The 57,671-nt window shown below is 40.1% G+C and carries 48 protein-coding genes, 1 tRNA gene and 1 pseudogene; 28 read left to right on the forward strand and 22 right to left on the reverse strand.

Going from position 1 to position 57,671, the window contains the following annotated elements; translation table 11 throughout:
- Positions 1-574 precede the first annotated feature (574 nt).
- Genes eif1A through BP549_RS02840 form a run of 3 tightly spaced genes read left to right on the forward strand, consistent with a single transcriptional unit; the run spans position 575 to position 2,244 of the window.
- A complete protein-coding gene (gene eif1A, locus BP549_RS02830; protein WP_292378205.1) occupies positions 575-910 on the forward strand; it encodes a translation initiation factor eIF-1A in 336 nt (111 codons plus the stop codon).
- A 1-nt stretch (position 911) separates the two neighbouring features.
- Positions 912-1,694 (forward strand): serine protein kinase RIO, encoded by a 783-nt coding sequence (locus BP549_RS02835; protein WP_292374439.1) that lies wholly within the window; start codon positions 912-914, stop codon positions 1,692-1,694.
- 1 nt (position 1,695) lies between these two features.
- Positions 1,696-2,244 (forward strand): KH domain-containing protein, encoded by a 549-nt coding sequence (locus BP549_RS02840; RefSeq protein ID WP_292374437.1) that lies wholly within the window; start codon positions 1,696-1,698, stop codon positions 2,242-2,244.
- A gap of 186 nt (positions 2,245-2,430) precedes the next feature.
- Here BP549_RS02840 and BP549_RS02845 read toward each other — a convergent pair whose 3' ends face one another.
- The 13 genes from BP549_RS02845 to BP549_RS02905 all read right to left on the reverse strand — a co-directional run bounded on the left by BP549_RS02845 (position 2,431) and on the right by BP549_RS02905 (position 16,589).
- Positions 2,431-3,822 (reverse strand): dihydroorotase, encoded by a 1,392-nt coding sequence (locus BP549_RS02845; protein WP_292377973.1) that lies wholly within the window; start codon positions 3,820-3,822, stop codon positions 2,431-2,433.
- 267 nt (positions 3,823-4,089) lie between these two features.
- Positions 4,090-4,740: a phosphate signaling complex protein PhoU gene (gene phoU / locus BP549_RS02850; RefSeq protein WP_292377975.1), complete on the reverse strand. Its 651-nt coding sequence runs from the start codon at positions 4,738-4,740 to the stop codon at positions 4,090-4,092.
- A 4-nt stretch (positions 4,741-4,744) separates the two neighbouring features.
- Positions 4,745-5,521, reverse strand: a complete 777-nt coding sequence (pstB, locus tag BP549_RS02855) for a phosphate ABC transporter ATP-binding protein PstB (RefSeq protein ID WP_292377978.1) — start codon at positions 5,519-5,521, stop codon at positions 4,745-4,747.
- A 50-nt stretch (positions 5,522-5,571) separates the two neighbouring features.
- Positions 5,572-6,429, reverse strand: coding sequence for a phosphate ABC transporter permease PstA (gene pstA, locus BP549_RS02860; RefSeq protein ID WP_292374429.1), 858 nt, complete (start codon positions 6,427-6,429; stop codon positions 5,572-5,574).
- 2 nt (positions 6,430-6,431) lie between these two features.
- A complete protein-coding gene (gene pstC, locus BP549_RS02865; protein WP_292377981.1) occupies positions 6,432-7,322 on the reverse strand; it encodes a phosphate ABC transporter permease subunit PstC in 891 nt (296 codons plus the stop codon).
- Positions 7,323-7,350: 28 nt separating this feature from the next.
- Positions 7,351-8,247 (reverse strand): phosphate ABC transporter substrate-binding protein, encoded by an 897-nt coding sequence (locus BP549_RS02870; RefSeq protein ID WP_292377983.1) that lies wholly within the window; start codon positions 8,245-8,247, stop codon positions 7,351-7,353.
- Positions 8,248-8,592: 345 nt separating this feature from the next.
- On the reverse strand, positions 8,593-11,391 hold the full coding sequence (locus BP549_RS02875; protein ID WP_292377986.1) for a DNA-directed DNA polymerase: 2,799 nt from the start codon (positions 11,389-11,391) through the stop codon (positions 8,593-8,595).
- Positions 11,392-11,824: 433 nt separating this feature from the next.
- Positions 11,825-12,829, reverse strand: coding sequence for a phosphate signaling complex PhoU family protein (locus BP549_RS02880; protein ID WP_292378207.1), 1,005 nt, complete (start codon positions 12,827-12,829; stop codon positions 11,825-11,827).
- A 567-nt stretch (positions 12,830-13,396) separates the two neighbouring features.
- Complete coding sequence (locus BP549_RS02885; RefSeq protein ID WP_292377988.1) at positions 13,397-13,849, reverse strand: hemerythrin domain-containing protein; 453 nt, start codon at positions 13,847-13,849, stop codon at positions 13,397-13,399.
- A 342-nt stretch (positions 13,850-14,191) separates the two neighbouring features.
- A complete protein-coding gene (locus BP549_RS02890; protein ID WP_292374420.1) occupies positions 14,192-14,635 on the reverse strand; it encodes a hemerythrin domain-containing protein in 444 nt (147 codons plus the stop codon).
- A gap of 304 nt (positions 14,636-14,939) precedes the next feature.
- A complete protein-coding gene (locus BP549_RS02895; protein WP_292377989.1) occupies positions 14,940-15,647 on the reverse strand; it encodes a DUF421 domain-containing protein in 708 nt (235 codons plus the stop codon).
- Between the two features lie 281 nt (positions 15,648-15,928).
- Positions 15,929-16,039: transfer RNA gene (locus BP549_RS02900), tRNA-Met, on the reverse strand.
- Positions 16,040-16,466: 427 nt separating this feature from the next.
- The gene (locus BP549_RS02905) at positions 16,467-16,589 is read right to left on the reverse strand and encodes a hypothetical protein (RefSeq protein ID WP_292377991.1); all 123 of its coding nucleotides are present in this window, start codon (positions 16,587-16,589) and stop codon (positions 16,467-16,469) included.
- Between the two features lie 224 nt (positions 16,590-16,813).
- Here BP549_RS02905 and BP549_RS02910 point away from each other — a divergent pair, with 224 nt between their 5' ends.
- From BP549_RS02910 to BP549_RS02925, 4 genes are all read left to right on the forward strand, one after another.
- Positions 16,814-17,197, forward strand: coding sequence for a molybdopterin dinucleotide binding domain-containing protein (locus BP549_RS02910; RefSeq protein WP_292377992.1), 384 nt, complete (start codon positions 16,814-16,816; stop codon positions 17,195-17,197).
- A 69-nt stretch (positions 17,198-17,266) separates the two neighbouring features.
- The gene (locus BP549_RS02915; RefSeq protein WP_292377994.1) at positions 17,267-18,571 is read left to right on the forward strand and encodes a formylmethanofuran dehydrogenase subunit B; all 1,305 of its coding nucleotides are present in this window, start codon (positions 17,267-17,269) and stop codon (positions 18,569-18,571) included.
- Positions 18,568-20,292 carry a formylmethanofuran dehydrogenase subunit A gene (locus tag BP549_RS02920; protein WP_292377996.1) on the forward strand — a complete coding sequence of 575 codons (1,725 nt, stop codon included), beginning with the start codon at positions 18,568-18,570 and terminating at the stop codon, positions 20,290-20,292. The genes BP549_RS02915 and BP549_RS02920 overlap by 4 nt, the downstream gene beginning before the upstream one ends.
- Entirely contained in the window at positions 20,293-21,051 is a 759-nt protein-coding gene (locus tag BP549_RS02925) for a formylmethanofuran dehydrogenase subunit C (RefSeq protein WP_292377998.1), read from the forward strand. It abuts the gene before it with no gap.
- A gap of 268 nt (positions 21,052-21,319) precedes the next feature.
- Here the strand turns inward: BP549_RS02925 and BP549_RS02930 are convergent, their stop codons facing one another.
- Positions 21,320-22,072: a hypothetical protein gene (locus BP549_RS02930; protein ID WP_292378000.1), complete on the reverse strand. Its 753-nt coding sequence runs from the start codon at positions 22,070-22,072 to the stop codon at positions 21,320-21,322.
- Between the two features lie 164 nt (positions 22,073-22,236).
- Entirely contained in the window at positions 22,237-24,231 is a 1,995-nt protein-coding gene (locus BP549_RS02935; protein ID WP_292378002.1) for an S-layer protein domain-containing protein, read from the reverse strand.
- Between the two features lie 1,143 nt (positions 24,232-25,374).
- Here BP549_RS02935 and BP549_RS02940 point away from each other — a divergent pair.
- The 6 genes from BP549_RS02940 to mtaA all read left to right on the forward strand — a co-directional run bounded on the left by BP549_RS02940 (position 25,375) and on the right by mtaA (position 34,546).
- Positions 25,375-25,950, forward strand: a complete 576-nt coding sequence (locus BP549_RS02940; protein WP_292374406.1) for a hypothetical protein — start codon at positions 25,375-25,377, stop codon at positions 25,948-25,950.
- 354 nt (positions 25,951-26,304) lie between these two features.
- Positions 26,305-27,948 carry a tRNA uridine(34) 5-carboxymethylaminomethyl modification radical SAM/GNAT enzyme Elp3 gene (locus BP549_RS02945; protein WP_394339058.1) on the forward strand — a complete coding sequence of 548 codons (1,644 nt, stop codon included), beginning with the start codon at positions 26,305-26,307 and terminating at the stop codon, positions 27,946-27,948.
- Positions 27,949-28,837: 889 nt separating this feature from the next.
- The gene (locus BP549_RS02950; RefSeq protein ID WP_292372411.1) at positions 28,838-29,233 is read left to right on the forward strand and encodes a DUF1699 family protein; all 396 of its coding nucleotides are present in this window, start codon (positions 28,838-28,840) and stop codon (positions 29,231-29,233) included.
- Between the two features lie 615 nt (positions 29,234-29,848).
- Entirely contained in the window at positions 29,849-30,928 is a 1,080-nt protein-coding gene (locus tag BP549_RS02955; RefSeq protein WP_292378005.1) for a hypothetical protein, read from the forward strand.
- 672 nt (positions 30,929-31,600) lie between these two features.
- Positions 31,601-33,298, forward strand: a complete 1,698-nt coding sequence (locus tag BP549_RS02960; protein ID WP_292378007.1) for a histidine kinase N-terminal 7TM domain-containing protein — start codon at positions 31,601-31,603, stop codon at positions 33,296-33,298.
- Between the two features lie 222 nt (positions 33,299-33,520).
- Positions 33,521-34,546 (forward strand): methylcobamide:CoM methyltransferase MtaA, encoded by a 1,026-nt coding sequence (gene mtaA, locus BP549_RS02965; RefSeq protein ID WP_292378008.1) that lies wholly within the window; start codon positions 33,521-33,523, stop codon positions 34,544-34,546.
- A 29-nt stretch (positions 34,547-34,575) separates the two neighbouring features.
- On the opposite strand, the gene BP549_RS02970 is transcribed toward mtaA, so the two are convergent.
- A complete protein-coding gene (locus BP549_RS02970; RefSeq protein WP_292378010.1) occupies positions 34,576-35,487 on the reverse strand; it encodes a DMT family transporter in 912 nt (303 codons plus the stop codon).
- Positions 35,488-35,582: 95 nt separating this feature from the next.
- On the opposite strand from BP549_RS02970, the gene BP549_RS02975 reads away from it, so the two are divergent.
- From BP549_RS02975 to BP549_RS02985, 3 genes are all read left to right on the forward strand, one after another.
- The gene (locus tag BP549_RS02975) at positions 35,583-35,738 is read left to right on the forward strand and encodes a hypothetical protein (protein ID WP_292378012.1); all 156 of its coding nucleotides are present in this window, start codon (positions 35,583-35,585) and stop codon (positions 35,736-35,738) included.
- On the forward strand, positions 35,710-35,958 hold the full coding sequence (locus tag BP549_RS02980; protein WP_292378015.1) for a hypothetical protein: 249 nt from the start codon (positions 35,710-35,712) through the stop codon (positions 35,956-35,958). Before BP549_RS02975 ends, BP549_RS02980 begins: the two co-directional genes overlap by 29 nt.
- An 84-nt stretch (positions 35,959-36,042) precedes the next feature.
- A complete protein-coding gene (locus BP549_RS02985) occupies positions 36,043-36,240 on the forward strand; it encodes a hypothetical protein (protein WP_292378018.1) in 198 nt (65 codons plus the stop codon).
- 43 nt (positions 36,241-36,283) lie between these two features.
- Here BP549_RS02985 and BP549_RS02990 read toward each other — a convergent pair whose 3' ends face one another.
- Positions 36,284-36,922: an IMPACT family protein gene (locus BP549_RS02990; protein ID WP_292378020.1), complete on the reverse strand. Its 639-nt coding sequence runs from the start codon at positions 36,920-36,922 to the stop codon at positions 36,284-36,286.
- A gap of 361 nt (positions 36,923-37,283) precedes the next feature.
- Here BP549_RS02990 and BP549_RS02995 point away from each other — a divergent pair, with 361 nt between their 5' ends.
- From BP549_RS02995 to BP549_RS03015, 4 genes and pseudogenes are all read left to right on the forward strand, one after another.
- Positions 37,284-37,694: a hypothetical protein gene (locus BP549_RS02995; RefSeq protein WP_292372395.1), complete on the forward strand. Its 411-nt coding sequence runs from the start codon at positions 37,284-37,286 to the stop codon at positions 37,692-37,694.
- A 393-nt stretch (positions 37,695-38,087) separates the two neighbouring features.
- Positions 38,088-38,553: pseudogene (locus BP549_RS15765) on the forward strand (amino acid ABC transporter ATP-binding protein); the annotation flags it as partial.
- A gap of 189 nt (positions 38,554-38,742) precedes the next feature.
- On the forward strand, positions 38,743-39,636 hold the full coding sequence (locus BP549_RS03010; protein ID WP_292378024.1) for a prenyltransferase: 894 nt from the start codon (positions 38,743-38,745) through the stop codon (positions 39,634-39,636).
- 185 nt (positions 39,637-39,821) lie between these two features.
- Positions 39,822-40,730 (forward strand): UbiA family prenyltransferase, encoded by a 909-nt coding sequence (locus BP549_RS03015; protein ID WP_292378027.1) that lies wholly within the window; start codon positions 39,822-39,824, stop codon positions 40,728-40,730.
- A gap of 106 nt (positions 40,731-40,836) precedes the next feature.
- On the opposite strand, the gene BP549_RS03020 is transcribed toward BP549_RS03015, so the two are convergent.
- The 3 genes from BP549_RS03020 to BP549_RS03030 all read right to left on the reverse strand — a co-directional run bounded on the left by BP549_RS03020 (position 40,837) and on the right by BP549_RS03030 (position 44,101).
- Positions 40,837-41,808, reverse strand: a complete 972-nt coding sequence (locus BP549_RS03020) for a dimethylarginine dimethylaminohydrolase family protein (protein ID WP_292372387.1) — start codon at positions 41,806-41,808, stop codon at positions 40,837-40,839.
- A gap of 32 nt (positions 41,809-41,840) precedes the next feature.
- Entirely contained in the window at positions 41,841-42,812 is a 972-nt protein-coding gene (locus tag BP549_RS03025) for an L-histidine N(alpha)-methyltransferase (RefSeq protein WP_349682329.1), read from the reverse strand.
- 146 nt (positions 42,813-42,958) lie between these two features.
- Positions 42,959-44,101: a radical SAM protein gene (locus BP549_RS03030; RefSeq protein ID WP_292378029.1), complete on the reverse strand. Its 1,143-nt coding sequence runs from the start codon at positions 44,099-44,101 to the stop codon at positions 42,959-42,961.
- Between the two features lie 139 nt (positions 44,102-44,240).
- On the opposite strand from BP549_RS03030, the gene BP549_RS03035 reads away from it, so the two are divergent.
- The gene (locus BP549_RS03035) at positions 44,241-45,197 is read left to right on the forward strand and encodes an SPL family radical SAM protein (protein WP_292378030.1); all 957 of its coding nucleotides are present in this window, start codon (positions 44,241-44,243) and stop codon (positions 45,195-45,197) included.
- A gap of 23 nt (positions 45,198-45,220) precedes the next feature.
- On the opposite strand, the gene BP549_RS03040 is transcribed toward BP549_RS03035, so the two are convergent.
- A complete protein-coding gene (locus tag BP549_RS03040) occupies positions 45,221-46,687 on the reverse strand; it encodes a right-handed parallel beta-helix repeat-containing protein (protein ID WP_292378033.1) in 1,467 nt (488 codons plus the stop codon).
- A gap of 491 nt (positions 46,688-47,178) precedes the next feature.
- Between BP549_RS03040 and BP549_RS03045 the strand changes: the two genes are divergently transcribed.
- The 5 genes from BP549_RS03045 (at position 47,179) to BP549_RS03065 (ending at position 53,276) form a co-directional block, all read left to right on the forward strand.
- Positions 47,179-49,197, forward strand: coding sequence for a monovalent cation:proton antiporter family protein (locus tag BP549_RS03045; RefSeq protein WP_292378034.1), 2,019 nt, complete (start codon positions 47,179-47,181; stop codon positions 49,195-49,197).
- 78 nt (positions 49,198-49,275) lie between these two features.
- Positions 49,276-49,869, forward strand: coding sequence for a Maf family nucleotide pyrophosphatase (locus BP549_RS03050; protein WP_292378035.1), 594 nt, complete (start codon positions 49,276-49,278; stop codon positions 49,867-49,869).
- Positions 49,870-50,127: 258 nt separating this feature from the next.
- Positions 50,128-51,549: a cysteine--tRNA ligase gene (gene cysS, locus BP549_RS03055; RefSeq protein ID WP_292378037.1), complete on the forward strand. Its 1,422-nt coding sequence runs from the start codon at positions 50,128-50,130 to the stop codon at positions 51,547-51,549.
- Between the two features lie 156 nt (positions 51,550-51,705).
- Positions 51,706-52,110: a CU044_2847 family protein gene (locus BP549_RS03060; protein ID WP_292378039.1), complete on the forward strand. Its 405-nt coding sequence runs from the start codon at positions 51,706-51,708 to the stop codon at positions 52,108-52,110.
- Between the two features lie 278 nt (positions 52,111-52,388).
- A complete protein-coding gene (locus BP549_RS03065; RefSeq protein WP_292378040.1) occupies positions 52,389-53,276 on the forward strand; it encodes a S16 family serine protease in 888 nt (295 codons plus the stop codon).
- A 142-nt stretch (positions 53,277-53,418) separates the two neighbouring features.
- On the opposite strand, the gene BP549_RS03070 is transcribed toward BP549_RS03065, so the two are convergent.
- On the reverse strand, positions 53,419-53,898 hold the full coding sequence (locus tag BP549_RS03070; RefSeq protein WP_292378042.1) for a GNAT family N-acetyltransferase: 480 nt from the start codon (positions 53,896-53,898) through the stop codon (positions 53,419-53,421).
- 370 nt (positions 53,899-54,268) lie between these two features.
- Between BP549_RS03070 and BP549_RS03075 the strand changes: the two genes are divergently transcribed.
- Positions 54,269-55,126, forward strand: a complete 858-nt coding sequence (locus BP549_RS03075; RefSeq protein ID WP_292378044.1) for a metallophosphoesterase — start codon at positions 54,269-54,271, stop codon at positions 55,124-55,126.
- 644 nt (positions 55,127-55,770) lie between these two features.
- Positions 55,771-57,318 (forward strand): lysine--tRNA ligase, encoded by a 1,548-nt coding sequence (gene lysS / locus BP549_RS03080; RefSeq protein ID WP_292378046.1) that lies wholly within the window; start codon positions 55,771-55,773, stop codon positions 57,316-57,318.
- The last annotated feature ends 353 nt before the right edge of the window (positions 57,319-57,671 follow it).

Genomic DNA, 57,671 nt, shown 5'->3' on the forward strand with positions numbered 1-57,671 from the left:
GGAAACAACTCCTGTCTCCATTATTAATGAACAGTAATTGCTGCATTTATCATGCAGGAAATTATAGTTATGCGTTCATAGTATTTAAAGGTATCTATTTCCTTGGAAATTAAGAAGGAACTTCAACCAAATGACTATGAGAAAACCCATTCAGCACAACAATCTCATGCTGAAACCGGGAACACATATACATCAGTTTTAATATATAAAACTTTTTGTTCAGGGACATTCTAAAAAAAACAAATTAAACAAAGGATGAAAATCTGTTTTGTTAAAACCCTGATATTCACTCTCAAATCACAAATTCAAGAGCGAGCCGCACTTGTTTTGTGCGTGAGACATACAAAGGAATATCCGATATAAATACCTGTCGCCTATCCTATGACTTAGAAAAAAATAAAAATAAGAAGAGAGTAAAAGAAAGCAAAAAAGCGCAGCATTAAAATAATAACAGAAAGTTGAAAGCTGCATGACGAATAACCTTAAAGCTCGAAAAAACGATATATAAGGGATTTAAGGGTATAAAAATAAAAAATAAAAAATAAAACTATAATAAAACTACATATAACGAGGTATCAAACTGGCAGACTTAAAGAAACCTACATCCAAAGCCAAACCCCAGACGGAAGAATCCGTTACAAGAGTACGAACGCCGCGCAGGGAAAATAATGAGATCCTGGCAACTGTTGAAAGTCTCCTGGGTGCAAATCGACTAAGGCTCCGTTGCATGGATGGGGTCGTTCGTATGGGGAGGATTCCAGGTTCAATGAAGAAAAAAACCTGGATTAGAGAAGGAGACGTCGTTATTGTCGTGCCCTGGGAATTCCAGAACGAAAAGGCAGATGTAATCTGGAAGTACACAAGGCCGCAGGTAGACTGGCTTGAGAGGAAAGGATACCTGAAAGGATAATATGGGAATGGATCAGGAAAAGAAGATAAGGCGCATCGATAGCGCTAAAGATAAATCTCGGGCCAGGGAGAAGGATTCCGAGCGGCTGAAAGTAGAAGAAAACGTATTCGACGTTCCCACCCTTAAAATTCTTTATACTCTATCCAATAAAGGTATAATAAAAGCAATGGGTGGAGCTATCAGTACTGGAAAGGAAGCAAACGTATTCTATGCTGAAGGCCCGGATAAAGAGCTGGCTGTAAAAATATACAGGATTGCAAGCAGTACCTTCAAGGCAATGGATGCCTACATTATGAAGGATCCTCGCTTCACAAACATTAGAAATAACAAGCGAGACATCATTTTTGCATGGACACGCAAGGAACTTCAGAACCTGAAACGTGCCAAAAGCGCAGGAGTCCGAGTTCCGGAGCCTGTACTTGCCGAAAAGAATATTCTTATCATGGAATTTATGGGAGAAAAAGAGACACCTTACCCTCTCCTTAAAAACACGTATCTTGAAAACGAGGAGGCAAAGCAGATTTTTGAGACAGTAGTTGAATATATGCGTCTCCTTTATAAAAAAGCAAACCTTGTACATGCTGATCTAAGCGAATATAATATCCTGATCGACCCGAATAACCTGACTCCCATATTTATTGATATGGGACAATCCGTAACCCTGGAGCATCCTAACGCCCGGGAGTTCCTTTACAGGGACGTGCAAAATATACTCAGGTTCTTCAGCCGCTATGGGATAAAGGACAAACCTGAAGAGCTATTTACAAAAATACAGGCGGAATAATATGACTCAGTATGTCAAAATCCCCAAAGAAAGAGTCGGAGTAATCATAGGCCCGAAAGGAGAAACGAAAAAGCTTATCGAGGACAAAACCGCGTGCCAGCTTGAAATCGATAGTGAAAGCGGAAAGATAGACATTACCTGCGAGGAAGATCCATTAAAAGAGTTCAGGGTTCTCGAAACCCTAAAAGCAATAGGAAGAGGGTTCAGCCCCGAAAAAGCTATTGAACTTCTTGATGACGAAATGCTTATGCTTGAGATTATAGATCTTTCCGACGTTGCTACTACTCCAAAAGAGCTTCAGCGGATAAAGGGTCGGATAATAGGAAGAAACGGAAGAACCAGAGAACTTGCAGAAACTCTGATAAGCGTAAAAATCTCTGTCTACGGAAAAACCGTATCCGTACTTGGGCACCCTGAACAGAACACTATAATCCGGACAGCTATAAGGATGCTGCTCGATGGAGCTACCCATGGTGCAGTCTACAAGTTCCTTGAAAAAAAGCATCAAGAGCTTTTGCAGTCCCAGCTTGACTCAATTGATTTTTATTAAGAAAAAAATCAGGGCCTTAAAATATTGTACCTAAGGCCCTTATGATATAACTAAACTTTTTAACTAAACATTTCTAACTAAACTTTTCTGGAAAACTGGTTTTCAGTTTTCCGTTTTTGCTAAAGCTTTTACCTAAAACTTCTCAACTAAGCTTTCTCAAAACCCAACTCTTATTCCCGAGTTTCATCAGGCCTCTTCTAAGAACTCTTCATCCTCTTCGGATCTTTTACCTTTTCCTTCAAGGAAGTTACCTCGCCCAGGTTTTGCATTAATTGATTCCTCAATCCAGATTACTTCACCTCTTGAAAGAGTATACTCGGGAAAAACTCCTTCCATACCTTCAAAGGGAGTCCACCCCGCTTTACTGTGCAGGAACTCAGCCTTTATAGGGCGAAGCTCGCGGGGATTTACAATAATCAGGTCTGCATCAAAACCCACCTCAAGCCTGCCTTTGGATTTGCGATCCAGCCCAAAAGCTTTTGCCGGATTCCAGCTTGTAAGCATGATCATCCGTGAAAGCGGCAGGATGTTCTTTCTTACTGCAGCAAGCATAAGAGGCATGAGGGTCTCGACCCCGGGCACTCCCGAAGGAGCTACTCTTATATCAACATCCTTTTCAGATTCCAGATGTGGGGCATGATCCGAAGCCACCATGTCAATAGTACCATCGTTAATCCCGTTTACAAGAGCTTTAATACTGTGGCTTCCCCGGAGAGGAGGATTCATTTTTCCAAAAGATCGGAGCCTTTCCCAATCTCGAGTAGAAAGAAAAAGATGATGAGGAGTAACTTCACAGGTGAAAAGGGGTTCTTTATTTTCTCTTCTTGCAAGGTATTTTTCCTTTCGTATAAGACCTATAGCTTCAAGCGTACTCATGTGGCAAAGATGAGCCTTTACTTGTAGTTTGGAAACAAGCTCCAGGGCTTTTTGAACAGCAACCGCCTCACACTCATTCGGACGTACCCTTGAATGGTACTCATAAGAAGTATCTCCTTTTAACAATCCTTCCAGCTCAAGGCGCATTTTCTCATCCTCGGCATGGATAGTCGCAAGCCCACCCAGACGTCTGATTTCGGCAAGAGCCTCTTCGAAGGTATCCTCATTAATGTTTAGCCCGCCTGTGGACTCAGCCATGAAGATTTCCCCAAAAGCAGTAACCCCCAATTTCCAGAGTTCTTCTAATTTCTCTATATTACCTGTTACCCCACCATTGATCCCAAAATCGACAATAGACTTCCCCTTGGCAAGTTTAAGTTTTTGCTCGAAAGACCGTCTGTCTGTCGTAGGAGGCACTGTATTAGGCTGGTCGATGACAGTTGTAATTCCTCCGGCCGCTGCCGCACACGAGCCCGTATACCAGTTTTCCTTTGAGGTCATGCCGGGTTCCCTGAAATGGACATGTACATCAATCCCGGCCGGAAGAGTAAGAGCACCGCCTGCATCTATTATCATATCCGAGCTTGATACTCTGAGATCTTTTCCTATTTTAGTAACTTTGCCGTCCTCAATAATGATCTCGGCAGACTGAAGTGAATTATTGTAATAGATCCGTGTATTTTTGATAAGAATATCAGGCATGGGCGTCTATATGCATATAAACGTACTTAAAACCTGACATCAGAGAGAACAGGAAATGGTCCAAAGAGAGAAAGAAATTTCAGAGAAAATATAATCAAAAACATGAAAACAACATTAGAGAACCAAAAAGAAAAACAAGAACAACATTAAAGAACTAAAACGGGAAACAAAACTGAGAATTAGTATCGTAATGAAAAAATAGAGTAAATGACGAAAAAATATAGAAAAAGTAGATAAGGACTAGCAAGAAAAATTCAACAATCCTTTTTAATTCAGTTTGATCTTCTCAGCCGTAGCAAGATAGATTACACTTTCACATATATTGCAGCAGTGATCTGCAATTCTTTCAATATAGCGAATCAGGAAAAGCAAATATGTGGCTTTGGAAATAATACTTGTATCTTTTGCCATCATTTCTATTAACTCAACCCATACGGCATAAAAAAGCATATCAACTTCTTCATCCCGGGATGCTGCCACTCTTGCAAGCTCTACATCCTGAGTCTTGAAAGCTTGGAGGGAATTTTCAAGCATGTATGTTGCAATATCGGACATTTTTTTAGTATCTACAAGAGGTTTTATATGCTTACCTTCAATTTTTCCAGGAATCTTAGCAATGTTCATAGATAAGCCTAAAATCCGTCTGAGGTCTGCTGTGATCTTGAGAGCGGACACGACAAGCCGGAGATCGCTAGCCATAGGTTGTTGAAGTGCAAGAATATCAAAAATAGAAGACTCAATTTCTTCTTCAAGATTATTTACTTCTGCCTCAAGAGCGAGCGTTTTTGCAGCAAGCTCTACATCAAGATCTATAACTGCAACCATTGAGTCCTTGAAAGCCAGCTCAACGATTTCTCCAAGGGAGAATATGGATTCCCTGAGCAGATCCAGCTGCTTTACGTATTGTTCTCGAGCCATTAAATCACCCAAACCTGCCTGTAATATAATCCTCTGTACTCTGTTCCTGTGGATTTTGGAAAATTTGCCTTGTCTGACCGAACTCAATCAATTTCCCCATAAGGAAAAATCCGGTATAATCTGATATCCTAGCTGCCTGTTGCATATTATGAGTTACGATTACTATGGTATAATCTTTTTTAAGGTCCATAATAAGATCTTCAATCCTGGCAGTGGAAATCGGATCAAGAGCGCTGGTGGGTTCATCGAAAAGAATTGTTCTGGGTTTTACTGCCAGAGTCCTGGCAATGCAAAGTCTTTGCTGTTGTCCACCACTCAGAGAAAGAGCAGGAGACTTAAGCCTGTCTGAAGTTTCTTCCCAGATCGCAGCTGAACGGAGGGCTTGTTCAACAATGCTGTCAAGATCTTTCCTGTCTGCACCATGTATACGCGGCCCATACGCAACATTATCAAAAATCGACATCGGAAAAGGGTTTGGCTTCTGGAAAACCATACCTACTTTTTTACGAAGGTCAACAACGTCTACATCTGGTCCGTAGATATCCTTTTCTTCTATCGAGATTTTACCTTCGATTCTGCAATTCTTAACAAGATCATTCATCCTATTTAAGCAGCGGAGGAATGTAGATTTGCCACAGCCGGACGGCCCTATAAGGGCAGTTACGCTGTTTTTGGGGATTTGCATTGAAATATTTTTAAGTGCTTGCTTTTCCCCGTACCACAAATTAAGATTGTCCACTTTTATCTGGACTTGAGATACGTTTTGAACACCCTTAGTCATTTAGGGACCTCATTATCATATAAATCTTGACATATTAAGAATAACACAAATCAAATTTTTAGTTTGTTCCTGTAATGCCTGCGAATCAAAACAGCTACAAGATTCAAACTTAGGACGATAATCAACAGAACCAGAGCTGTTCCATACTGAATAGGCCTGGTTTTTGCTATATTTGTCCCGGCCGTTGCAAGTACGAAAAGGTGGTAAGGGAGCGCCATAAACTGAGAATAAACAGAATCAGGCAGCCTTGGCAAGAAGTATGCAGCCCCCGTGAAAAGAATAGGAGCGGTCTCTCCTGCAACCCTCCCTATGCTCAGCACTGACCCCGTAATTATTCCCGGAATGGCAGCTGGCAGTACCACGTGCCTGATTGTCTGCCATTTACTGACCCCAAGAGCAAGGGAGGATTCCCGATATTCTTTAGGAACCGTAATTAAGGCCTCTTCGGTAGAACGGATAATTACCGGGAGAATTAGAAGAGCAAGCGTAAGAGAGGCAGAGAGTATGGAAGGACCAAAACCAAAGTATTTCACAAACAATGCAAGCCCAAAAAGCCCGAAGACCACCGAGGGAGTGCCTGCAAGGTTATTGATTGCCATTTCAATTAGCCAGGTAGTGCGGCTTTCTCCTGCATACTCATTCAGATATATAGCAGCCATAACTCCAATAGGCAGGGCTACGCTCATGGAGCCTATGATGAGATATATAGTACCTACAATTGCCGGATAGATACCTCCTTCAGTCATCATCCGGTTAGGCATTTGAGTAATGAACTCAAGATTAATTGCTCCGTATCCGTTCAAGATAATGTAACCCAGGATGATGAGTACAAAACCTGCAACTATTAATGTAGCAAGAATAAGCAGGGAAAAAGCGATTTTTTCACTTGTTTTAGAACTCAAACCCATGATCAGCCCACCTTAAAACGATATTTCTTTTTAATCGAATCCGCAATCAGGTTAATTATGAAAGTAATGATGAAAAGTACAGATCCGACAGCAAAAAGAGCATGGAAGTGAGCACTTCCCTGAGGAACTTCCCCCATTTCAAGCGCTATTGTGGCGGTCATCGTCCTCACAGGACCAAAAAAGCCTCCAGGAAAAGAAGGTATTATTGCGGCATTCCCTGTTACCATCATAAGAGTCATTGTCTCTCCTATGGCCCTTCCGATACCAAGCATTACCGCTGCTGAGATTCCCGACAGAGACGCAGGAATTATGACCTTATATATGGTCTGCCATTGTGTGGCCCCAAGAGCAAGAGAACCCTGCCTTAAAGTGCTGGGAACCGAACTTATTGCGTCTTCGGAAATGGTAATGATTGTTGGGAGTGCCATAATTCCCAGCATAATAGAACCTGTAAGAGCAGTCTGTCCCGTAGGCAGATTGAGAGTTTTCTGCATAAAAGGAACGAGTACTACAAGCCCAAAGAACCCAAAGACCACAGAAGGGATGCCTGCCAGAATCTCAATAAAAGGTTTCAAAAAATCCGCAACTTTTGGGTGTGCGAGTTCAGAAATATATATTGCAGAGGCGATCCCCAGAGGAACCGAAAAAAGAATTGATCCGGCAGTCACAAGAAGGGAGCCCAAAAGCAAGGGTAGTAGCCCGAACTGCTTGTTCACGGAAGTTGGATACCAGAATTTGCCTGTGAGAAAATCGAGAAGGGACGTTTCTTTAAAAAGAAGTAAACTGTCCCTGAATAAGAATATACATATGAGAAAAAGGATTAAGACCGTAAGAGTGCTTATAAAGAAAAGCACGGATTCGATCCCTTTTTCTTTTGAATTCTTGCTAAACATAAGATCTCCTGAAATATTTTTTCAGATATTACTGAACCGGGAAGTACCCCACCTCACTTATCAGGTTTTGCCCTTTCTCACTCATTACGAAATCGATGAATTCCTTTGTGAGACCTGAAGGTTCTTCATTCGTGTAGAAGTATAGAGCCCTTGAAAGTGGGTATGCACCACTGGTAATGTTTTCAGGACTTGGAGCCACAGAGCCGGCCCCCGCATCCAGGTTTAAGGCTTTTACGCTTTCATCAAGATACGCAACCCCGATGTACCCTACTGCATTGGGGTTCTGAGAAACCTCAAGCAGAATTCCTCCTGTGGCTGGCTGTGTAAGCGCGTCAGGGCGGTATTCGTCTCCAAGCAGAACCTCTTCTTTAAAAAATTCATAAGTGCCGGAGCTGCTATCTCGGGAGATGGTTACAATCGGCCTATCCTCCCCGCCAACCTCTTTCCAGTTGCTGATACTTCCATTATAGATGCCGCGCAACTGACCAAAGGTAAGTTCAGAAATAGGATTTTGTGGATTTACAATCACGGAGATTCCATCATAAGCAATAGTATGTTCTACAGGATTGATCCCGTTCACCTTGGCAGCTTCTAATTCTTCAGGTTTCATCTCTCGGGATGCGGTAGCAATGTCCACTTCCCCGTCAATAAGAGCAGTAATTCCGACACCTGACCCACCTCCAGTCACGGATACACTTTTTCCAGGGTTTTCGTTTGTGAATTCTTCAGCCTCAGCCTGTGCAAGAGGTAACACTGTATCGGACCCTTTCAGAAAAATTTCCTGTGAGCCAGTTATTTCTGAGGACGTTTTTTTCGCAGGGACAGAGCCTTTGTCATTTTTGTCTCCAGTACATCCGGTTCCCAGGAAAACAAGTCCAAGTACTAATAATGTGAGAATTAAGTAACTTTTTGATCTGTTTGCCATCGGGGGTACTCCGCTTAAAGATAACGAATTAATAGCCTAAATCCAACAGGTTGTTAACGCTATACCCCACAATAAAAGAGAGAAATATATAAGGATTCGCTTTATATAATATAGAGAAGTATGTACGAGATAGAATAATATAAGAGAGTATTGTAGTATATATATCCTATATAACATATATACAAAACGAGAAATATCTTTAAGAAAAATCAGTATAAGAGTTTACTGGCAGGCAAAATAACTAGGTCAAAAACTGATAACAAGAAAGAAAGATTAAAAAATAACATCTAAGGTAAAGAACTAATGCTATAAAAAGATGGAAAGCCAGAAAAGCAAAGAGTGGACTCAGAAATCGAAAAGAGAACTCTGCGCTGCATGCCCATTTTCCTTACATAAATTCTGTTCCTGAGCCTTTACCTTACTTTCCTTTTCTGAAGGATACTTTTCCTGTTTCTTTACTTCAGGCTTCTTAGCCTCAAAATCAAATAGTCCTTTCTGTTTGGAATCAAAGTCAAGTGAAGACATTTTAACCCCGAAGACTTCCAGAATGCGCTCTACAGGGGGAAGAATCTGCTTCTTAACGTAGTAGTCGACATCTATCTGGATGTTGTGCTCCCTGACATAGTCCGGATCTTCAGCCCGATCAACAAAGAGTCCTTTTCCTGCGATAATGACAAAGGGTATCCTTGTTCCTATCGAAGGCAAAATGCCGGTTCGTTCTTTCAGCTTTTCGGCAACTGTAAGATGAGGCTGCTTGTTTTTGTAACTATCCGTTTTGCGTGTAAGGGTACGCGTGAGAATAAGGCTTTCAATAATCTCGGAATCTTTTGCCGGGTCAAGATTCCTGACATTGCTAACTATCTTACGGACATGTTCTACAGCCTGATCAACATCACCTTTTATAAGCACAAGCTCAAGTACCTTGTTGAGGGTTACCGAGGTCAGTTCGCACCAATCCCTTCGGACAGTCTCCATTCCTTTGACCTTAATCTTATCTTCCCAACCTGAATTTTTGGGTTCAAAGAGCCAGAGAGCATAACGTTTCTTTGCAATGAGAAGGGCACGTTTTGCAACGGACTCAAATTCAAGTTCCATCGGGTCGGGCAGGGAGGCAGAAACAATATTTGAAAGCCTGTTACCTATAAGGCTAACCTCTTCAAGAGATAAATCTCCTCTGGATTTACAATGAACAAAGACGCTGTCCGTATCTCCGTAGGCAACCGACAGCTCAATTACCCTATCCGAAAGAGAGAGTTCTCCGGCTTCATTAAGGAGTAAAGCCGCTCCGTTCCTAAGGACTATTTTTCCTATAGTGTTATTGATAATCTCTCGGGTATTGAGAATATTGCTTCTTCCGAAACTGGTTACAGCATTTGCAAGCGTCAGGCTGTAGAGTCTTGCCCGGGCATATCCGGAATAACCATAAAAGCTGTTTAACAGAATTTTCAGGGCGAGTTGAGTAGCATCAAGTACTCTGTACTCATTTTCATTGGAGGTACTTCTCATCCTTTTCTTTGTCTGTGTCCTTTTGTTAAGCAAATCTTCGAGGATCGAAGGGACGATTCCTTTGTAAATTTCAGGAGGCACGAACTCTCCTCCAGACGGAGGTTTGATAGTCACTCCATCGGGTCTGTCACCAGTAACTACTGTAGTATAGCACAGGTTATGTGCCATCATTATAGTCGGGTAAAGGGACTTGTAGTCAAGAATAAGCACATTTTCCAGAAGGCCTTTCTGAGGTTCCAGGACCTCTCCTCCTTTGAGGTCAGAACTCATCTCATATCTCTCAGCCGAAATTCCGTCATCAGGTTTTGGAAGGAGAACTCTGTCGCGAAGCCCAAACTCTCTGAGAAGAAGAGTTTCAACCATAGAAGTCTGGCCTCCGTCAACGGTTTCTTGAAGTAGGCTTCCACTTACCTGAGCAAGGGCGACGTATTTGTCAAGGAGCCTCAAATTAAGGATAAGTTCAAGGGCAAGCTCTGCATCCCTGCGTGAGTAATCGACAAACTTTTGGAATTTTTCCCCTGTATCTAGCCAGTACTCTCCCATTTCTAGAGGAGGCACATCCAGCTTTTCTCGATTCAGAAGTTCCTTTGAAACAGCACGTAGGGTGTACTGCTTCAGACTGAAGGCTCTTCTTACCAGAGGAAGAGCATCCACAACCACCCTGCCTTTTACTTCGGTTCGGGTAATAAGCCCAAATCGCCTGTAACCTATTTTACTGCCGTCCCGACCAACAACAGGGTTTATTACTTTCCCTTGCGCGACCAGAGTTTTTACTCTGTCTGTTATATAGGGGATATCGAAATCTTGGTGATTGTATCCAACTACAATGTCAGGATCGTACTCGCAGAAAATCTCGAAAAACCGATTTAGCATTTCGGTCTCGTCCTTGCAAGGTTGCACATCCGAATTCAGGCCTTCCACAGGTTTTGCCAGAAGCACAAGGGTTTTATGTCCTTTATATTCCGGCTCGAAGGAAAAGCTGATCATGATTATAGGTGAAACGTCCGGAGAAGGCATCCCCCCATCAAGAGGTAGACATTCTATGTCAAAAGCAAGATACTTTAAAGGGGCGAGAGTAAGATTTTCAACTTTATTAAACCCTGACGCAAGGATTGAGGCGTCACATGCAAAATTCTCACAGCGAGAATTGCCTGAGCCATTTGCTCTGATATATCTTGCAGGGTCAACTGGGTTTCCTTCTGCAGATACCCAGACCATACCTCCAAGATCTCTGTCAATTAAAAAACGGTTTCTGAAGAGAATATCAGTCTCATAGACTTCCCATTTGCCTTCAGCTCTCAGCACTTCCTGGAGCTTCAGAATCTCATCCCTTATCTCGGGCACCTCTCTGGGCAGGTGGGTAGTAACCCTGAGCATCTTTGTTTTTGTTTTCTGATATCCAATAGGCTCAAATTTTTCAACAATTTCAACTTTTTTAACTTGCGTGAAAGTATCTTTGATAAGCCTAGCTACGGCATGAAGGTCTCCAGAGGCCTTGAGATAAAAATAAGGTTCAAAATCAGGAACAAAGCAGCAAACGCTCTTCCCGTCCGTTCCCCTGCCAAAGAGGCGGATTACGGGGTTGCTGTCATCGACAACTTCATAGTCTGCATCCAAGATCTGGAAATCCATAGGCATGGTTTACGTTTTTAGATAGACATATAGCTTTTGTTGTACTTTTGAAAAACAGGAGTTTATTTTCGAGAAAACCCGTAGAATTTAAGATAAAATGAAGTCTTCAAGTAAAAGTTTCAAGACGGAAAAGAAAATTACAGCCATACATAAGTACTGTGATCATAAAGCTTGTTTATAATATGTATACAAGCGGAATTTATTAGACTTCAGGTTTAAGGACTGTTTATGTAGTTGCAGGAGGATACCTGTTCAGGGGCTCGTAGGTCTTGCTATAGGAGCCGGAATTATGACAATTATCAGGAAATATCAGTTCAGGAAGATCTTTATCTGAAAAAGGGAAGAAACAGACAGAAAAGAAAAAAGATAAAAATGGATAGATAGGAAAAATAAATAGATATGGGAAAAAGGAAAAAAGAGAAATCTAAATCTTAGATTTTCAGACCCGCTTAATATTCATGTTGATTGAAACTTCTGCAATGTCAGCGCTATATTCCGAAACCCGTCTAAGACTTTCCAGGATCATGCTAAGTTCAATATTACCTGGTCCTTCACAATTCTGTGGCTCCAGAGAAACCCCAAACTGGGAAACTTTCTTGGCCTCTACAACGATTTTGTTAATAACCTGCAAGTCTTCTTCAGCCATTGAGTCTATAGAACTTTCGAAAACTTTGTTGGAGAGTTCAGCCATCTTGAAGATAGGGTTATCAGCACTAATTCCGGAATCCATTTTAAGGACACTCTTTGCTATCTTTACAGCGTGATCTCCTACGCGCTCAATGCTTTTCGTAATAAGTCTGTATCCCAGGCACTCTCTGGGATGTCGAATTCCGATCTTTTCAGAGAGTTCGATGTCTTCAATTGAAGCCTTGAGCTGACGGACAGCAAGAAGATAAAAGCGATCCACATCGTCATCCCTCTGGATGACATCTTCAGCAATCTCTACATTGTGATCCTTGAGAGCAGCCATGGAATCTTCAAGCATGGAAAGCACAAGTCCATACATGTTTTTTATTACCCGGGTAAGGGGAAGGTCATTGTAGTTCAGAAGGCACTGAAAAACCAGCTCATTCCGGGATTCTTCGATAAGCTCAAGCCCTATCAACTTCTGGCGTACGGAATCTTTGATGAACTTGCGGTCATAAGCACTGAAGCCTTTTTTGGTAGTCAGCCTGATAACATCGTAGCCCACAAGATAATGAGAAATAAGAATCCTGAGATTATTTTCTGCACTGTCGGAGTGAATATAATCTATTGTTGCATTGAGTGTGGAATGTTCCTTTGAAACCGCACTGTAAGAGACAAGCAGGGTTTTATTAGGCATGGGTGTGAGCGTAAGAGTATTACCGGCCTCAAGCCCTATATCTCGGACCCATTTTATGGGGAGAGATACAATATAGGTAGAATTTCCGGTAAACTGAACTTTTCTTTTATCCTTGGTAATAAATAAACCCCCTGAGGGTATTCTAATTAATCTTGGAAGAACTATATAGAGAGAGGAGATATATAAAGGTATCCTGAAAATAGGATGCTAAAACGAGAAATAAAACATGGTAATTTTGTCTAATTAAAGTATATAGGATAAGTACTGAATCATAGAAAAACCATAGAGTTACACTAAAAATTTGAGATAAAACGAGAATGATCCAAATATATGAACAAACAATTTTATATAAAAATTTTTTTGTAATTTGATATGAGAATTTATGTAAATACTTTAGAGAGTCGCTTTTTTAGCAAAATGATTAAAATTAATAATCTGAGTAAAAAATTCAAATAGAGGAAAGGACTTAAAAAAACCAACTTAAAAAATCAAATTAAATAAAAGCTTCAACTAAATAGGAAACCATGATATGACTTATAAGATCAATTTAAATTTATAATAGTAATTAGATAATGGTATAATGATAATAAAAAGATAAATAAGAATATTAATGAGAAAGTTAGGCCTCAAGTAAAAGGTTAGATTTCACTTTAGGTCTCAATTACAAAGGTTAGATTTCACCTTTCTTTATGCTAGAGATTCCCCAGTCTCTATCCTGTTCATATAACTCCTTTTGAACTCAATATATTGTTGAGCGATTTCTTCTGCTTTTTCCTGGCTCAGGGTATTTCGGGCTTTTTCAAATATTTTACTTTCCTCTTCTTCTATGTGATGATCTATAATTTGTTTCAGTTCACTGATTTTAGCAATCCATCTTTCATCCCTCTCGTCCATACCTTCAATTTCAAAGGTAAGAGTCTTCGCCTCATTGTGTTCCTCATAGGCATGACTGACAAGCTCACGTAATTCTTCATTCTGTTCAAACTGTGGATAGAAGAATCTCTCTTCTCCCATCATATGAGGATCAGTTTTAAGCTTTATTTTGAAAAAACTTACTTTTGAGCCATCACGCAGTGCTTGCTGGAAAAGATCGGCTATCTGATCATGCTCTGTTTTCAGTATATCATAAATAGTTTCCATAATTTCCCCTACTTTTAGTATACGAGGAGATATATTTAAAAGAATGTATAAAAAGAAATTAATTCACCTAATTTATAAAAACAGAATTGGGTATAAAATTAGTTAGTGAGAATTGATACATTTTCAAAAATCTCTTTTTCACAAATTCAATGGTAGATTCGACATTACATAGAAATCTCTTAGTGATCAATAGGTTAGTAAAGAGAAGCTAGTAAGATTGTTAAAAAGTAACTGCAATTAGCAAAAAGATTAGAGCAGAAGGAATCAAAAAGGATAAAGAGAGCCGGCTAATGAGGAATCAAATCTGGATGCTGGTAATCTCTTTTCCTTTACTTTTTAGTCTTAAGGCATACTTGGATGCTGTTGTGTAAAATTCTTTGAGAAATCTAGATACTGCTGAGCTATCTGTTGTGCTTTGTCCTCACTCAGGGCTTTCTGAGCCGCCGGAAACACCTTATTTTCTTCTTCTTCTACGTGGTGGCTTACGCTTTCATCCAGTTCCTTGATCTTGGAAGTCCAGTTTGAACTGCTGGCATCCATACTTTCCAGTTCGGACGAGATTGATTTTATTTCATTGTGTTCTTCATAGGCATGACTAACAAGCTCACGTAAATCGCCTTTCTGCTCAAGCGGCGGATAGAAGAGTTTTTCTTCACCCAGTAGATGAGGATCAGTCTTAGCTTTTACTTTAAAAAAGGTCTCCTTAGACCCATCACGCATTGCCTGTTGTATAAGGTCAGAGACCTGCTTGTGTTCTGCTTTTAAGATATCATAGATTGTTTCCATAGTTCCCCCCTCGTTTGAGGTATGACAAGTGATATTTTTACGAAAATATAAATATATAACTCCGAGATATAATTTATAAAAAAGTGATATCGAAAAATGTTAACTTAGTTTTTCTCTCTCACCCTGAAGGCACTTAATTGAAAAAATAGGCTATTAAAAGTAAACCGTTTAAAAGTAAACAATTTAAATAAGGTTCTTAAAGTAGAAAATTTAAACAAGTGTTTCCAAAGTAAATAGTTTAGAGAAGCATTTTTGAAAGTAAACTACTTAAGGTAAAAGATTTAAAAGTAGGGATTTCGGGAGTTTATGCCTCTTCAGATACTACCCAGATATCACCTTCGCATTCCGGGAAAATATCACCCTTTTCTAGCCAGGCCGTCTCACCTGTCCTATAGCAGGAGTGGAAGCGTGAACTCTCAATTTTCGTGCCAGCTTTGTGAGGTTTCCATTCCGGGATCATATCTTCAGAGATTGTTGGCAAACCCGATTTTTGCTTCCCGGGCCTGTATTTGAATACGCTCAGGCTCCCATCCCTTTCAAGATAAGCAGCCTCAACTTCCCCTAAACTTCTGACTCCTTTATTTCTCAGTAAAAGAAAAATATCATCCTGTGTAGGAGTATGTTTTTTAAGTTCCTTTGAATCAAGAATTCCGTCAGTTATAATCTTTACAGGACTACCTTCAGTTAAATCTTCGTACCAGGGATACCTGTTCGCCAGAGCATTCTGTACCCTGTAAAATATCATAATGCTTGAAATTCCAAAAACCGACCATAAAATAGCAACATCAGGGTAAATCATAGGGTCTCCCATAGCCGATCCAAGAGCGATGATAAGCAAGAGGTCAAAAGACGTAAGCTGATTAATTGCTCTTCTTCCTAAAAAACGCATAATAATCAACGCGAAAATGAACATGAAAGCTGATCTGAGAATTACTTCAAGTAAAAAATGCCACGGAGTATCTGCTACAAGAATTCTTGTTATTTCGAATACCTCTATAGAAGATTCTACCATATTATAATAAAGATATAAAATGGCTTAAAAGTTCTCAGTTAAACAGCTGATGTAAAAAATTAATGATATTGAGCTCCTCCAGATACTGATTCCCAAATTCGTGAACTTTTGGAACTATTTTCCTGATCAGAGAATCGATTAGTTATATTAAGTCCAGAGTTTAGAGAAGATATTTTGAACAAAATAGTAGATGTAGACAATGAAACATTCGCAAAGTAACGATTTTCTTGGAACAAGAAGCTCGTGAAAGTAGAATTAAAAATGCTTTGAGAAAAGTTAGGTGCCCGGAGCGTGACTCGAACACGCGACCTCCAGATATCTCAGGAGATTAAAGACGCCTCATATAATTGTCCCTATGAGTCTGGCGCCCCAACCATCTAGGCTATCCGGGCTTGCAACACACAAATGTACAAAGATATATTAAAGGCTAACGATCGAAATATTGGAAAAGAGCCATTCTTTGCAAATATTACTACGAAGAGGAATGCCTGAGAAAGAGAAAGTTGAATATTCTGATTACTAAAGCGCATTAAAGTGGATCAGAAAACATGTTGTGTTAATCATAACATAATGGGGTAATATATAATAAAAGAAATTATTTTGATATAACCACTATAGAAAGTATATATATATAATAAAAGAGAAATATAAATGAGCTTTCAGACTGATTCTAAAAAACAGAGAAAGCAAAAGCCATATCCCTCAAAGGTTTCTACCTATGTATATATAAGGAATATACATTTTTAAATAACAAGGATAAATATAATTAAAGAGGAATATATAACATAATTGTAATGGATAATCGTAATAGAATTTCAGTTAAAAGATCTCAAAAGGTATTTCATAAGGGTGTTTTTCCTCATAAGAAACTCCCCCAAGATTTAACTCAAGGTTATTGACAGAACTGCTTTCTACCGCATTTCTGACAAACCAAACATTCACAAGTTAACCCTCAATTCCATTCATATTTCAGTTAGTAACTCTCAAAATTTCTAAGCAATCATCTCTTAAAAAGTCCAGCAGACTTAGATTAACTGTTATTTCTGAGGGAATAATACGTTTTCTGGTTCAGAGGAATATTACAAAGAGATTAAAACTGACACTCAGATTTCACAAATTATTCAGCTTACTAAGATACCTCGATTATATCCAGATGAGGAGTTCAAATGAAAATAAAAGTAAATCTCATATCAGGAAGAACCGCCGCCCAGGGTGCAAATCTGGAAGCAAAGACGCATAAAGGTTATTTTGATGCCTGTGCTTACTGTGAACTTAGTCCCGTTGATCTTGAGAGACTAGGAGCCTCCGAAGGAGATAGTCTGAAAGTTAACACTGAATTTGGGGATGTGGTGGTCTTTGCAAAGACAAATGAAGGAAACCCGGAAGGCCTTGCCTTTATCCCAATGGGCCCATGGGCAAACGCAGTGCTTAGCCCTGATACACACGGCTGCGGAATGCCCGGGTTCAAAGGCGTCCCTGCAGAAATTGAAGTTACAGATGAAGAACCTCTGGACATGAAGTCTCTGATGAAGAAGTACATAGAAGCTTGAAGTCCAGAGGAGTAAAAAGTTTGCACTTCCAACAAAATCCGAGAGCCTGAAAAATTCGGAGGAAAAAATATGCCAGTAATTAAAGACGCAGTATGCTCCCTTTGCGGATCTCTTTGCGACGATATCACAGTCACTGTTGAAAACAACAAAATTACAAAAATCGAAAATGCCTGTATTCTCGGACATAGTAAGTTTGTAGGTATGCTCGAGCATGACAGGATAGAAACTCCTATGATCAGGAAAAATGGGGAGCTTATTCCAGTCTCATATGAAGAGGCAATTGAAGCTGCCGCCAAAATTTTGGTAAACTCCAAGAGAACTCTTTCTTACGGCTGGTGTTCTACCTCCTGTGAAGCAGTCAGTGGGGCCATTCAGCTTGCCGAAGAAACCGGCTCAGTTATTGACTCCACAGCAAATGTATGCCATGGACCAACGGCCCTTGCCGCCCAAGAAAAAGGATCTCCTTCAGCCACTCTGGGAGAGATAAAGAATAGGGCAGACGTAATTATATTCTGGGGCTGCAACCCTGTGCATGCTCATCCAAGGCATATGGTCCGTTACTCAAGTTTTTCAAAAGGTCTTTTTACCGAGAAGGGACGGAAAGGCAGGAAAATGATAGTTATTGATGTTAGGAGAACTGACACCGCAAAACTGTCTGACAAATATGTAGAAATCGAACAGGGATCAGACCTGCTCCTGGTCACTGCTCTTCGTTCAATTGTAAACGGGCATGAAGATGTCATTCCGGAAACCGTTGCAGGCGTCCCTAAGGCTGAAGTTATTGAGCTTGCAGAAACTCTAATGAATGCAAAGTTTGTCTGCATTTTCTTTGGTATGGGAGTCACACAGTCTCGCTCAAAGTACAAGAACGGAGACGCTATGTCTTCTTTAATATCAGACCTTAACCAGCACACAAAAGCTGTAATGATCGGAATGCGCGGACACTATAATGTCACTGGTTTTGGGCAGGTGGCAACATGGGAGACCGGTTTCCCAATGGCGATCGACTTTGCAAGAGGATATCCCTATTATAATCCTGGAGAAACAGGAGCAAATGACATTCTTGTACGTGAAGAGCCGGACGCTGCAATCATAGCTGCAGCTGATCCAGGAGCCCATTTTCCTCAGAAAGCCGTCAGGCATCTTGCAAAAATCCCTGTAATTCAGATTGACCCGTATCCTAACCCTACGACTGAAATTGCAGATGTGGTGATCCCGGCAGCCGTTGTGGGAATAGAAGCAGAGGGAACGGCTTACCGTATGGACGCAATTTCTCTCCGCATGAAGAAATTAATTGATTCAAAATTCAAAACCGACGAAGAAATCGTAAAAGATCTGACTGCAAAGGTCAGGGAATTGAAGAGAGGTGCATGAAGATGTCGGAAATCCTGATTAAAAATGCAAGCGTCTGCGACCCTGCACAGAGAATTAACTGCGAGACCATGGATATCTGCATTAAGGATGGAAAGATCGTAGAAAGTGTCTCTGCAAACGCAAAAGTTATTAATGCAGAAGGCAGGCTCACGATGGCAGGAGGCTTTGATGGGCATACCCACAGCGCCGGCAAAATTAACGTAGGGCGTTTCATTAATCCTAATGATTCGAGAAAGAATCTTGTTCCAGGGCTTTCGGGTCAGGTTGCACGTACCGAAAAGACAAGAGCACAGGTAGGATACAATACTCCAAACACCTATGCAATCGGATACAGGTACGCAAAACTCGGGTATACTACAATCTGTGAAGCTGCAATCCCTCTTCTTGCCGCAAGGCATACCCATGAGGAATTCAAAGAAATCCCAATTCTGGACAAAATGGGACTCTCTCTTTTTGGAAGCAACTGGCAGGTCATGGAATATATTCGAGACAAGGAGCCTGAAAAGCTTGCAGCATATGTTGCCTGGGGTCTTAGAGCTTCGAGAGGTTACGGAATAAAAATCGTAAACCCAGGCGGAGGAGAAGCCTGGGGTTGGGGAAAGAACGTTAGTGGACTCTACGACCCTGTCCCGAACTTTGATGTAACTCCAGCCGAGATCCTCATGAGCCTTGCCGAAGTAAATGAGCGGCTGAAGCTTCCCCATTCCGTACATGTGCACTGCAACAACCTCGGAAAACCAGGGAATTATGCAACTACTATAGAAACCATGAAGCTTTTTGAGAAAGTTAAACCTAGCCGGGATAGGCAGGCTCTCCACGTAACCCACGTGCAGTTCAATGCCTACGCAGGTACGTCGTGGAGGGATTTTGAAACAGGAGCTCCCATGGTTGCAGACTATATAAATGGAGCAAACCACCTGACTTTTGACCTTGGGCAAATTATCTTTGGTCCTGCAGTAACCATGACTGCAGACGGACCTGTAGAATATGCAAACGCGAGGATGATGCACGAGAAGTGGAGCAACCAGGATATAGAACTGGAAGATGCGTCCGGGGTTGTACCTCTGTTCTACTCTCCAAAGAGCTTTGTAAACGCAGTGCAGTGGGCAATAGGGCTTGAACTTGCCCTGCTCGTGAAAGATCCCTGGAAGGTTATGTTTACAACCGACAGCCCGAATGGCGGTTCTTTTGTGAACTATCCTGAAGCCTTCACTTACTTGATGAGTGCAAAAAGAAGGGAGGAAGTTATCTCTGGCTTTTCCAAGATGGCTCTTGACAGAATGGTTCTGCCAGGAATAGACAGGGAACTTGATTTCTACGAGCTTGCAATCATGACAAGGAGCATCCAGTCAAAAATGTACAGCAGGCCCGAAAAAGGGAACCTCAAACCAGGCTCCGACGCCGATATTGCGATATATGACATCCTTCCAGGAAAGATAGACCCCTCGACAGAGTACGAGAAAATGAAGAAAGCTTTCTCAGGTGCAGCATACACGCTGAAAGACGGAGAAATTGTCGTAAAAGACGGAGAGATAGAAGCTACTCCGAAAGGCAAGATATACTGGGTAAACGCAAAAGTTCCCTCAGCCATCGACAGCGCAATGCAGAAAGACATAGATGTAAAATTCAGGAAGTACTATACAGTGAGCAAAGCCAACTATATGGTTGAAGATGTGTATCTCCAGAAGCCTGTTGAAATTACCACGGAAGGGGTGTTCTAAATGCAGATTGTGAAGCTTTCCCTAAAAGAAGCAAATAAAATCCCCATAGAAGCCGACAACATAAACCCTGACAACTTTGCAGGCAAGACCGAAGAAGATATAAAGACAATTCCGGTCTGGTACGGGAACGGCCAGTATCCTCTTGGCGATTTCTTCAATGTAAAGGTAGAAGGGAGCGACTCAGTAGAAAACGTAAAGCTTGTTTTCGAAGGCGATGTTGCAAGAGTAAAGCGCATTGGACAGAACATGAGTGCAGGAGAAATAGAAATCAACGGCAACGTGGACATGCACTGTGGATTCGGTATGAAAGGCGGGAAGATTATAATCAATGGCGATGCCGACAGCTGGCTCGGCTGTGAGATGACAGGTGGAGAAATCATACTCAATGGAAATGCTTCTTACTACGTAGGGTCAGGTTATAGGGGAGAAGCCTGCGGCATGCGAGGAGGGAAAATTACCGTCAATGGCAATGCCAGAGATTACCTCGGTGAGCATATGTGCGGAGGAGAAATACTCGTAAAAGGCAATGTAGGACTCCTTCCTGCAATCTCAAACAATGGAGGGAAGATAATAATTGAAGGCAATGCTACAATGCCTGCAAACGAAATGAAGAACGGTATGGTCATTATTAAAGGTGAGGTATCCGATCTCCTACCATCTTATAAAGAAGAAGGAACAGAAGAGATTGAAGGAACTGTCTACCGAAAGTTGGTTGGCGATGTTAATGTCGGTGGAAAAGGAGTATTACTTATAAGATAAAACAAAATCGCTCCCATTGAGCAGTGATATTTTGAGATTCTAATGTAAAAATCCCTAAAATCTGTTTGTCAGCGGGTGAGAAGTATAAACGGAGCAAATAGGAGAGTTCTTTATCTTACACGCTTTCAGCTTTTTTAAAGTTAATATCCACTATATTTCTTTCAACTAACTTTTTCCTCAGCTTCATTTAGAGCGTATACTAAAAATAATCTGAAAAAGAATTAAAAGAAAAAAAGAATAAAAGGCATTACCCTTTCTTGAAAATATATTAGTATCCTGTTGCTTCTGCCAGCTGTTTTACCAGAGAGCTATCAGCAGTACTTCCGGTAACCACGAATACATGGTTTTCGTTACTCCAGATATAGGTATACCTGGGAGCCTCGTTTCCTGCAATTGTGACGTAGTCTGCAATTCTCACAGCTGAATGTCCATTAAATGACTCTTCGACAAAACGGGAACCATTTGCTAATGGCTTGAAGGAAGATTTGTATGCATCTATCAGATTAGTTGCAGCCTCAGCATTTCCAAGCTCGATTACATCTAGATAGAAATCAGAGTCATTGTATTTGTACATTCCTTCGGATCCTCCAACGACTTCTGAAACATTCTCTGCATTGTAATCGATTTTGATATCAGATGCATCAAGAGGGACAGATCCAATGTATTCAAAACCTGCAGGAAGGTTTTCAAGCTTACTAATGTCAGCACTTTCAGCAGAATTTGCATTCGCTTCTGAACTGCTTGAGTCTGTTCCGCCAGATATGGGTTTGTTAAGCTCGTTAGTGTCAGCTGCATTATCAGCATGATTTACGTTCGTTTCCGGGCTATTACTTGGCTCTGTTACATTTACTGCGGGCTCGTTAAGCTCGCTAACGTTAGCCGTACTTTCAGCAGGATTTACATTTTCTCCCGAGTTATTGGGCTCTGTTCCATTGACTGCGGAATTATTGTCGCCTACGCAGCCTGAAAATGCGACCGTTAAAACCACAAGTGCAGATATTAAAGCCACCATTTTTTTCATAAGCTTCACCTAAAATCTGTATAATCCTGGAAATAACTATCAATTTAAAACCGGGATTCAAGAAGATCGCTTGAATTAAGAAATCCGTAAATAAAAAGGTATCTGCGAAAAGAAACTAAAAAAGAATTAAAAGAAGGGTTAAGAAAACCCTTCAATTAGAAAATTTAGTTGTTCCTCCTGACGATATAGACAACTGCAAGGAGTCCAACAAGTCCGAGAACAACTCCGAATCCTGGGGATTCTTTGCCGGGTTCAGTTTTATTCTCTTCAGTTGGTGCCTCTACAGAGGTTTCTCCCGGAGTTGCGGGTGTGTTATCATCTGGAGTTTCGATGGTTGCATTATCATCAGATGGTTCGGTTTTGTTGACAGATTCAACGCTAGTGTTATTTTCAATGCTAGTGTTGTTTTCGTCACCGATAGTCCTCTTAACGAATGGATAGTACCTGAGTTCACTGGCAGGGGTGTCAGCGATCTTGAAGAACATTCCCTCACCAATTTCCTCATCGGAGTCTCTGGTCAGAGTGAATGTATCATCATTGGTGATCCTGAGGGATTCTCCCTGTACGGAAACATCGTTGAGTTCGCCGAATTCATCGTCAGATTCGATCTTTATGGCGTTTGCGTAGTCAATGAGCCAGAGACCTTCAATCTGGGCAATGCTGTCGACTGCACCCTGGAAGACCTGGTTGACATGGACTTTCAGGACAACGACATCGTCTTCATCCTGGATGTCATCAAGTTCAACGTCCCAAGTGTTGTCACCGGTTCCTCCAACACTGACGATTTCATCATCTACATATTCTCCGTCCTTGTTGAACTGGAGCCAGACTTTCTCACCGTCAACATCGACCTGCTTGGCTTCAAGAGAGTATCCTTCACCGAGGTCAAGGGTTTCGCCGGTTCTGATGGTGTACTTGTCATCGCTGTCAAGAACGAGCTTGGCGAGCTTGTCAGCACTGTTGGCTTTCAGTGGGATGTATTCCTCTGCAAAGAAGCCAATAATTGGATACGTGTCCCAGCCAGCAGCTGCATTTTCATATTCGTAGTCAACGTCCTTAATGGAGGTAGTGTAGACGAGGCCGCCCTTTTCAATTACATTGCCATTGAGTTTAGAGACACTAAGTTCTTCTGTTTCAACATTGTCATTAATGTCGTAGTAGAAGCCTGCAAAGCTGCTTGCGTTCCAGGTGGCTTCACCATTGGCAACACTTCCTCTTATTTCATAGGTGCCAGGCTCAGTGAGTTCCTTCATGATATAGAACCTGAGCACGTTGGATGGAGTATCAGCTACCTTGAAAGCCAGGCCTTCAGCGAGTTCATTTGTGCTGTCCCTGGTCAGAGTGAAGGTGTCTTCATTGGTAATTTTAAGGGTTGGGCCGTTGATGGAAACATCGTTGAGTTCGCCGAATTCATCGTCAGACTCGATCTTTATGGCGTTTGCATAGTCAATGAGCCAGAGACCTTCAATCTGAGCAATGCTGTCGACTGCACCCTGGAAGACCTGGTTGACATGGACTTTCAGGACAACGACATCGTCTTCATCCTGGATGTCATCAAGTTCAACGTCCCAGGTGCTGTCACCGGTTCCGACTGAGATAATCTCGTCATCTACGTATTCTCCGTCCTTGTCGAACTGGAGCCAGACTTTCTCACCGTCAACATCGACCTGCTTGGCTTCGATAGAGTAGCCCTGTCCGAGGTCAAGGGTTTCGCCGGTTCTGATGGTGTACTTGTCATCGCTGTCAAGAACGAGCTTGGCGAGCTTGTCAGCACTGTTAGACTTCAGTGGGATGTATTTCTCTGCAAAGAAGCCGAGCAAGCTGTAGTTGTCCCAGCCAGCAGCTGTATTTTCATATTCGTAGTCAACCTGCTGAATCGTAGTAGTATATACGATTCCGTTCTCTCCAATTACGTTGCCTTTGTTATCTGCAACTTTTTCAATGGAAAGACTTTCAGTTGTGACGTTATCATCAATGTCGTAGTAGAATGCTGCAAAGTCAGTAGCATCGATTGTAATACCGTCGCCAACAATGTCTTCGATATTAGAGCCGTTGAACACAGGACCGCGGATCTCAACTGCGTCTTCTGCACTTGCGGCGGATGCAAATACAGTAAGAACCATGAGAGCAGCCAGTGTCACTGCTGCGAATCTCTTCATTTTATTGTTCCTCCATGTTTGTTAAGATATGTCGTATGTAAGAAGAAGTGTCGGGATCAACACTTTAAGGGTTTCACCATTCTTCACCAAGTCAGACTTACCATATTTCGTCGATTGCCGAAGAGGATTTCATTCCCTCCTTATCCCTCTAAATTGGATTACAAGTGTTCTATAAAATAATTGCCTTATTAAATCTTTTGTGGTCTGTTTCAGGGAAATTAAAGGGGAAAAGCGCAAAACAACGATATAAATAACGGTAAATGTCGAAAGAACTCTGGTGGTATATTCGTCAGGAGTTAAGTTAAAAGATAAATTAGAAATACTTATAAAAGATTATCGAAAAAAGATACTATAACTAGAGATATTTAGGCAAAGTAATTTCAGATTATACTAATTTTAAAGATCTCTATTCAGTAAGCTTATCCAATAATAGATTTAGAGTTTTTAAAACTAATAAAGTTCTTGTATATGGATAAGGTTTCGATTCAACCGGTTTTATTAACTATACTAATTTTCAAGAAAAAGATTCATATTCGTTTCTGAAGGAAAAGATATCAGTAGTCCAAAAAGATCTAATCCTTAAAATATTATTTCAATCAAAACATGTATTCAGTCACCAAGATGCTAAGTACTGGGAAATTTTGTATAGAAACTGATTTAAAATTGGCAAAGTTACAATGTGTTTTTAAGATAACTTTAATATTTATAATAAGCGCATATATTAAATTTAAAATATATTTAAAAAAGAGTTTTTATGTAACCTCAAGAGAAAATGGCATTATTATTAGAAATCGACGATATAAAAGAGATAAAATATAAAAAAAGAAAAACATAAAAAGATAATTATAAGATTCCACCGAGTTAGAAAAAGAAAAAAGCCTGAGATATTATATGAATATAAGAAGAGACATAATATTATCAGACTCAATATGACCAATTCATAGAGTCAAGAGAATAAATAAGATCATATTCATAGAGTTAAGCCCAAAACCCAGAATAAATATTTACCTAGATACCGAGTTGGAATAATCAATCGAGCTTCTGATAAGGAAAATCGTCTGAAAAATTCATAAAGAAATATGATTGGTTTTGGATGAGCTCATAATTAATATAGAACTCTAAAAACACGAAGGGGAATTTGCTTTGAAATATGAAACTGTTATTCAGGATGTCATATGTAGGATAAAAGCCATCAAAGGCGTGGAAGATACATATATTTTGAGTGAAGAAGACAAAGAAAAGATTTTTGAGCTTGAGAAAAAGGCTGAAGGAGCAGTCCTTATGGGACTTGGTGTTGGAGACAACCAGGGAATAAAGGAAGTCTTCAAACGCCAGGTAATCATAGCTTTTACAACTAATATGAATTATGTCTGGCCCGAAGGGCCCAATGTATTGCTTACGCAGTATGGAGAAAAGGTTGGGGAAGACATTTATGATCCTGAAAAACTTGAGGAATGTGAGAAATGTAAAGATACGCTGGTGATGGGTAACTTTGTGATCTACAAGAGCGCGGTACCTAAGCCAAAGGATGCAAAGAAAGAACCTATAACTGTAGTCCTTCCTCCCCAGAAATGCAAGGATGTGGAATGTGTAGAAGGTGTAGCCAATGTTGTACTCGCATCTCCTTCTACTCCATCGGATGAGTACATCAGATCTGTAATGGATCTCAAACCGGCAGTAGGACTCGGAACTTTTATTATAGGATTCGATCTCTGTTAAGTAATCGACCTGTAAAAACTTACTGATAAAAATGAGGTAGACACCGTACAGTAAATATTAAGTTACCGTTTTACCTGCATTAAATATAGAGCTAATCCCAGAATCGATTTAACTGCTATATAAATATGAATTTTCAAACTCACGTAATGATCCTAAGCTCTCAATTGATTATCCACAGTTTGATTTGATAAATCATTTTGAGCTTTGGGATCATCTTAAGCACTATCAATAAGATCAAGTTAAGTGACTTTTCTAAACCATAAAATATTTTTAAAGCTCTAAAATTGATTTTTGTTTTGAACTACCATAAGAATGAAAAACCGGAATCCATAAACCGGAAAGATGGAACTTGAGATGAAAGAAGATGATTATAATAAGGCCTGCAGAGAAATCCTTGAAAAAGTACTTGCAGGCGAAATAGAAAACGAAAATCAGTTAAATAAGGCAAAAAAAGACGTCAGTAAGTATTATCATCTGGCCAGTCTTCCCAGGAATGGAGATGTCATAATTCAGGGATCAAACGAAGAGCAGGCAAGAATTAAAGAATTTTTGAGACGGAAGCCTGTAAGAACGATTTCTGGAGTTGCAGTAATTGCTGTAATGACCTCTCCGGCTCCATGCCCACATGGAGTTTGTCTTCCTTGTCCTGGTGGGCCTAACTCCGCTTTCAAGTCACCCCAGAGTTATATGGGAAGGGAACCTGCAGCCATGCGGGCGATCCAGCATGAGTTTGACCCTTACTCCCAAGTTGAATCCAGACTTTCCCAGCTTAAAGAGATCGGCCACGATGTAGAGAAAGTGGAACTAATAGTTATGGGGGGCACGTTTTCGGCACGCAGTCTCGATTACCAGGAGTGGTTTATTAAACGCTGCCTTGAGGCAATGAACGATTTCACAGGTAAAGAGTGGAGAGAGAGAGCCTGGAAAATTGGGAAATCTTTACCTTATATTCCTCTTGAAGAAGTACAGAAAGCCAATGAAAAGACTGAAATTCGTAACGTAGGAATCACATTCGAAACGCGTCCGGATTGGGCAGGAGAAAAACATGTCGATGAATTCCTCAGACTGGGAGGAACTAAGGTAGAGCTTGGGGTGCAGAGTGTTTATGACTTTGTGCTTACCCGTATGCAGAGGGGACATAGCGTTGCAGAAATTGCTAGGGCTAATCAGGTATTAAGAGACAGCGCGTTCAAGGTTGGGTTCCATATGATGCCTCATCTGCCTGGCTCGGATTCAAAGCTGGACTTCAAAGGTTTCAAAAAGCTCTTCGAAGATTCTCGCTTCAAGCCAGACTATCTCAAAATTTACCCTACCCTTGTAACCGAAGGAACTCCTCTTCATAGGCTCTGGGAAACAGGAGATTACGAGGCTCTTTCGGACGAAGAAGCTGCTGAACTGATTGCAGAGATAAAGGGTATTCTGCCTAAATGGGTAAGACTCCAGCGTATCCAGCGGGATATTCCAGCTTACCAGATCATTGCTGGAGTCCGAAAAAGTAATCTCAGGCAACTTGCAGAAGAAAAGCTGAGGGAAAAAGGAGGAAAGTGCCACTGTATCCGCTGCAGGGAAGTAGGACACACTGACCTTAAAGGAATAAAGATAAATCAGAAGGACATCGAGATGACTGTAGAAACCTACGAAGCTTGCGGAGGTAAAGAGCATTTCATCGCTTTTGAAGATCTTGCTGCAGATGTTCTGATCGGATTTACACGCCTCCGCTTCCCTAATGCACCTCACCGTCCGGAACTTCAGGATACCGCCCTGATAAGAGAACTGCACGTTTATGGCTCCATGGTACCTATAGGAAAAGGAGCAAAGCAAAAGGAGTGGCAGCACAGAGGATATGGAAAAGAACTTCTGGAACATGCAGAAAAGATAGCTTATGAAAGCGGTTACCGGAAACTTGCCATTATTAGCGGGATAGGAGCCAGAGAATACTATCGGAAATTTGGGTATAATCTTGATAATGTATATATGACAAAAGATTTGAAAGATTAAGACCTGCAACCTCAGGCAGGTTACTAATTTTTAATAAGGACTCTTCTGAAATCTATAAGCTTCAGGATTAATAATGAAGCGTTTCGAGCTGAAGAGTCATCCTTATGATAAGAGTTTTGTCTGAAAGACTTCTTTGTAAAATAGATATTATGCATTAAAGTTTGCAGAAAAATATTAAATAATTTGGTGTTTTATATATGGGTTCTAAATAAATAAAATATTATAAAGTAAAGAATAAGTATTAGTAAGAATAAACGTTCTATTTCATCAAACTCCTTTTAAAATTCCCAGAAAAATTTGCTCTGAAAAAAGTTCTTTGAAATGATTGTCATACTGGAAATAGAAGAAATAGAGTGAAAAGATCCAGTTTTTTCTTTAGCTAACTATATAAGATAAAATTTAAGAATTAGGAAAATATGGAAAAACGTTTATAAAAAATTAAATACTATATGCTCATAACATAACAAAAAACCTTAAGTATAAATATTAGGTTTTGAAAAAAGAATTGAAATTCTGGAATTTCAAAAGAGTTTCTAAAACAAAATAGTTGAATTTTAAAATCAATAAATTCAAAAGATAAAAATAAATAAATAAATAAATAAATAAATAAATAAATAAGTAAATCTAATAAATATAAAAATTAAAGAACTTAAAACAAATCCCAAAAACATAAAAATGTTAGGAGTCCTGGAGACCCTATAAATCCTAAAAAGACTCCTAAAAATTCTGAAGCTTAAAGAAACCCTGAAGAGACTCTAAAAGAACTCCAAATAATTCCGGAAAGCTTCTGAAGAGACTCTGAAGATTCTAAAAATTAAAGCATCCCTAAAGAAACCCTAAAAGGCTCTAAAAAAGCTAAAAATACCTGGAAAAATGAACGGTGATAAAAATGAAAATTAGAGTTGTAAGTTCAAAAGAAGAGATAGACACTTTAAAGCTTGATGAGGAAATCGTCCATCTTGCATTCAGACCATCCAACAAAGATATTTTTAAACTCATCCTGAAGTGTCCAGAGGTAAAAGCGATCCACATCCCAAGCTCATACAAGAAAACGATTTCCAGTTCTGCACAAATGTATCTTTCCATGCAGAATATTGCTTTACTTGAGGGCGATGTATGGGGTCACAGAAAAGACATCAATGAGTATTCTGAAATATCCCAGCATGTTTTTGACCGCATACAGGAATTAAAGGAAGAAGGGCTTTCCGAAGAAGACACCATTGAAAGGCTGGTAAGAGAAACAAGACTCAGCCCGGACTTTATAAGCTTCATTATATCAAATTAAAAATCATGTAATCCGATCAAATCTTGGTCGGTATTTACTTTTTTGAACAGCTGTTAAGCTAAAGGCTTACCAGCCTCCTGATTTTTAATATACAATCCCGAATCCTTCAGGTGAAACTTTAACTTGGTTGATTCACTTTAACTTGTTTCTCTGAGAAGAAATCATATATAAGATGGAATAACTTTAAAGCTTACCAATAAAGAAACAAAGGAACATTGACTCTGATATCATCCCGGCTAAAGTCTTAGAGATTTTACGCTTTATATTTAAAAAATAAGAAAACATCTGACATAATTACTTAATTTTCATTTATTATTATAATGATATATGTGAGAATCTCTTTCTTGAGTACTCTTATTTATCATGATTTATATTTATAATATATTATCAGTGAGATTATATTTATATACTTATGATATTGTATTATTCTCTGCGAAGTAATTTAATCCTACCCTATATTTCAGGCAAGACTTCGATGTTTTTAACAGGGGTCAAGAAGTCCGAGATTCTTGAGTGGTCAAACAATTGACATAATCCATCCAGGAATTACGTCCTGAAAATGAAAAGCACAAGAGAATATGTTTCTCAATGTACTTTTACAGAAGTGAAAAATAGATGTTCGCTAAACAAGACAAAATTGTAGAACAAATCTGTGAAATTCCGGTTACCCTTGGAGATATATCCAAGAGCATCTTTGGGGGTATAAGCACACAAAACAGTCTACTCCACAGGCTTGCCCTTCCGGAGGAGGGCGGTTCCGATTCGTATTATCTTTGCGAAGGCCTCTGTAGGCCTGTATTTTTAGAACCTGAGCTTGTATATCCTTATGTATCAGGTGCATTTTCTGAAAAATTTGCGTTTCGCCCTTCACCTTACCGTTTTATGCTGCCTTATGAATTATCATCCGCTCCGGGGAAAAAGAAAGAATACAAGGTAATTCCGCCCGAAGAACTCAAGACAAGATTCCCTATGGCTTACGAGAGAATTCTGGAATTCAAAAGAAAGTTCCGTCATGATACTTCCCCCCTTAAAACTGCAGACTATAGTATTAAAGGCAGAAAATTTCTGGAATACTTTAATACTCCGAAGATTATTGCTACTGAAGGCTATCATCTTCAAGCTGCATATGATGCTGCAGGGAATCATATATTTGAGAACGGGTGTGGCATTGTTCTCAAGGATCCTAGCAGGTATGCCTATATTACTGCAGTGCTTAATAGTTCGATTGCAAGGCTCTTTCCTTCAGTCTGTAAGTCTGAAATGATGTACTCTAGCTACACAGCTCCTGTAGTGATTAAGCGGTTCCCAATAGTGTTTCCTGATAACAGGCTAACCGAAGACCTCATAAATACTGTCTCCAGTTACCTTGTCTTCCTTAACAAGGAGAAGTATGCAAGGGATTACGGAGTTCCAGAATGGCTAAGGGAACTTACAGTTTTCTACGAGCAGATTTCAAACCTTCTAGTTCTGGATACTTATTTCGTAAATGACCTTGATCCGGAGCTGATGAATGCCCTTGAAGAAAATATCCACCCCTATGCTGGAGATATGAATTCTGAAGAAAATGATAGCATTCTGAGCGCACTGTATTATATAAAGCAGCAGATTCTTGAAGTTGCAAACTCGGAAAAGTCCAAATTTAATATGGGACTGCCTGGAATGCTCAGTTTCTCTCCAAGTAGTGGAGAATTCTGAGACTCCCTTTTTAATTTATATCTTAAAGAACAATGGATTTACTTCTATTCGCTCAAAGAACGGTGAATTTATTTTGCCGAGAATCTTTTACATTTCTATCTTACATTATTTTACATTTAGATTTATATCAATAAGTTTATATATTTTGGCTCACCCTAATTCAGGGGGTAAAAGTGCTCTCAGGGTAGAAAAGTTAGTTTTCCGGTAGAACAGTTTATACCAAGACACCTTTGTTGCTTTAATGGATGAATTCAGAGCTCTATGCCGCAGGGGTCTGGAAGCGATCAAGCGAGTTATTCCTCCTTAATACTCGAAAATTCTTAAAATGGGTCGCCCTGAGAGGATTTTAACCTTAATTGAGCTGAAATTTTCAAAAAATAATTATATAGGAGGATTTAAAGATTATTTTCTTGAATCTAATTTATCCATTCTTCTTTTGTCCTTGACTTTCCTTTTGCATCGAATGCAATCGGTTTTAACCTGTGTATCGAAAATCTTCCATATACTTTCTTACTTAATACATATATTTATATACTCGGGCTTTACGTAATAATTACAACACTTTATTTTTTTTAATTTCGTTTACTTAGCCCTCCCGATTCATTTGATATTGATTCATAGAAGGAAGGTAGTCTTATCGTCCTGCAAATTCACACCGCTGCATTTCCCTACATGGGGGCATTAATATTTTCAGCGCTTATATCGACTTTACTTGCAATCAAAGCATACAAAGCTTTTAATTACCGCAGGATGTATTTTTCAAAATATTTTGTACTTATTATGTTAAGTATGTCTCTTTGGTCCGTTAATTACGCCTTTGAAGTCGGACTTACGGACATTAAGTTCAAATATTTCTTTGCCCGGCTAGAGTATATTGGGATTGCTGTTGCTCCAGTAGCGTGGTTTCTATTTGCAGCTGAATACTCAGGGGTATATAAGGAATTTGTAAGAAAGCATCAGAAAGCCTTTTTCATATTTCCTTTACTTATAATCCTTTCAATGCTTACAAATGGCCTTCATAAAACGTATTTTGTAAACTATTATCTTGACACGTCAAAGGGTTTTCCTCTTCTTGTAGTCATGCATGGGCCTTTTTTCTGGATATTTTATATATATTCTTTTATTTTAATTCTGCTCGGTATTTTTTTCTTCTTCAATCAGTTTGTCCATCTAACTGCACCATACAGAGCTCAGGCAGCAGTCGCTCTCATAGCAGTCTGCATTCCAGTCATAGGGAATATTCTCCATATCGCAAATATAGGTCCTTTTGCATTCCTTGACCCAACTCCGTTTACATTTACAATTACAGGGTTGATTCTCTTCTGGGGCATCATGCAACACGAGTTTCTCAATATTATTCCGATTGCAAGGGAAAATGTAATTGAGTCTATGAGTGATGGATATATCGTAGTAGACCTTGCAAACTCCATCGTGGACATCAATAAGGCTGCTCTTGAACTGGCAGGGAAAACAAAAAAAGAAGTTATAGGAAGAAACTTAAATGAGCTTTTTGGGGATGAAGTAGAAATTCCTCAGAGTGAAGCTAATGAAGGCAATTTCAACAAAGAAATTTCCTTGAAGAATGGGCTTGAAACGAAATTCTTCACTCTCAGTGTCAGCCCCCTTATGACAAAAGATAATGCAGAGGGCAAGCTGCTAATGATACATGACACTACTGAAACATATCGACATCAAGAAGCTCTGAGACAGGCTAACAAGAAGATAAACCTCATGAGCAATATTACCAGGCATGACATTCTTAACCAGGTGAATGTACTTTCCGGTTACACTGAATTAATTTCCGAAACTCTTCCGGAAAATACCAAAAACGATCCTAGAATAGAGAAATATCTAAAAAATCTCAATAAAAGTATTGAGACGATCCACAGCCAGATTGTTTTCACCAAAGACTACCAAGAACTCGGAGTAGTTTCTCCAATCTGGCAATCCGTAAGTAATACAGCAAGAGAAGCATCTTTTCCTTTCTCTGGCCAGAGCTTGAAGTTTTCTATCGAGAAAAGCGCAGTGGAAATCTATGCCGATCCTTTGCTTAAAAAAGCCTTTTACAACCTGTTTGACAATGCAAGATCACATGGAGAACATGTAACTGAAATCAGTGTTAGCTCCCGCAGAAGTGCTGATAATCTTGTAATAGAAGTAAAAGACAATGGCATAGGAATTTCTCCTATAATGAAAGAGCTGATTTTTGAAAAATCCATAGGGAAAAATACCGGGCTTGGACTTTTCCTTGTCAAAGGCATTCTTTCCATTACAGGCATGGAGATTAAAGAAACCGGAGTTCAGGGAACAGGTGCGACGTTTGAAATTACAGTACCTCCTGGAAACTGGAGAGAAAATCCTTCCCAATAAAATAAATATATATTTAAAAACCCCAAGTTAAAGACAAGAGCAAGATTTTTCATATCAAATCCATTACATCAAATCCATTACATCAAATCCATTACATCAAATCCATTATTTATTTCGCTTTTCTCATTTGTATATTTTTATATCTTTGTTTCATATACTATCAGACCAAAAAATTCTCCTAAAACCATTAACTCAGCCGATAATTACATTCTGGTGACAAAAATGAGTAAATTTACCCTGAAAGAGAGGTTTGAAAAAACACTCAAAGGAGAGGCTTTAGATATTGTTCCTGTCTGTTCGGTAACCCAGACCGGCACTGTTGAATTAATGGAAATTACTGAAGCATACTGGCCCCAGGCAAATTACAATGCCGAAAAGATGGCTATGCTTGCACTTGCAGGGTATGAGGTTGCAGGATTCGAGAATGTACGCTGTCCTTTTGATACTACCGTGCTTGCAGAAACGCTTGGGTGCACGGTAGATGAAGGAAGTATAGATATACAGCCTTATGTAACGGATTTTCCCTGTAAAAGCAAGAAAGATGTAAAGAATATAACGGTTCCGGACTCTCTTCTTGAGAGTAGGCGGACCTCGGTAGTGCTGGATGCAGTTGAAATTTTGGATGAAAACGTAGGAGAAAACGTACCTGTGGTTGCTGGGGTCGTAGGCCCTGCCGGACTTGCCTCCATGCTTGCAGGAATGAGAAATTATCTTATGTGGTTTGTGACGAATCCTGAAGTTGTTGAGGAACTCATGGGAGTTCTTACTGATGCTTGTATAGAATATGCCAATGGATTGTTTGAAAGAGGCGCACATGCCATAACCCTTATAGATTCTGAAGCTGGACCTGATATTATTTCCCCTCAAATGTTCGAAGAATCAGTCTTTCCACTTTACAGGAAATTCTGCAGGAAAGTAAAAGGCCTGAAAGTCCTTCACATGTGCGGCGATGCCACCGCTGTTCTTGACCCACTTGCAGATGCAGGATTTGAAGGAATAAGCATTGAAGAAAAAGTAGGTGTAAGTTTCGCAAAAGAGATTACAGGCGATAGGGTACGTCTTATAGGAAATGTTTCTCCGTCCGATACCCTGCTGACAAAAGGGCCTGAAGCAGTTATGATTGAAGCTACTGCCTGCCTTGAGGATGGAATTGATATTCTTGCTCCAGGATGCGGACTTGCTCCTCATACTCCACTTAAGAACATAAAAGCGCTAATCAGGGCAAGAGATAATTACTTTTCACAGTGAATTTTCGTTGAGAGAATCGGTAAATCTCTTTAAAAAGGAGCTTTCTTTCGATCTCTTTCCTTTATATTTTCCGAACCTCGAAAGCTTATGAATGCTGCAGAAGCCAGTATAAGGGCACAGCCTGCAAGCATATCGAAAGAGAGTCCAACTCCCAGTACTGTTATATCGAAAAATACCCCGCTAACAGGTTCTATCAGAGCAAGAAGGCTCCCAGTTTGGGCCTTGAGATTGGCAAACCCAAGTATCGTAAATATTTCTCCAAAACCTATTGATACTATCCCAAAGGCGATAAGCACTTTCAGGTTGCTATACAGAATCTCAGGAGAAGTCTTGAGTGCATACGGGCTTAGCAGCAAAAGGGCGATTCCCATAGGCCAGAAAATGATAGCAAGCTCCGGGTATTCTGCTTTCAGAATTTTTACGTTCATAATCAATGCTGCAAAGATCACTCCTGAGAGTAATCCAGCTGCAATGCCGAGAATATAGGTGCCTGTAAGTTCAATGCCCGAAAGGCTATCTGGCTTTACGATAAGGAATACTCCTGTAACTGCTATAAAGAGGGCAATTATACTTTCCTTTCCGATTTTCTCCTTCAGGACAAGAGGAGAGGCAAGCATTACATAAACAGGAGCTGTGTACTGGAGCAGAATGGCAATAGAAACACATGTAATTTTTAGGCAAGTAAAGTAAAGCAGCATGCACATGACAACAAGCACACCTTGCAGGAAAAGGCTTCCTTTCCTTTTCTTCAATCGCAGGTCTGAGATTTTCCCCCTGCCAGCTATATAGATAAAAAGAAACAGCAAGCCAAAAAATAGCCTGTAGAATATTATGGGAGTTATGGCCATATCATGGATACGATCTATGAAAAGTCCGTTCATGCCATAGAATATGCAGCCTGCAATTACTGCCAGATGCGGCTTTTTGCCCTTCAGGAACATTTGAGACGGATATGCCTGTAGTATTTATATACCTGCTGGAAAAGTCATAGAATGAAGCCTGAAATTCCAGAGTTTTCTATAGGAGTAATCAGTTGTTGGCTGATCTAGTTGACCTTAAAAATTCCTGTGACCCGGGTAAAACTATGGCAGAAAATAATTCGAAAGCAGTTAGGGACCTTATACCTGAAATTCTAAAACTTTCAGGCAGGGAATGCATGATCCGTGAGCTTTCACTCCAGTTTTCTTCCTGAGCTTGAAAATAAGCTTGAAGAGGAACTGAAGGAATATCTTGAAAGCAAGGAGCTTGAGGAGCTTGTCGACCTGCTTGAGGTAATTTACAGAATAGCAGAACTCAGAGGTTCTTCAAAAGCGGAACTTGAGGCAATAAGGCAGCGGAAAAAACAGGAAAAAGGCGGATTTGAGAAAAACCTTATCTTTCTTAATCCATCCGAAGATAGTTTTCATCCATAATTACACTCTGCTGATTCTACCAAATCTAGGACTGTAGTTTTCAAGCCTGAGGACGCGGCAGTAATTGAGAAAAAGGGGATGAAGATGAGAATCTATACCACTGAAACCGAGTCAGGAAATGCCGCTGTACTCTATCAGGAAACACAGAAAGGGCACATAGAGGAATTCCTGCATGAGAAAAGTGATTTTATCTATTATATCCTTGAATGCAGTGGGGTCTGGATAGTTGAGGACAGAGCGTTTGAGGTTCGAGCCGGAGACGTTTTTCCACCTATTGGATAAGTTACTGGGGCATCCGGTCTGAGTGCAAACTTGAATAATGAAGTTAAAGCCTTTCAAGCACTACTTTATTTTTTGTCTGGTCTTTTATTCTTTTAGTGAACTCATCTTCAAGCTCCTCTCTTACAAGGAGAATGAATTCTACTGTATCCGAATACATTTCTTCCTGAATTTCTGCGTATTTTTCTATCAGGTTTCTTACTTTCTGGCTTTCCGCATATCTCAGACGTATTCTTAATCTGACTTGCTCGAAGACTTCAATAACTTCAGCCTCTTCAATAGCAGCAAGTGCCGTATCCCGGTATGCTCTCGAGAGTCCCCCGAAACCCAGTTTTGTTCCCCCGAAATACCGGGTCACGACCACAACCACGTTCAGGATTTCTTTTGATTCGAGTACTTTAAAAACAGGCTTTCCTGAGCTGCCCGCAGGCTCCCCGTCATCATCGTATTTTAGAGCAAAAGAGTTATTTTCATTAATAAAATAAGCCGAAACATTATGGTTCGCATCGCGGTGTAATTCCTTTATATTTCTTATGAAAGCTTTTGCCTCAGCTTCATTTTCCACAGGTCTGGCATAACCTATGAACAGGGAATTTTTGAATTCCTTCTGAGCCTTCCCACAGCCTTTGAGAGTTCTGTAACTTTTCAGTGTTTTATCCTCAAACCGCTTTAAGATTCTGTCCAAACCGAGTGTTTACAGGTTTGCGCTTACTCAACGGAGGGATATTACATCCCATTTAAATACTTTTCTCCGCAAAATGGTTCTCCTATTTTAACCTTTATGCATATATTCGCCTTCTAATATTTATTTCAGGTATATTGGGAAAAGATTGTATATATGGAGTATAATTAATCAGATATTTCAAAAAATTTTCTGATTTGAATATATTTCATAAAAAAATGTCCAATCTTGCGGTATTAGTTTTTTACCAAATCGAAAAGTTTTAATGTTATTGGCTGGTCATGCATAAATATCTCATATGAAAATCTCATAATTTTGTATGAGCTGGGTGTAAAAAAGGAAGAGAACTTTAGAGGTATTATTAATGAAAAAAATGTTAAGGATTATGGCAATGCTCCTTATTATTGCTACTGTTGTCTTTGCAGCTGGCTGTGCTGAGTCTGCTGACACAACAGAAGAAGGAGCTGCAGAAGAAGTGACTGATGAAGCCCCAGTAGCAGATGAAGCTGCAGCCGGAGATGAAGCTGTAGTAGAAGAAACTGCAGCTGAAGTTGCAGATGAAGACAATGCAACTGAAGTAGTCGTTGAAGACGACAACGCAACTGAAGATATTGCAGCTGAAGATGTCGCTGACGAAAACGTCACTGACGAAGACGTCGCTGACGAAAACGTCACTGATGAAGATGTCGCTGACGAAGATGTCGCTGACGAAAACGTCACTGACGAAAACGTCACTGACGAAAACGCTGCAGATGAAGATGCAGAAGAAGAATAAACGGTTTAATTCAGCAACAGCGTAAAAAAGGAATTATCCAAGTAGCCTTTTAAAAGGCTACATTTTTAGTTTTTAAATATAATTAGAAATAAGTTGAATATCTTTAGAAATATTTAAACGTGATTGTCTTCTCTTTTTTTATTACTGTCGTCTGAGAATACATAGATAATTATTAAATTAAGTTTTAATAAAAACTAGACTCAAGGCGATTGAAGCTAATCCTATGACTTTTTGTGTTTCATATTCCTCTGGAAGAATATAATTATCAGAGTAGATAATTATAACAGATGAATTATTTATTTTATATTGTATTAAACAAATGACATTTGAGGTCTAAGTTTGTCTCTTTTAGCCTCCTATCTTCATCACGCTATTGCCGTATTCCCCAGTCTGTTCAATCTTTTCCCTCACATGACTGCCCTTAAAAATGTGGCTCTTGCCCTATAAAAGTTAGAGGGCTTTCTAAGAAAACGCTTACGATCGTGCTCGTGATCTCCTGAAAAAAGTAGGGCTTGAAGACAAAGCCGATGCCTATCCCAGTTCCTTATTTAGAGGCCAGCAGCATAGGGCCGCAATCGCCCGAGCTCTTGCAATGCGCCCGAAGGTTATGCTTTTTGATGAACCTACATCTGCCCTTGATCCAGAAATGGTAGGCGAAGTCTTAAACGTTATGAAAGATCTTGCAAAAGAAGGTATGACAATGATTGTTGTAACTCATGAAATGGGTTTTGCCAGAGAGGTAGGCGACCGAGTACTCTTCATGGATGACGGTGTCATAGTTGAGAAAGGCACACCTAAGGAAGTCTTTTTTAATGCTCAGAATGAAAGGACGAAATCATTTTTGAGCAAGATTTTGTAATGGCAGGTGTAAAAAATAGAATTTTTACATATAGCAGCCTCTCATTTTTACCTTGGGTGAAAATAAATTTCAGGTTTTGGATTTGTATATATTAAAAACAATTATTTTTAAATAGATATTTAAATTTATTTTCATAATTTTTATGTAATAGTTTTCCTTATTTACCGCCATTGTTATTGAGGCTACAATATGACAGAAACCCTAAAAGCCTACTTTGACCTTATACGTGCTCACTTTCTTCCAGCATGGCCCCTGGTCTTCTGTTCCGGGTTAGTGCTTGCTTTTGCTAATACCGGCGGATTTTCCTGGCCACTAATAATTAAAGCTGCTCTGATAGGCCTTTTTGGTTTCGAAGCTGGACTCGTGCTTAATGACTACGTAGACAGAAACAGGGACAGGCTTGACGTTGAGAATACACTTACCAGATACTGGAGACCTTTCAAAAGCCGGCCCATTCCGTCAGGAAAGATCTCTTCAAAAAACGCCTTCTTGCTGTTTATCCTGTTTGCAGGAATTGCTTCAGCTCTGATTTTCACGCTTCCCTATCCGAATTCGCTCTATGTCTTTTTGATAATGCTGTACTCTTATGGTATTGAGGCTTTTTACCAGATTAAAAAACGAAACCAGAAGTATCCTATCGCGCAACTCCTTGGCAGGACGGATTTAACCCTCTTTCCGGCGGCAGGTTATCTCTGCTACGGGCAGTCTGACATGACAATATTTCTCTATATTATTTTCCTCTATCCCTGGACAATGGCGCATCTGGGCTTGAACGATTTTATAGACCTGAAAAACGACCGGGCAAGAGGCATGAACGCTATAGCCGTCCTTTACGGCGCAAAAGGGGCCATGTACTGGATTACAGGCTTTACGCTTCTCCACTTCTTTACAGCTATTTTCTTCCTCAAAGAGCTTGGGGATATTGCCTTTTATGGTTTTCTTGCAGGTTTTGTGCTCCTTGCAGGGTCAAACCTTTACATGTGGAAAGAAAAAAGTCCAGATGCCGGAATGAAAATACTGCCTGTTTACCATGGGACTCTTGTAATTTACGCGGTGTCGATTATTCTAGACTTCATATACTGAGTCATTCTAGTATACTGAGTTGGAAAAAATAGTGTTGCCAAGAAGGTATCCTGGAGTTTCTTTTTTCCCAACCTGTTTTCTCAGTTTTTAATTTCTCAATTTTTGATCATTTTCCGAGTAAAATACTGTTAGTTTCTTTATTCCCGTTACAAAAAGTATAAACATATAACTTACTTTTATATTACTTGGGGGAAAGGGGCACGAAAGAAACCATAAAAGCCTTGATAGATCTGACAAGAGCTCACTTTTTTCCTGTCTGGATTTTGCTTTTCTCTTCAGGCCTTGCACTTGCTTTCGAGAATTATGGAGACTTTTCCTGGCCAATTACTTTCAAGGCCGTTTTGATCGGGGTTTTCGGGTTTGAAGGCGGGCTTGTGCTCAACGATTTCGTTGACCGGAAAAAAGACAGACTTGATGTAGAGGGTTCCCTTACAGCCTACTGGAGACCTTTCAAAAGTCGCCCGCTTCCGTCTGGAAGGATTTCCCCTAATTTTGCTCTGATAGTTTTTTTGCTTTTTTCTGGGCTCACGGGATTGTTAATGTTTACATTACCTTATCCGAACTCCTTTTACGTATTCATCGCAATGCTTTCATCCTGTATTCTTGAATATTTCTATCAGATTAAAAGAAAGAAACAGAATTTCCCTATAGCCCAGCTTGCAGGAAGAATGGATTTTACGCTTTTTCCGGTAGCAGGCTATCTCTGCTATGGGCAACCTGATATGTTAGTACTGCTCTACCTGCTCTTTTTTTATCCCTGGACGCTTGCCCATCTTGCAGTCAATGATTTCATTGATACGGAAAACGACAGAGCCAGAGGAATAAAATCAATTCCTGTACTTTATGGCACTGAAATAACTTTACTTTGGATATCGAGTTTTACGCTTGTGCATTATTTCACGGCATTCCTTTTTTTAAAACAACTTGGAGATATTGCATTTTACGGCTTTCTGTCAGGGTTTTTGGTGCTCGGGTTTGCAAATTATAAACTCCTTAGAAAAAAAAGTCAAAAAGCTGGACTGCTTGCTCTTTTCCTATATCATGTTTCACTGGTGATCTATTCAATCTCGATTATTCTTGATTTTATTTTTTAACCCAGTATGACCTTTTTTCATTATGGTTCATTCTCAATCTGGCTCTTTCTCAGTCTGGGTCTTTCTGACCCCCTCTCCCGCTCTTTTCGGTTTCTTCCGTAGAGACTTAATTTTTCCTTCTGCAAAGTCTTAGAGTATGGCAGCGTAGACTTCCTCCCCCTGCAAGAAGGGCATCCGGGTGGAAAGGAATAATCTCAATGCCTTCCTTTTCAAGATTTTTCCTGGTTTTCAGATCAAATGCAATATCGTAATGAAAAATGGACCCGCCTTCAAGAGGAACAAAAGAACAGGCTAGGCGACGTTGCTCAGAATCCGAAACAGGAATAATTTCCACTCCTTTTTCTCTCATGAAAGATTTAAAATCGATTTTTTCTCTTGAATCTTCCGTAAAAAGGCAGGTCTCCTCAAAGGCAGGTAGATAAGCAAGGGCAAGGTCTTCTCTTATTCTGTTGAAAACAGTATCAGGATGCATGTATCGTCTGGCTTTCGGGACCCGGACGTAAATAACCTCACTAAATTCGTTTTGAATATTTGAAATAAATTTTCTTATAAAAGGGTAAGTATGCCTTTCAGTGTCAGCTACAAAGACCGTTTCTTTTGAGAGCAGAAGGCAGCCCTCGAAAAAACCCTGGCCTCCATTGAATTCGCTGAGAATAGGAATTCCCAGATTCTTCAGGGCTTCCTTTACAACAATTTCTTCTTTCTCTCTGGCAGGCGGGCGCATTCTTGAGAGAATAGCCCCTTTTTCGGAGATAGCTGCGACATCATGCAGAAAAGTAAGATTTGGCATCCTCTTCATTAGAGCTGTATTGTCGTTCACATAATCTTCAAGTTCATAGATCCTGACGCCGTTTGATTCGAGCAGCTCCTGATAGCCTCTATGCTCTTTGATATACCCGGAAATTTCAGGAACCTTATCATATAGCCAGTATTTATAGTTCGATTCGTTGAGTAGAGAAAGTTCTTCCCCAGGAGTATGCATCAGTACGCTTTTCAGCCTTCCAAATTCCTCGCACCCGTAAGCGATACCTTGCCCTGCTTTTTCGGCGCCATCCAGTTCATCTATCTCGCAACCCATACTCTGAACCTCCCTTTTTATCCATGTCACTCTCATATGCGTTTTTTTGCAAGGATTATAACATTTGCCCGGTCTTCACTAAGGAAGGCCTTGAGAAGCTCAAATCCACAAATCTCCAGGAAAGCTGTAATCTGGTCATATGTATATTTATAAGTAAAACCCATACGGATGACATCTCCTTCCCTGAAGCCTATGGTTTCTGCCCCGATTGTGATTTCAGTATCCTTCAGAATATACACGCTTTTCCTGGTTCGGCATACTTCCCCTATACTTGAGTTCACATGCGCAAGCAAGAGTTCAAAATCGAAATCGTCAGGGGCCATTCCGTACTGAAGTAGAGGATACATATTGAAGATGGCATTCTCTCTTGACGCATATGTCCCCATTACGGATTTCCTTGCGGATTGTGCTTCCTGGTCTTCAGCAGGGAGCAGGTTTGCATCAAAGAAAAAAAAGTCTCCCTGCTCAAGATTTTCACGGACTAGCTGAAGAATGAATTCTGGCTCGTAATTACAAAAGGTATTTCCCAAGATACAAAAAAGAACCGGCAGACGCCAGTTCTTTTTAAGAATTGCCATATCTTCTATGAAACCAACTATTCCTGTCTTTTCGATAGGCAGGTTTTTAACCTTTTCAAGGGCGAGATCCACAAATTCACTGTTTATATCGATAGGGTAATAGCGTATAGACACTTTTCCTGAAGCTTGATTTTCAGCCAGGTTTTTTCTAACGAGGGCTTCGAGGAAAATCCTCTCCTTTTCCCCGGTTCCCACCCCCATACTTACGAGATTCATGCCTGTCGGAATAAATCGAACTATTGATTCAAGATTTTTCTCCAGCATGCCTTTAAGCTGCCGGGCTACGGGAAATGTCTCAGTCCCATCAAGTTTCAGCCAGTTTTTTGCTCCGCCGGCACCTGTGTAAAGGAGATAATCAGGTAGTTCATGGTTTTTCAGGCACTCACAGAGTTTTTCTTCTAGACTCTTCTCACCGGTAATTACTATTTTTTCCTTATTTTCCGAAACCTACCCAAAATTCACTTTTCCTATCCTGTCCAATTTCTCACCTGACCCCCGAATCATTCAACAGCAGCTACCTGTCATTTCTTCCAGCTTATCACTCAGGCCCCGTTTATTACCCCTTCTACCATTTATTTGAAACACTGCTGACACTCCATTCTGAGGGCTTCGAGTGGGTCGACACCATTGTTTACTCCTACACTGTAGGCGTATCCACGGCAGCCTATACACTCTTCCAGATGTTTGCAGTTCCCACACCTGCCTTCGAGTACTTTATCGATGTTTCGAACATATGTGAAAAGATCGGAGTCATAAATCTCCCGAAGGTTCATTTTATTTATGTTGTAGGGATACTCCCCTTTAATTCTAAGCGCAGGATGTTCGTCAAGCTTCGTAGGCGCGCAGGGCCGAACATTTCCATCGATATTGATATACAAGCTGTATAGGTGCTGAAGGCAACCGCTTGCAGTAATTGGTGTGTAGGGCAGCCAGTCATACCCGTAATATCTTCGATCTATTTCCAGCAGTTTTAATTTGTATTCCTTTATCTCTTCAGCAGTCAGCAGCTTATCCTCAAGTTCGTCATTTGCCCTGCCTGTCGGCGTTAGAATTTCCATATTAGGAAAAATATTGTTTTGCCTGCAGAAATGCCAGATCTCCTCAATTTCTTCAAGATTCATTTTATTACTGACGAAAGAGACTCCCAGACGGAGTTCTCCAGGCACTGTCGGTTTTGAAAATCCTGCTTTAACAAGGTTTTCAAGTCCCTTGTTGATCAGTTCTGATGACCCTTCTCTTCCTGCAAGATAATCCTGGATTTCAGGCTTAAGGGAATCAAGCTTTCCCATTACTGAGGCATTGTGCTCGTATAGGAAACCTGCAAGTTCCTCTGTCATCAAAACCGTATTCGAAAAAAGCATGGGAATTATTCCCAGGGAATCGATATAGGCTATTAGATCCCTGAAATCCGGATACAAAGTTGGCTCTCCTCCCCCGATCACAACCACAGACTTGATCCCTAGTCCTTTTGCTTCCGAAATAATACGTTTGAGATTATTAAAATCGGCTATTTTTGCCGAATCCTCTCCACTCTGTGCATAGCAGTAGCGACAGCGGAGATTGCAAGATTTGTTCGTTTCAAGGCGTATGGCTAAAAGCCTGTTTGAGTTTCTGGCTTCATGGGCTTCCTGTGCCCCGTACATATAACCTTTCAGTATCGGAGGCGGGGAAAACAGGTTCAATGCGCCAGAATCTTTTTGTTTTTCTCCCAACATATTAAAAGATATAGATTCGACTGCTTATCAAGTTACAAGAAACTAAGTGATACTTTCAGGCACAGAAGGTTGATTTTATCCAGAGTTACCACTCTTTTTATTAAGCTTATTATAGCTATCAGCCTTATTCTATTTCTGGATGTTTGAGGAAATCCAGGTTACAAAAGCCCTGAATAAAATAAAAGTAACAAGCAGACTTGCGCTACCATACTCATGGGATTTGAATATTTACAGGGGATGTGAACACGGTTGCCACTATTGTTATGCAATGTATTCTCACCGTTATTTGGAAAAAGAAGTAAATTATTTTCCAGAAAAAAAATCCCCAGTGGGAAAGGACTGTACTTTCTTTCAGAGAATCTGCGTAAAAACAAATATCGACGAAGCACTTGAAAAACAGCTTGAAGCACGAAGCTGGAAAAAGAAAGTAATTAATCTAGGCGGGGTATGTGATAGTTATCAGCCTGCAGAAGCAAATTATGGACTGATGCGCAAAGTTCTGGCTCTGATGATAGAGTACAAAAATCCGATTACTATATCTACAAAATCGGACCTTATTCTCCGAGATTTTGATCTTCTTACAGAGCTTGCTGAGATCACATATGTAAATATCGCGGTAACGGTTACAACAATGGATGAGAATTTAAGCGCTCAATTGGAACCCCTGGCTCCGCCTCCTGAAAAACGGTTTTCAGTCCTGAGTGCGTTTAAAGATACAGCGGCTGTTACCGGACTTCATATGATGCCAATTCTTCCCTTTCTTACCGATAGCCTTCAGAACCTAGAGCAAATTCTTTCTCTTGCAGCCAAATGTGAATTAGATTATGTTCTTCCTGGCATTCTTTACCTCAGGGGCGAGACCAGAAAGCATTTTTTCAATTTACTTGAACTTGAATTTCCCGAAATTGTAGACCCTTACCTCAAAATGTATGCAAAAGGAGGAGCTGATAGAATCTATAAAAATGAACTTTACAGAGTGTTCAGCTCTCTTATGGAAAAGTACCATCTGTCCTGGGACTATGTGAAACCCATGCAGGCAAAATTATCCAGTTCAAAGCAGTTCAAATTAACGGATTTTTTAGGAAACGATCTTTGATTTTTTGCGTAAATCCTAAAGTGTTAACTGTACCTTCCGATGTTAACCTGATTACTACTTTCCTCTAGCTTTTTTGTAGAATTGGATAATGTATAGCCTGCGCCAGTACAAGGAGAATCTGATTTCAGGTGATAATCATGTTTATTCCTGTTTACAAAGAGGGGATTTACATAGATATCAGAGGTTGAGTTTGCATTTTTATAATTTCCTCCCACATTATTGTATAGGCAGTTATTTTCCATCACAATGGTATGTGTTGAAGGTAGGTAATTGATCACCCCATATCCTGTTCCATCAGGGTCTTTTGTGCGATTCTGGGTATCTACAATTATGTTGTTACGGACGATTGTTGTGAATCCTGTACCTTGAGGTGAAAGATCAACGGAATTACCTGCGCTTGTGGAAGAAGGATACATCTGGATAATTGCTGCATGATACAAATTATCAAACACATTATTCTCAATAAGGGTATCATAAAATCCACTTGTTACAATACCTCCTACCCAGTCAATACTTGGGTTCGTACCAGTGCTATAGAAGATATTATTGTGAATGTGAACATTCTGTGCCTCTTCCTTGGGATAAGACTCTCCGTAACCTATCAGCCAGATTCCAGGGCCATAAGTGTGATGAATGGTGTTATTGTATACTTCTACATCGTTAACGACACCTGTCGTTTTCTCAATCAGAATTGCGGAGCCACCTGCACTCCAGTGGTAAAAGGAGTCTATTACGTTATCATAGAATTTTACATAATTGGAATTCCAGACTCGAAGCCCACCGTTAGTTCTGCAAGTTATTCTGTTTTTCCAGGCTTCTACATTCTGGCAATCAATAGCATAAAAACCGTCATGTCCTAATTTGTACACTTTATTATTGTAAAACTTAATATTCGAACTTCTCTCGACTCTTAAACCATCACCATGTCCGTCATGAAGATACATACCATGAACATCTATATTTTGAGAGTCAAGGAAACTGATCATATTGTAGTATCCTTGCCCTTTCATTTTATCTTCATTCTTGTCATGGTTTCCGTTAATTTCAAATCCCTTTATAGTGACTCTATCGACTCCGGAACTGTCCATCTGAGTAATCAGAGGTTTATTACTTGGCCAGTCTGCGTTGTCTTTGAGTTTTATTACAGCATTATGATCTCCTTCTAAGATCGTATTATTTCCAATTAAAATACTATCAGAGATGACATATGTATTTGGACCTTTCAAGTAAACGGTTGAAAACTGTGGATTTTCTGCAGCATATTTAAGAGCTTGATTTATCTCTATCTGATCGTCAATCCCATCAGAGGTAAAGTCTCCACTTCCATCGCTAGCTACATACACAGCCTTATTTGATGGCTTAGGAGGAAGATTGGACTCTATGGCATAGAAAATGAACATACTCAACGCAACCAAGAGTATAAGAACTACAATGTAAAGTCCTATTTTTTTCCAGTTTTGTTGTAAGTATCTCTGATATTTTTTATCCATTTTATTCCTTACATTTTATTATAAGCTTAGATATTTAGGACTTACGCGCTTGAAACACAAAATGGAGCACAGCAGACATTCTAGATAAATTTATAAACTAGATGGGTGAAAATCTAAAGCTATTGATTTCTCAACTGACCACATAATTTTCAAGATTAGAAAATTCTATGAATAAATCCTGACAGGGATTGAGGGTTCAGGCCATCTATTACGTTTTTGATGCCATCGTGGAGATCTGGGCATATAGTCAGCGCTTTATTTGAAGCAACAATAGTGCCGTCCGAATCCCTTATAATTGCCTCGATTTCTGAAAAATTCGACTCTCCACCGAAAATACTATATCTTTTAGTAAATATTGTTATTAGACAGTAAAAAATATTTTAGAATTGAGCATTATGATCATGATATTCCATGCTATAGTATACTTTAGCCCATTGAAATTTCAGGAAGTTCAGATAGCTCAATTTCATATTATGGGGGAACAATAATAGATGGAGCTCTCTTTACTGGCAAACGTTGACATACTTCTTGGATTTGCTATTTTAATTCTTACTATTTTCTACAGATTTCAGTTTCCTCCTGTATTGGGCTTTCTTGTGACCGGAATGCTGATTGGTCCATATGGACTTGGGATTCTAAACGTAGGGGAGAACGTAGAACTGAATGCGGATCTCGGTGTAGTCTTTCTACTTTTTACGATCGGAGTTGATCTTTCCTTAAAAGAACTCTGGAAAATGAAAAAGGCTTTATTTCTGGGTGGAACTCTCCAGATTCTCTTAACTACGTTTCTAGTCCTCATTGTATGTTCATATCTAGGTTTCAGCTCCGCCACCTCTGCCTTTCTTGGTTTCTTAATTTCTCTTAGCAGTACTGCAATAGTACTTAAAGTCCTTCAGGACAGAAATGAAGTTTATACACAGCATGGGAAAACTTCACTTGCAATTCTAATATTTCAGGATCTTGCTATCGTTCCCTTAATTCTTATTACTCCATTATTGGCTGGAGATTCGCTAAATTTTGAGGGTTCACTTTCAACCGTTTTTCTAAAAGGCTCACTAATCATTCTGGTTTTTATTCTGAGTGCTAAATTCCTGGTTCCCTGTATATTCTACCATGTGGGCAGAACAGGAAATAAAGAGTTATTCCTTGTTAGTGTTGTATTTATATGCCTATCTACGGCTCTCCTTACCTCGAGTATTGGGCTGTCTCTTGCCCTTGGAGCTTTTTTAGCCGGGATTGTCATATCCGGTTCCCAGTATAGCCAGCAGGCAATGGGAAATATCATGCCTTTGAAAGACATGTTCATGAGCTTCTTTTTTGTGTCTGTAGGCATGCTCCTGAACACCGGATATTTGCTTGACCATCTCCCTACCCTTATTCTTGCTTCTATTGCCTTAATAATTATAAAAACGGTTGCAGGAGCAATCGTGCCCTTAATTTTAGGCTACCCATTACGTACAACTATATTGACCGGACTCGCACTATCTCAGATAGGAGAATTCTCTTTTGTTCTTTCCAGATTGGGGGTGGAATATTCTCTCCTAACAGAAGAGATGTATCAGGCGTTCCTTGCAGTTGCTATCATTACTATGGGAGTTACTCCCTTTTTGATCAGTGCTTCCTACAAGCCTGCCGAGTTCATTATTAAAAAGGTTTCAGGCACAACCTATGGCATGAAACTGATACACGGTTTATATTCGGAACCTATTAAAGAAGAAGAACAGGCCGAGCCTGAAATGAAAGACCACTTAATAGTCGTAGGCTTCGGTTTTTCTGGAAGAACAGTCTCTAAGGCTGCAAAAGCAGCAGGCATCCCTTATATCATTGTAGAAGCAAACCCTGAAACTGTTCAGCAGGAAAAACAGAAAGGGGAAAAAATCCACTATGGAGATGCAACATTTGAGGCTGTACTAGAACATGCAGGTGTCAAGAATGCGAGAGTTCTAATCATTGGAATCTCGGATGCGGCCGCCACCGGAAAAATAGTAGAAATTGCAAAACAATTGAATCCGAACGTCTGCATCATCGCAAAAGTACGGGATCTACAGGAAATGAAACGCCTCAATGCCTTAGGCGCGGATGAAATAATCCCAGAGGAATACGAAACCTCAGTAGAAATCTTTGTCCGCATGCTGGAAAAATATCTGGTCCCGAGAGAGGATATTGAAAAACTCGTAAACGATATGCGTGCTAATGGTTACAGGATGCTGCGGAAATTATCCGGTAATACATGTACTGATAGCGAATTCAGTATAAAGGATGGGCTTCAGGGAATTGAGATTCAAGTCCTTAAAGTAACGTGTGGCTCAAGTTTCGATGGAAAAACCCTGGCAGACCTGAATTTCAGAAAAAAACACGGAGTGACAGTACTTTCAGTTCGCAGAGGATCAGATCTGATCTACACTCCAGAAGGCAATTTCATTCTTCAGGCAAAAGATGCCTGTATCCTTCTTGGAAAGCCTGAGGATCTTTGTAGTATCAGAAGGTTCTTTGAAGGTGTTCACGGATAGCATTATTTTCCCGAATTAATTTCCGTGTATTCTGTGCATATGCAATAAAAATATATCCCATGTTCCTGACTTTTTCCCATGCGTCAGATAATTCTCGCGTCTGCATCTCCAAGGAGAAAAGAACTGCTTAAACAACTTATAGGAGAGAACTTTCTGGTCCATGCCAGTTCCTATAGGGAATCTCCTTACCCTGGTCTGCACCCTGAAGAGATTCTCTTAAAGCACTCCGCCGAAAAAGCCAGAGACGTGGCTAAACATTTTAATTCCGGACTTGTAATTTCGGCTGATACCTCGGTGCTATTTAATGGAAAACTTCTGGGAAAGCCCCAATATTCTGGTAAGGCAGAAGAAATGCTTGAAATGCTAAGCGGACAGAGATTCAGTGTTATAACCGGTCTTACAGTCCTTGACCTTGACAGTGGTACGGAAATCAGCGAACTGGAATCCACGACGGTCTGGATGGATGAAATAAGCAAAGAACAGGTTTCAGCTTATATCAGGACAGGAGAACCCCTTGATAAGGCAGGAGCTTTTGCTATTCAGGGGAAAGGGGCAGTCTTTGTGGAAAAAATAGAGGGAGATTTTTTTAATGTCGTGGGCCTTCCTCTTTTCCGGCTTGGGAAGATCCTGGAAAAAGTTGGAGTATCTATATTTGAGGAAGATTTCTCCTAAAGTATCTTATTTTCAAGCCTCGAAATATTTGACTGCGCTGGATGGGACCTTTATTAAGCTTTCCCTAGGGAAGGTTGCGATCAAAGCTTTTTTTAAGGCTTGCGGCGAAAGTAATAAAGCATCTCTGAACAATTAGGTAACAATAAAGGATTTGAATAACTCTAAAATGTAAATTAAACAGATTAATCAGATTTAGTCTCATTTTTACCAAGTATTTTAACAAATATTTCAGTACTTAAATCTCCAGAGGTGTTCCGGATGCTCCAGGTTTATAATACTCTTACAAGAAAGAAAGAGGTTTTCAAGCCTTTAAAGGAAGGCGAAGTCTCGATTTACGCCTGCGGGCCTACAGTTTACAATATGCCGCATATAGGTAACTATCGTACCTTCCTGATGACAGATAATATTGTGAGAACTCTTGAGTACCTCGGATATAGAGTAAGGCTTGTAATGAACATTACTGATATAGATGACAAAACTATAAGGGATTCAAAAGCAGCCGGAATGTCACTTAAGGATTTTACGGATAAATATACGGAAGAGTTCTTTAAAGGCCTTGATATGCTGAACATAAAAAGAGCCTCAACTTACCCGAGAGCTACGGAAAATGTTGACAGCATGATTGAACTTACACAAAAACTAATGGACAAGGGATTTGCCTACGAAAAAGGCGGTTCGGTCTATTACAGAATTTCAGCATTTCCGGATTATGGCAAACTTTCAAAAATTGATTTTGATAACATTATAATTGGCGCGTCAGTGGACTTGGATGAATACGATAAAGATAATCCCCGAGATTTTGCTCTTCTGAAAGCTTCAACCCCTGAAGAAATTGAAAGGGGAATTTACTATGAGAGCCCATGGGGGAAAATCCGTCCGGGCTGGCATATAGAATGCTCGGTGATGGCTATGAACTGCTTTGGGCCAACGCTGGATATGCATCTAGGTGGAGTGGATCTTATATTCCCTCATCATGAAAACGAGATTGCGCAGTCTGAAGGAGCAACAGGAAAACCGTTTGCATGCAACTGGATTCACGGAGAACACCTGATAGTTGAAGGAGAGAAAATGAGCAAATCCAAAGGAAACGTCTTCACACTTCCAGAGATTGTCGAGAAGTACGGTGGAGAAGTTGTGCGCTTTATGTTTCTCTCAGTTCACTACCGTAAAAAGCTTGATTATTCCGATGCCTTTGCAGAAAACGCGAAGAATAACTATCTGCGACTTAAGGAAACGCTAGAGAATCTTGAGTTTAGCCTGGAAAGCGCAGAAGATACAGCTTATCCAGAAGACGATGAAATTCTTAAAATACTTCCTGAACTTGAAATGCAGTTCAGAGAAGCTCTTGAGGACGACTTCAATACCCCAAAAGCTCTGAATGTTTTCAAGGAGCTTTCCCGTACAGCTAACAAGTACCTTGAATCTGGGAAAAATCGACAGGTCCTTGAGAAGCTCTATTCCCTTTACAGGCAGTTTTCGAATGTTCTGGGCCTTTTTGCCGAATCGGGAAAAAAGAAAATCCCCGAGGAAGTGATGAGACTTGTTGAAGAACGTGAAGCTGCCAGGAAACAGAAAAATTGGGCAATTTCAGACGCTATCAGAGAAAAAATAAAATCTCTAGGCTATATTGTACAGGATACGAAAGAAGGGCCAAATATAAAAGAATCTGAAGAAAGTTAATAAGACGTTTAAGGTCTAAAAAGGTCTAAATTTCATTAAGTTGAATCCTTAAAACGTCAATAATTATTTATCCATATATATACATTTTATTTACGTTAATCTATTCTCACTTAGGGCCGCATTCTCTTTTTCTGTGAGGTGCGCCCGTATTCGCCTATGGGGGGGCAGTTTCTGGATAAAGTAACTGTTGATGAAAAGGTTGTTGAGAATTCAGGCAGGAGTGCCTTAAAAGCAGGGCTTATTTTAGCCGAACTGGGACATGCTCCAGGTACAATAAAAAAATTTACACTCGTATCTCCAAAAGCCCTAGAAGAGAAATCTACAGAATCGCTTGATAATGCAATGCTCATGATCAAGGAGATCTCTAAAAAAGTTGTAGACAATCTGGAAGAAACTCCTGCTGAGTTCAGGCCATCTCAGGTAGAGCTGACCTTTAACTTGCTCTTGACTATGAGTGGAAAAGCAGTTATCACTAAATCGGAAAATGAGAAAAACCTGAAAGTAATGTTAACTTGGAAGGACAAAAGAGAGGAGACTGAGAAGGAAATCCCTGAAAAGTAAAGTTAAAGCTCGAGCTATACAGTTTATAAATCCTCTAATATAAGTGAATTGATTCAAAGAGAGGATTTTCTTAATCTAGTATTCACTTCTCGGTGACCAAGATTTTCGTATATCACTAACTCTAGATTCACTTCTCGGTAATCAAGATATTAATTTATTGGTAACTAATCACCTATTGGATCTTTCAGTTAAATCCTGTAGTTTTATTTAATTATCTGCATGGTTTCTAAAAGGAAAAAATAAGTATGATCTGAAGCAAATAAAAAGTGGTAGGTGGTATGAAATCCAAACTTCTTGTTTTGTTGCTTGCTATTTCGCTTGTTGCAAACGCTTACTTTGTCATGTTTGAAGAGCAGCCCTCATTTGAGGAAGGTCAGCTCCGGGAAATGCAGACTCGAATCAGCTCCCTTGAAGCGGAAAATAAAAAACTTAAGATGCAGATAAACCAGGAAAACAAGTTGCTTCAGTCTTTTGAAAATGGCTCTCAAATATGTCCTGCAGGAATTGAAGGTTTTGCTATTCTCCAAGGCCCTGCGGTTTTCCAGAAAGTCGAGCTTGAGAGGGCAGGTCCCTTTATCCAGAGAAGTGTTTCTGAGGAAGGAGCCTTGCTCAATATCTCAGTTGAGATCAGGCCCGGAAAAGGCCGCGTGCTCGTTCAGACAACCCCTCTTATGGGCGTGGTCTTCCAGGATGCTGCAAACACCGCTGTTTCAGTTGCTGAAAACAAAACCGGTAGACAAATGTCAAGCAGTGATATTATCTTCAGTATTACTGCTCCGGGTGAAACCCCGGGAGTAGATGGTCCCAGCGCAGGAGCTCTTATGACCTTGCTTACGATTTCAGCCATTAATAATGCCGAACTCAACAAGAGTATAACCCTTACAGGCACGATTGATGATGAAGGCAATATCGGTCAGATAGGTGGAGTTCTGGAAAAAGCGCAGGCATCAAAAGCTGGGGGCAAAACCCTTTTCCTTATCCCGAGAGAAAATAGTGAACTTGTTACATATCATCGTGTAGAAAGGAAGCTTGGCGGTTTTACTGTTATTGAGCAGGAACCGAAAACCGTAGATGCTAAAATGTATATAGAAAAAGAGGTTGGAATCAACGTCGAATATGTGGACACAATTGATGATGTACTTAAGTATGAAAAAATCAACGTGTGAATTTTTAATGTAAGTTGGATTGTAACTTGGGTTCTTTTTCGGGGATTTTTTCCCCTGGAATTTACTTTTGTCGGCGCTAAAAATTGACTTTTTGCGGTTTTGAGAACTCAGCCTGACTGTGAAGGATGGTCTGCCTGAAATATTACTGATTTCCAAGCTTTTTAACCATTTTGTAATATCTTAAGCTTTGTCCATTTTTAACTGGGATCACGTCTTCGGCCTGTGTTTCATAGCCAAGAGCCCTGTAGAAAGGATATGCTACAAGTGAGGCATCCAGATCCATAATCCGAACTCCTTTTTCCACGGCTTTTTCTTCAAGCCTGTACATGATTTTCTTCCCAAGCCCCATGTTCTGGTATTTCGGTTTTACAAAGACTCTTCTGGCGTTTGAACCGAAAAGAGTGCCTGTTCCTATAAATTCTTCTTCTGAAGCCAGGATCAGACAATGCCCTTCCAGTATATCATTAACGATATTCGCTCGATTGTGATAATCTTTGAAGTAATCAATTGCTTCCTGCGGGTAAACACGGAAATAGCAGGTATCAATGGTCTCATTTATTAATTTTCTCAACGAGTCCGCATCTTGAGGTTCAGCTATTCTAATTATCATTTCTTCAGCCACTTTATCCCCATCTGGCTTTTATATTTAGGAAATATCTTTTGATTACTTTTGGAGTATTTAAATTTTTTTAAGTCTATCGACTCTTTATCCCTCTTTATTGACTCTTTATTGATTCTTAGGCCATTTTTATAGTTGGGGTTTTCTGGTATGAAAATACAGAATCTTGAAGCTGCATCTATGCTTTAAATTCATTCATCTGGATTCATCTGGATTCATCCAGGTTCATCCTGTTCTACTATTTTTCTATTTATGTCTTCTATTTTATTTATATGGCGTAAAGTATATATTTCATACACGCTGAGATTGAAATCGTTTCATGCTGCTGTCTGATGTATACTTTTAAATTCAAAAAAACAACCTTTTATTGATTATGCCACCCGAAATCATGCCTATTATTGAAGAGCCTGCTCTTATTGTGACCAATAATGAAACTTCACTGGTAGTTGCCGACATCCACCTTGGGATCGAGTGGGATCTGTACAGGAGCGGAATCAACTTACCCAGCCAGATGAAAGGGAGGCTGGACAGGCTTCTAGGCCATATCCAGACAAATCTCCCTGATAGAGTAATACTTCTTGGAGACGTAAAGCATAATGTTCCTCAGATCTCCTGGCAGGAAAAAGACGAAATTCCTTGCTTCCTCGAAACACTTGCAGAATATACACATGTGGATATTTTCCCAGGAAACCATGATGGGGGAATCGAACTTCTTTTCAACAGGCAAAAGGACATTTCGATGCATTCCGCACGTGGCGAAGTGCTTGACGGGGTAGGATATTTCCACGGGCACACTTGGCCTGCGCCTGAACTGCTGGCCGCATCTTACGTAGTCACCGCCCATAATCATCCCACTATCCGTTTTACAGATTCGTTTGGCTACTCAGTAGTTGAGCCTGCCTGGATCAAGACAAAATTCAATCTGGAGGCTCTGAAAGTTCATTTCGGAAATCTCGATTTTGAGAATCCTGCACAGTGGGCAGATCCTGAACTTTTTGTAATGCCGGCTTTTAATGAACTCTGTGGGGGTGTTCCTTTTAACGAATCCACTCAGGAAGATCTTTTGGGCCCGGTTTTTTCCTCAGGCGGAATTGAACTTGAGGCTTCCGAAGTGTATATGCTTGACGGGACAAGGCTTGGACTGCTCAGGAATATCCGGAAACTGAAGCATACGAGAGTTAGAAGCAAGACTGGAAGCAGGAAACGCAACAATTCAAAAGGCTCTATGTAAGACGATCTGGCATGTAGACAAGGATTAGCTTTAATTAGACAGAGATTAGGCTTGAGTTATAGAACGGAACCTTGTTATAAAATAGTTTTTTAGCTTGAATTTTGCAACTAACGGCAGGTTTTTAAAAATAGCTGTGTCTAACTCTGACTTTAGGCTTCGAACCAACAATGAAATTCTTTTCAATTTTTTTCTGTTTTTCTTTCGGAGCCCGTTCAGTAGGAACTCATTCAGTATTTACATGGATTCTTGCTCTCAATGTTTATATAATATGCATGGATGTGTATGGAAAAAATTAAATGTTAGGACTCAGGCTAATAGATAGCTATTATTCCTGAAATTTGTACTTGCAGCTTTCAGCCATAGAAGTGTGAATAAATAATTCACATATCAGCAATTTACATATCTAAGAATTCACAAATCTCTGTGAGACCCTCCAAGATTCTTTTCTTCTGCGGGCACTCGAACTGATTTACTAACGGTTGATTCGCGGATTATTAATTTATTATTGATTCATTTATGGTTAGCTTACTGACTTAAATGTGATTACTGATCAATTTAATAATTTATTATTGGTTTAATGATTGATCGCTAATCGATTAATAAGCGGTTTATTCGCATTCACCTGAATAGGATGTACTGATTCGATGAGCATGGAAATTAATAATGAAAAAATGTCAGATAGCCTTGTGCCTTCTGACAATGAATCTGACAATAATGAGATTTCAGATAGCAGGGTCTTTGATGATTCTAAACTTGCAAAACTAAACAGCATCAGAAACCAGGGATTTAACCCATACCCCTATAAGTTTGAAAAGAATGGGGATATCTGTGAAATCCAGAAAAAGTTCGAGGACTTTGAAAAGAATGAAGGGCTAATGGTTAGAACCGCAGGAAGGCTCTACAATATTCGCAGGCTTGGAAAAATGATATTTGCCGATCTTGGAGACCAGGGAGGCAAAATTCAGGTTACTTTAAGAAAAGGAAATCTTCCTGATGAGGATTTCGAGACTTTTAAAACCCTGGTCGACTCGGGAGATATTGTAGGCGTTCAGGGCACACTTTTTAGGACAAAAAGGGGTGAAAACTCCATCAGCGTGTCCGAATTCTCCCTGCTCTCAAAATCCCTCTGTGCCCTCCCAGAAAAATTCCACGGCTTAAAAGACATTGAAACCAGGTATAGGAAAAGGTATCTTGACCTCATAGTCAATGCTGATAAACGAGATATCTTCGTCATGAGGAGCAAACTAATTTCTGAGATCAGGCGCTACCTTACTGACAGGGAATTCCTGGAATTTGAAACTCCAATACTCCAGAATGTGTACGGAGGAGCAAATGCAAGGCCTTTTACAACTTTCCACAACTGTCTAGAACAGAAACTCTTCCTCAGGATTGCTCCAGAACTCTACCTAAAGAGGCTTGTTGTTGGCGGCTATGAGAAAGTCTTTGAGATCTCCAAGAATTTCAGGAATGAAGATATCGACACAACCCATAACCCTGAATTCACCATGATCGAGGTCTATGAGGCTTACAGGGATTACAATGACATGATGGACTTAACCGAAAGCCTCATTTCGGAACTTGTCTTCAAGCTGACTGGCAGCTACGAAGTCAAAATGGGTGAAAACACGCTCAATCTCCAAACTCCCTGGAAGAGAATTTCCATGGAAGATGCCTTAAAAGAGTATGCCGGGCTTGATGTCTTTGCTCACTCTCTTGAAGAGTTGAAGCAAATCGCAATTGAAAACAGAATTGAGGACTATGAAAAGGCAAAAACTTACGGAGAATTCCTTGCCCTGCTCTTTGAAGGCCTGGTAGAGGACAAACTGATAAATCCGACTTTTATTTATGATTTCCCTGTTGAAAATTCCCCACTTGCCAAGAACCACAGGTCAAAAGAAGGCTTTGTAGAGAGGTTTGAACTCTTCCTGAACGGCTGGGAACTGGCAAACGGATATTCCGAACTGAATGATCCTCTTGAGCAGCAAAAAAGGTTCGAAGAGCAGGACAAGAAAAGAAAGTTAGGAGACCTTGAAGCCCAGACCATAGATTACGATTTTGTAAATGCCCTCGGATACGGAATGCCCCCAACTGGAGGTATGGGACTTGGAATCGACAGGCTTACCATGATCCTTGTGGGTCTGGAATCCATCAAGGAAGTGATTCTCTTCCCGCAGATGAAAAGAGAAGACTGATTGATTTCAGACTTAATTTTGTTCTGCAGGTCCGAGTTTGTCCTTCTAAGCGGACGGTTCAGTCGGGGAGAAAATCCCCTTCTTTTTTATTCCGGAGAAGCCTGAACGGCATCTTCCTCGGGCAGCATAGAACTTAATTCGGATGAAGTCTACTGTTGGATGGAACAAAGAAAGTCATAAAATTCCCTGAGTTTCTGGATGCATAATCTGGAACTTATATCCCGGATGAGGACTTTTGAAGAGTCTCTAAATTTTCGTAAAGGTCTTTTAGTCTGGTGCTTAACTTATTCGTTAACTTCTATTTTCCTGCATTTTACGGAAAATTGTCAGATGCCAGATTTTTCAAAAATACA

Source organism: Methanosarcina sp. UBA289, from assembly GCA_002496565.1.
In the GTDB taxonomy this organism is placed as follows: Archaea; Halobacteriota; Methanosarcinia; order Methanosarcinales; family Methanosarcinaceae; genus Methanosarcina.

Bases quoted from the DNA above. Each gene is read 5' to 3' on its own strand.
- BP549_RS02835 (WP_292374439.1), top strand. From the start codon at position 912: ATGGGAATGGATCAGGAAAAGAAGATAAGGCGCATCGATAGCGCTAAA.
- BP549_RS02840 (WP_292374437.1), top strand. From the start codon at position 1,696: ATGACTCAGTATGTCAAAATCCCCAAAGAAAGAGTCGGAGTAATCATA.
- BP549_RS02845 (WP_292377973.1), bottom strand. From the start codon at position 3,822: ATGCCTGATATTCTTATCAAAAATACACGGATCTATTACAATAATTCA.
- phoU (WP_292377975.1), bottom strand. From the start codon at position 4,740: ATGGCTCGAGAACAATACGTAAAGCAGCTGGATCTGCTCAGGGAATCC.
- pstB (WP_292377978.1), bottom strand. From the start codon at position 5,521: ATGACTAAGGGTGTTCAAAACGTATCTCAAGTCCAGATAAAAGTGGAC.
- pstA (WP_292374429.1), bottom strand. From the start codon at position 6,429: ATGGGTTTGAGTTCTAAAACAAGTGAAAAAATCGCTTTTTCCCTGCTT.
- pstC (WP_292377981.1), bottom strand. From the start codon at position 7,322: ATGTTTAGCAAGAATTCAAAAGAAAAAGGGATCGAATCCGTGCTTTTC.
- BP549_RS02870 (WP_292377983.1), bottom strand. From the start codon at position 8,247: ATGGCAAACAGATCAAAAAGTTACTTAATTCTCACATTATTAGTACTT.
- BP549_RS02875 (WP_292377986.1), bottom strand. From the start codon at position 11,391: ATGCCTATGGATTTCCAGATCTTGGATGCAGACTATGAAGTTGTCGAT.
- BP549_RS02885 (WP_292377988.1), bottom strand. From the start codon at position 13,849: ATGGAAACTATTTATGATATACTGAAAACAGAGCATGATCAGATAGCC.
- BP549_RS02890 (WP_292374420.1), bottom strand. From the start codon at position 14,635: ATGGAAACAATCTATGATATCTTAAAAGCAGAACACAAGCAGGTCTCT.
- BP549_RS02895 (WP_292377989.1), bottom strand. From the start codon at position 15,647: ATGGTAGAATCTTCTATAGAGGTATTCGAAATAACAAGAATTCTTGTA.
- BP549_RS02910 (WP_292377992.1), top strand. From the start codon at position 16,814: ATGAAAATAAAAGTAAATCTCATATCAGGAAGAACCGCCGCCCAGGGT.
- BP549_RS02915 (WP_292377994.1), top strand. From the start codon at position 17,267: ATGCCAGTAATTAAAGACGCAGTATGCTCCCTTTGCGGATCTCTTTGC.
- BP549_RS02920 (WP_292377996.1), top strand. From the start codon at position 18,568: ATGAAGATGTCGGAAATCCTGATTAAAAATGCAAGCGTCTGCGACCCT.
- BP549_RS02925 (WP_292377998.1), top strand. From the start codon at position 20,293: ATGCAGATTGTGAAGCTTTCCCTAAAAGAAGCAAATAAAATCCCCATA.
- BP549_RS02930 (WP_292378000.1), bottom strand. From the start codon at position 22,072: ATGAAAAAAATGGTGGCTTTAATATCTGCACTTGTGGTTTTAACGGTC.
- BP549_RS02935 (WP_292378002.1), bottom strand. From the start codon at position 24,231: ATGAAGAGATTCGCAGCAGTGACACTGGCTGCTCTCATGGTTCTTACT.
- BP549_RS02945 (WP_394339058.1), top strand. From the start codon at position 26,305: ATGAAAGAAGATGATTATAATAAGGCCTGCAGAGAAATCCTTGAAAAA.
- BP549_RS02950 (WP_292372411.1), top strand. From the start codon at position 28,838: ATGAAAATTAGAGTTGTAAGTTCAAAAGAAGAGATAGACACTTTAAAG.
- BP549_RS02955 (WP_292378005.1), top strand. From the start codon at position 29,849: ATGTTCGCTAAACAAGACAAAATTGTAGAACAAATCTGTGAAATTCCG.
- BP549_RS02960 (WP_292378007.1), top strand. From the start codon at position 31,601: ATGGGGGCATTAATATTTTCAGCGCTTATATCGACTTTACTTGCAATC.
- mtaA (WP_292378008.1), top strand. From the start codon at position 33,521: ATGAGTAAATTTACCCTGAAAGAGAGGTTTGAAAAAACACTCAAAGGA.
- BP549_RS02970 (WP_292378010.1), bottom strand. From the start codon at position 35,487: ATGTTCCTGAAGGGCAAAAAGCCGCATCTGGCAGTAATTGCAGGCTGC.
- BP549_RS02985 (WP_292378018.1), top strand. From the start codon at position 36,043: ATGAGAATCTATACCACTGAAACCGAGTCAGGAAATGCCGCTGTACTC.
- BP549_RS02995 (WP_292372395.1), top strand. From the start codon at position 37,284: ATGAAAAAAATGTTAAGGATTATGGCAATGCTCCTTATTATTGCTACT.
- BP549_RS03010 (WP_292378024.1), top strand. From the start codon at position 38,743: ATGACAGAAACCCTAAAAGCCTACTTTGACCTTATACGTGCTCACTTT.
- BP549_RS03020 (WP_292372387.1), bottom strand. From the start codon at position 41,808: ATGGGTTGCGAGATAGATGAACTGGATGGCGCCGAAAAAGCAGGGCAA.
- BP549_RS03030 (WP_292378029.1), bottom strand. From the start codon at position 44,101: ATGTTGGGAGAAAAACAAAAAGATTCTGGCGCATTGAACCTGTTTTCC.
- BP549_RS03035 (WP_292378030.1), top strand. From the start codon at position 44,241: ATGTTTGAGGAAATCCAGGTTACAAAAGCCCTGAATAAAATAAAAGTA.
- BP549_RS03040 (WP_292378033.1), bottom strand. From the start codon at position 46,687: ATGGATAAAAAATATCAGAGATACTTACAACAAAACTGGAAAAAAATA.
- BP549_RS03045 (WP_292378034.1), top strand. From the start codon at position 47,179: ATGGAGCTCTCTTTACTGGCAAACGTTGACATACTTCTTGGATTTGCT.
- BP549_RS03050 (WP_292378035.1), top strand. From the start codon at position 49,276: ATGCGTCAGATAATTCTCGCGTCTGCATCTCCAAGGAGAAAAGAACTG.
- cysS (WP_292378037.1), top strand. From the start codon at position 50,128: ATGCTCCAGGTTTATAATACTCTTACAAGAAAGAAAGAGGTTTTCAAG.
- BP549_RS03060 (WP_292378039.1), top strand. From the start codon at position 51,706: ATGGGGGGGCAGTTTCTGGATAAAGTAACTGTTGATGAAAAGGTTGTT.
- BP549_RS03065 (WP_292378040.1), top strand. From the start codon at position 52,389: ATGAAATCCAAACTTCTTGTTTTGTTGCTTGCTATTTCGCTTGTTGCA.
- BP549_RS03075 (WP_292378044.1), top strand. From the start codon at position 54,269: ATGCCACCCGAAATCATGCCTATTATTGAAGAGCCTGCTCTTATTGTG.
- lysS (WP_292378046.1), top strand. From the start codon at position 55,771: ATGAGCATGGAAATTAATAATGAAAAAATGTCAGATAGCCTTGTGCCT.